The 57,671-nt window shown below is 43.0% G+C and carries 50 protein-coding genes and 5 pseudogenes; 20 read left to right on the top strand and 35 right to left on the bottom strand.

Annotated features, from left to right (window positions below):
- The first annotated feature begins 118 nt into the window (after positions 1-118).
- Positions 119-1,129 carry a response regulator transcription factor gene (locus tag BQ9893_RS09665; RefSeq protein WP_075965835.1) on the top strand — a complete coding sequence of 337 codons (1,011 nt, stop codon included), beginning with the start codon at positions 119-121 and terminating at the stop codon, positions 1,127-1,129.
- A 3-nt stretch (positions 1,130-1,132) separates the two neighbouring features.
- Here BQ9893_RS09665 and BQ9893_RS09660 read toward each other — a convergent pair whose 3' ends face one another.
- From BQ9893_RS09660 to BQ9893_RS09605, 12 genes are all read right to left on the bottom strand, one after another.
- Entirely contained in the window at positions 1,133-2,146 is a 1,014-nt protein-coding gene (locus BQ9893_RS09660) for a 6-bladed beta-propeller (protein ID WP_075965834.1), read from the bottom strand.
- Between the two features lie 114 nt (positions 2,147-2,260).
- Positions 2,261-2,500, bottom strand: a complete 240-nt coding sequence (locus tag BQ9893_RS09655; RefSeq protein WP_075965833.1) for an NVEALA domain-containing protein — start codon at positions 2,498-2,500, stop codon at positions 2,261-2,263.
- Between the two features lie 229 nt (positions 2,501-2,729).
- Complete coding sequence (locus tag BQ9893_RS09650; protein WP_075965832.1) at positions 2,730-3,596, bottom strand: DUF1573 domain-containing protein; 867 nt, start codon at positions 3,594-3,596, stop codon at positions 2,730-2,732.
- Positions 3,597-3,885: 289 nt separating this feature from the next.
- Entirely contained in the window at positions 3,886-5,703 is a 1,818-nt protein-coding gene (locus BQ9893_RS09645; RefSeq protein WP_075965831.1) for an O-antigen ligase family protein, read from the bottom strand.
- 35 nt (positions 5,704-5,738) lie between these two features.
- Positions 5,739-6,611, bottom strand: a complete 873-nt coding sequence (gene lepB / locus BQ9893_RS09640) for a signal peptidase I (RefSeq protein WP_075965830.1) — start codon at positions 6,609-6,611, stop codon at positions 5,739-5,741.
- Positions 6,599-8,101 (bottom strand): transglutaminase domain-containing protein, encoded by a 1,503-nt coding sequence (locus tag BQ9893_RS09635; RefSeq protein ID WP_075965829.1) that lies wholly within the window; start codon positions 8,099-8,101, stop codon positions 6,599-6,601. The genes lepB and BQ9893_RS09635 overlap by 13 nt, the downstream gene beginning before the upstream one ends.
- An 18-nt stretch (positions 8,102-8,119) precedes the next feature.
- Positions 8,120-9,208 (bottom strand): 6-bladed beta-propeller, encoded by a 1,089-nt coding sequence (locus BQ9893_RS09630; RefSeq protein WP_075965828.1) that lies wholly within the window; start codon positions 9,206-9,208, stop codon positions 8,120-8,122.
- Between the two features lie 7 nt (positions 9,209-9,215).
- A complete protein-coding gene (locus BQ9893_RS09625; protein ID WP_075965827.1) occupies positions 9,216-10,247 on the bottom strand; it encodes a BF3164 family lipoprotein in 1,032 nt (343 codons plus the stop codon).
- A gap of 95 nt (positions 10,248-10,342) precedes the next feature.
- Positions 10,343-10,564, bottom strand: coding sequence for an NVEALA domain-containing protein (locus BQ9893_RS09620; protein ID WP_075966098.1), 222 nt, complete (start codon positions 10,562-10,564; stop codon positions 10,343-10,345).
- A 213-nt stretch (positions 10,565-10,777) separates the two neighbouring features.
- Entirely contained in the window at positions 10,778-11,644 is an 867-nt protein-coding gene (locus tag BQ9893_RS09615; RefSeq protein WP_075965826.1) for a DUF1573 domain-containing protein, read from the bottom strand.
- Positions 11,645-11,651: 7 nt separating this feature from the next.
- Entirely contained in the window at positions 11,652-12,707 is a 1,056-nt protein-coding gene (locus BQ9893_RS09610; protein ID WP_075965825.1) for a BF3164 family lipoprotein, read from the bottom strand.
- A gap of 2 nt (positions 12,708-12,709) precedes the next feature.
- Complete coding sequence (locus BQ9893_RS09605; protein ID WP_075965824.1) at positions 12,710-12,943, bottom strand: NVEALA domain-containing protein; 234 nt, start codon at positions 12,941-12,943, stop codon at positions 12,710-12,712.
- A 183-nt stretch (positions 12,944-13,126) separates the two neighbouring features.
- Here BQ9893_RS09605 and BQ9893_RS22115 point away from each other — a divergent pair, with 183 nt between their 5' ends.
- Together BQ9893_RS22115 and BQ9893_RS22110 are read left to right on the top strand one after the other, a co-directional pair.
- The gene (locus BQ9893_RS22115; protein ID WP_244155102.1) at positions 13,127-13,771 is read left to right on the top strand and encodes a hypothetical protein; all 645 of its coding nucleotides are present in this window, start codon (positions 13,127-13,129) and stop codon (positions 13,769-13,771) included.
- A gap of 4 nt (positions 13,772-13,775) precedes the next feature.
- The gene (locus tag BQ9893_RS22110) at positions 13,776-14,201 is read left to right on the top strand and encodes a hypothetical protein (protein WP_244155101.1); all 426 of its coding nucleotides are present in this window, start codon (positions 13,776-13,778) and stop codon (positions 14,199-14,201) included.
- 99 nt (positions 14,202-14,300) lie between these two features.
- On the opposite strand, the gene istB is transcribed toward BQ9893_RS22110, so the two are convergent.
- The 11 genes and pseudogenes from istB to BQ9893_RS09545 all read right to left on the bottom strand — a co-directional run.
- A complete protein-coding gene (gene istB, locus BQ9893_RS09595; protein WP_075965823.1) occupies positions 14,301-15,020 on the bottom strand; it encodes an IS21-like element helper ATPase IstB in 720 nt (239 codons plus the stop codon).
- 17 nt (positions 15,021-15,037) lie between these two features.
- The gene (gene istA, locus BQ9893_RS09590; protein WP_075965822.1) at positions 15,038-16,519 is read right to left on the bottom strand and encodes an IS21 family transposase; all 1,482 of its coding nucleotides are present in this window, start codon (positions 16,517-16,519) and stop codon (positions 15,038-15,040) included.
- Between the two features lie 82 nt (positions 16,520-16,601).
- A pseudogene (tnpC, locus tag BQ9893_RS09585) lies at positions 16,602-18,128 on the bottom strand (IS66 family transposase); the annotation flags it as partial.
- 62 nt (positions 18,129-18,190) lie between these two features.
- Positions 18,191-18,559, bottom strand: a complete 369-nt coding sequence (gene tnpB, locus BQ9893_RS09580; protein ID WP_075965821.1) for an IS66 family insertion sequence element accessory protein TnpB — start codon at positions 18,557-18,559, stop codon at positions 18,191-18,193.
- The gene (gene tnpA / locus BQ9893_RS09575; protein WP_075965820.1) at positions 18,543-18,899 is read right to left on the bottom strand and encodes an IS66 family insertion sequence element accessory protein TnpA; all 357 of its coding nucleotides are present in this window, start codon (positions 18,897-18,899) and stop codon (positions 18,543-18,545) included. The genes tnpB and tnpA overlap by 17 nt, the downstream gene beginning before the upstream one ends.
- A 67-nt stretch (positions 18,900-18,966) precedes the next feature.
- Entirely contained in the window at positions 18,967-19,509 is a 543-nt protein-coding gene (locus BQ9893_RS09570; RefSeq protein WP_167369864.1) for a hypothetical protein, read from the bottom strand.
- A 115-nt stretch (positions 19,510-19,624) separates the two neighbouring features.
- On the bottom strand, positions 19,625-19,843 hold the full coding sequence (locus BQ9893_RS09565; RefSeq protein WP_244155100.1) for an NVEALA domain-containing protein: 219 nt from the start codon (positions 19,841-19,843) through the stop codon (positions 19,625-19,627).
- A gap of 306 nt (positions 19,844-20,149) precedes the next feature.
- On the bottom strand, positions 20,150-21,145 hold the full coding sequence (locus BQ9893_RS09560) for a 6-bladed beta-propeller (RefSeq protein ID WP_244155099.1): 996 nt from the start codon (positions 21,143-21,145) through the stop codon (positions 20,150-20,152).
- Positions 21,146-21,241: 96 nt separating this feature from the next.
- Complete coding sequence (locus tag BQ9893_RS09555) at positions 21,242-22,321, bottom strand: 6-bladed beta-propeller (RefSeq protein ID WP_244155098.1); 1,080 nt, start codon at positions 22,319-22,321, stop codon at positions 21,242-21,244.
- Positions 22,322-22,443: 122 nt separating this feature from the next.
- Complete coding sequence (locus BQ9893_RS09550) at positions 22,444-22,698, bottom strand: NVEALA domain-containing protein (protein ID WP_075966097.1); 255 nt, start codon at positions 22,696-22,698, stop codon at positions 22,444-22,446.
- A gap of 211 nt (positions 22,699-22,909) precedes the next feature.
- Positions 22,910-23,092 (bottom strand): annotated as a pseudogene (locus BQ9893_RS09545) (DUF1573 domain-containing protein); the annotation flags it as partial.
- A 766-nt stretch (positions 23,093-23,858) separates the two neighbouring features.
- On the opposite strand from BQ9893_RS09545, the pseudogene BQ9893_RS09540 reads away from it, so the two are divergent.
- The 3 genes and pseudogenes from BQ9893_RS09540 (at position 23,859) to BQ9893_RS09530 (ending at position 25,250) form a co-directional block, all read left to right on the top strand.
- Positions 23,859-24,202: pseudogene (locus tag BQ9893_RS09540) on the top strand (type II toxin-antitoxin system RelE/ParE family toxin).
- 4 nt (positions 24,203-24,206) lie between these two features.
- Positions 24,207-24,539 carry a helix-turn-helix domain-containing protein gene (locus tag BQ9893_RS09535; RefSeq protein ID WP_075965815.1) on the top strand — a complete coding sequence of 111 codons (333 nt, stop codon included), beginning with the start codon at positions 24,207-24,209 and terminating at the stop codon, positions 24,537-24,539.
- A gap of 273 nt (positions 24,540-24,812) precedes the next feature.
- Positions 24,813-25,250: a hypothetical protein gene (locus BQ9893_RS09530; protein WP_075965814.1), complete on the top strand. Its 438-nt coding sequence runs from the start codon at positions 24,813-24,815 to the stop codon at positions 25,248-25,250.
- Positions 25,251-25,392: 142 nt separating this feature from the next.
- On the opposite strand, the gene BQ9893_RS09525 is transcribed toward BQ9893_RS09530, so the two are convergent.
- The 5 genes from BQ9893_RS09525 to BQ9893_RS09505 form a co-directional block, all read right to left on the bottom strand.
- Positions 25,393-26,442, bottom strand: a complete 1,050-nt coding sequence (locus BQ9893_RS09525) for a 6-bladed beta-propeller (protein WP_167369863.1) — start codon at positions 26,440-26,442, stop codon at positions 25,393-25,395.
- A gap of 73 nt (positions 26,443-26,515) precedes the next feature.
- Positions 26,516-26,758: an NVEALA domain-containing protein gene (locus BQ9893_RS09520; RefSeq protein WP_075965812.1), complete on the bottom strand. Its 243-nt coding sequence runs from the start codon at positions 26,756-26,758 to the stop codon at positions 26,516-26,518.
- 229 nt (positions 26,759-26,987) lie between these two features.
- Positions 26,988-27,851: a DUF1573 domain-containing protein gene (locus tag BQ9893_RS09515; protein ID WP_075965811.1), complete on the bottom strand. Its 864-nt coding sequence runs from the start codon at positions 27,849-27,851 to the stop codon at positions 26,988-26,990.
- Positions 27,852-27,857: 6 nt separating this feature from the next.
- Complete coding sequence (locus tag BQ9893_RS09510) at positions 27,858-28,910, bottom strand: BF3164 family lipoprotein (protein WP_075965810.1); 1,053 nt, start codon at positions 28,908-28,910, stop codon at positions 27,858-27,860.
- A gap of 3 nt (positions 28,911-28,913) precedes the next feature.
- Entirely contained in the window at positions 28,914-29,135 is a 222-nt protein-coding gene (locus tag BQ9893_RS09505; protein ID WP_075965809.1) for an NVEALA domain-containing protein, read from the bottom strand.
- Positions 29,136-29,294: 159 nt separating this feature from the next.
- Between BQ9893_RS09505 and BQ9893_RS09495 the strand changes: the two genes are divergently transcribed.
- From BQ9893_RS09495 to BQ9893_RS09460, 8 genes are all read left to right on the top strand, one after another.
- The gene (locus BQ9893_RS09495) at positions 29,295-30,371 is read left to right on the top strand and encodes a winged helix-turn-helix domain-containing protein (protein ID WP_081415422.1); all 1,077 of its coding nucleotides are present in this window, start codon (positions 29,295-29,297) and stop codon (positions 30,369-30,371) included.
- Between the two features lie 373 nt (positions 30,372-30,744).
- Positions 30,745-31,338, top strand: coding sequence for a DUF3575 domain-containing protein (locus BQ9893_RS09490; protein WP_075965806.1), 594 nt, complete (start codon positions 30,745-30,747; stop codon positions 31,336-31,338).
- A 26-nt stretch (positions 31,339-31,364) separates the two neighbouring features.
- Positions 31,365-32,810 (top strand): DUF3868 domain-containing protein, encoded by a 1,446-nt coding sequence (locus tag BQ9893_RS09485; protein WP_075965805.1) that lies wholly within the window; start codon positions 31,365-31,367, stop codon positions 32,808-32,810.
- Positions 32,811-32,843: 33 nt separating this feature from the next.
- Entirely contained in the window at positions 32,844-34,523 is a 1,680-nt protein-coding gene (locus tag BQ9893_RS09480) for an Mfa1 family fimbria major subunit (RefSeq protein WP_075965804.1), read from the top strand.
- Positions 34,524-34,701: 178 nt separating this feature from the next.
- The gene (locus BQ9893_RS09475) at positions 34,702-35,769 is read left to right on the top strand and encodes a FimB/Mfa2 family fimbrial subunit (protein ID WP_139322591.1); all 1,068 of its coding nucleotides are present in this window, start codon (positions 34,702-34,704) and stop codon (positions 35,767-35,769) included.
- Between the two features lie 18 nt (positions 35,770-35,787).
- On the top strand, positions 35,788-37,611 hold the full coding sequence (locus BQ9893_RS09470) for a fimbria major subunit (protein ID WP_075965803.1): 1,824 nt from the start codon (positions 35,788-35,790) through the stop codon (positions 37,609-37,611).
- Positions 37,612-37,631: 20 nt separating this feature from the next.
- Positions 37,632-39,059 (top strand): hypothetical protein, encoded by a 1,428-nt coding sequence (locus BQ9893_RS09465; protein WP_075965802.1) that lies wholly within the window; start codon positions 37,632-37,634, stop codon positions 39,057-39,059.
- A 19-nt stretch (positions 39,060-39,078) separates the two neighbouring features.
- Positions 39,079-44,607 carry a hypothetical protein gene (locus tag BQ9893_RS09460; protein ID WP_075965801.1) on the top strand — a complete coding sequence of 1,843 codons (5,529 nt, stop codon included), beginning with the start codon at positions 39,079-39,081 and terminating at the stop codon, positions 44,605-44,607.
- Between the two features lie 42 nt (positions 44,608-44,649).
- Here the strand turns inward: BQ9893_RS09460 and BQ9893_RS09455 are convergent, their stop codons facing one another.
- Complete coding sequence (locus BQ9893_RS09455) at positions 44,650-45,615, bottom strand: tetratricopeptide repeat protein (protein ID WP_075965800.1); 966 nt, start codon at positions 45,613-45,615, stop codon at positions 44,650-44,652.
- A gap of 182 nt (positions 45,616-45,797) precedes the next feature.
- Here BQ9893_RS09455 and BQ9893_RS09450 point away from each other — a divergent pair, with 182 nt between their 5' ends.
- The 6 genes and pseudogenes from BQ9893_RS09450 to BQ9893_RS09430 all read left to right on the top strand — a co-directional run bounded on the left by BQ9893_RS09450 (position 45,798) and on the right by BQ9893_RS09430 (position 52,675).
- Positions 45,798-46,070, top strand: coding sequence for an OadG family protein (locus tag BQ9893_RS09450; protein ID WP_075965799.1), 273 nt, complete (start codon positions 45,798-45,800; stop codon positions 46,068-46,070).
- Between the two features lie 32 nt (positions 46,071-46,102).
- Positions 46,103-47,620: pseudogene (locus BQ9893_RS09445) on the top strand (oxaloacetate decarboxylase); the annotation flags it as partial.
- A 24-nt stretch (positions 47,621-47,644) separates the two neighbouring features.
- Positions 47,645-48,013, top strand: a pseudogene (locus BQ9893_RS22525) (acetyl-CoA carboxylase biotin carboxyl carrier protein); the annotation flags it as partial.
- A complete protein-coding gene (locus BQ9893_RS09440) occupies positions 48,013-49,248 on the top strand; it encodes a sodium ion-translocating decarboxylase subunit beta (RefSeq protein ID WP_075965797.1) in 1,236 nt (411 codons plus the stop codon). The pseudogene BQ9893_RS22525 and the gene BQ9893_RS09440, both read left to right, overlap by 1 nt.
- 176 nt (positions 49,249-49,424) lie before the next feature.
- Positions 49,425-51,341: a DUF349 domain-containing protein gene (locus tag BQ9893_RS09435; RefSeq protein ID WP_075965796.1), complete on the top strand. Its 1,917-nt coding sequence runs from the start codon at positions 49,425-49,427 to the stop codon at positions 51,339-51,341.
- Between the two features lie 125 nt (positions 51,342-51,466).
- The gene (locus tag BQ9893_RS09430; RefSeq protein WP_075965795.1) at positions 51,467-52,675 is read left to right on the top strand and encodes a hypothetical protein; all 1,209 of its coding nucleotides are present in this window, start codon (positions 51,467-51,469) and stop codon (positions 52,673-52,675) included.
- Positions 52,676-53,242: 567 nt separating this feature from the next.
- On the opposite strand, the gene folE is transcribed toward BQ9893_RS09430, so the two are convergent.
- The 6 genes from folE to BQ9893_RS09400 all read right to left on the bottom strand — a co-directional run.
- Positions 53,243-53,836: a GTP cyclohydrolase I FolE gene (gene folE / locus BQ9893_RS09425; protein WP_075965794.1), complete on the bottom strand. Its 594-nt coding sequence runs from the start codon at positions 53,834-53,836 to the stop codon at positions 53,243-53,245.
- A gap of 1 nt (position 53,837) precedes the next feature.
- The gene (locus tag BQ9893_RS09420; RefSeq protein WP_075966095.1) at positions 53,838-54,329 is read right to left on the bottom strand and encodes a cell division protein; all 492 of its coding nucleotides are present in this window, start codon (positions 54,327-54,329) and stop codon (positions 53,838-53,840) included.
- A gap of 107 nt (positions 54,330-54,436) precedes the next feature.
- Positions 54,437-55,195 carry a triose-phosphate isomerase gene (gene tpiA / locus BQ9893_RS09415; protein ID WP_075965793.1) on the bottom strand — a complete coding sequence of 253 codons (759 nt, stop codon included), beginning with the start codon at positions 55,193-55,195 and terminating at the stop codon, positions 54,437-54,439.
- A 32-nt stretch (positions 55,196-55,227) separates the two neighbouring features.
- A complete protein-coding gene (locus BQ9893_RS09410; protein WP_075965792.1) occupies positions 55,228-56,502 on the bottom strand; it encodes a BT_3928 family protein in 1,275 nt (424 codons plus the stop codon).
- 28 nt (positions 56,503-56,530) lie between these two features.
- Positions 56,531-57,076, bottom strand: coding sequence for a DUF1599 domain-containing protein (locus tag BQ9893_RS09405; protein WP_075965791.1), 546 nt, complete (start codon positions 57,074-57,076; stop codon positions 56,531-56,533).
- A gap of 148 nt (positions 57,077-57,224) precedes the next feature.
- A partial coding sequence (locus BQ9893_RS09400) for a PD-(D/E)XK nuclease family transposase (protein ID WP_208610808.1) occupies positions 57,225-57,671 on the bottom strand: 447 nt, incomplete at its 5' end.

Raw genomic sequence — 57,671 nt, 5'->3', positions numbered from 1 at the left:
TATTTGAGAGATACGAACTGTTTTTAGGTTGAACAAAGGTTGAAAATTTTAAATCCCTAATAATCAGCCATTAGCAGAGCCAACATCAACTTTTTTTCAACTTACATCAATAAAAAACATGAATAATCTCAGCAAAAAATCAGTAAACAGCTTCGACAAGCCTCTCTCTCTTCTGCTATGCGTATACATCTTCGTATCTTCATTTATCATTTTTGTCGGCCATCTGTTTATATCCGAACGCCAAAAAGCGAACCTGAAAGAAACCGGGGTCGCCTTTCTGAAAGCAATCGAAAAAGAGAAAAAACTATATATCACAACTTTTGTTTTCCAATACGATTCCCGGCTTTCCCCCAATGCCATCTCTGGAGAAGAAAAGAGAAACTGGTACGAACAAAAATGTTTGATAAGCGATGATCCGAATCGCCACCATTTGGACAGTATTTTTCAAGCCGAGTTGGATCTTCGGAAAATCCAAGGTTCCGTTGCCATACGATGTACGGTCGGAGACAAGGTGACAATCAGCCGACCGGAGGATTTTTATAAAAAGGCAACACCCTTGGATAGCGTTTCTTATCAAAAAGATTGGGATGATGGACAGAAAATCACCCTGCAGCCTTATGTGTTTTTATCCTACCAATGGTTAGCCGGTTGTTGGCCCGTTTATATGCTTATCGCAGTCTGGCTATCCGTCACGGCATTGTTCATCTACGCACTACGAGAAAACCATAAGCCGCTCCATCTTATTACAAGTATCGAATCTGAACAGATTGCAGAAAAAGTACATGAACCACAAATCAAGGTTCAATGGACACACTTGCCGGGAAATATTTCTTTTGATGAAAAGCATGGCATCTTGAAACAAGGCAATAAAGAAATTTCTTTATCCGGCGACAGTCTGATTTATTTCCGATACTTCATTCAGAAAGACAATTACATGCTGACCTACCACGATATACTCATGCTTGTATATGGTATTAAGACTGATGATATATCAAAAAACGACAGAAGCCGGATCTCACATGGGATAGAACGGTTACAAAAGCAATTGGAAGGTTTTGAAAACCTTAAGATCATACTTGTCAGGGGTAAAGGCTACCGCATGGAAATCAGTTCCGGTGACATCTCTTAATAATTACACAATATTACCTAACTCTAAATAGCCCAATTGTATATCATCGTCAAAAGACATGATAATCCGATTATTTTCCTCATCGTAACAAAATTCCAAAATATTGTATCCTATTTCCAATGTTTTAAGATAATTGCCTTTTAAGTCAAAGACTAATAAAGTTGTAGGCCTGCTTTGTTTACCGAAATTATCTCTTCCATCAGAATAAGAGGCTACAATTTTATCTTTGGCAAAGATCACAGAACCATAATAATTTTGTTTATTAGATGTTTTATTATTCCATTTAGAACCATATACATTGCATTTTAAATCTCCTTCCAAATCATATATGGTCATTAAATCATGGTGGTCATAACACTCTACAAATGTTTTATTTTTTATGGATACTGCAATATTGACACGTTTTTTTTCTATTTCAGGATGAGTGTATTTGAGCTGTGTAATTTTCCCGGTCATCATATTCCAAATTGCCCCGGATTGATTAAAACCGGAACGACCGGTTGGCGTTATTATAGAAGCATAACATAGTGAATCATTTATGTAATAATACCTATTGGGTATTTGTTCTTGATTCAAATTCACTTTAACTGTAGGCATATAATTAAGGGGATTGGAAAGCACGCTGTCAAGCTCGTAAGTAAATATTTTTTGTTTACCATAATCCGAGATATAAAATTCACGGTCATTTTCATTAATACAGAAAGAACCAAAACTTGTGATTTCCGTAGGACCTGGCCCCAAGAAAGCAGTGCTGCAAATATACTTGAAATCATATTTATCAAATATATGTACAAGGTTGTCTTTTGAGACATAATCCCCTATAATTAAATACCGATCAAGTAGAAAGGGTTGTGAGTATCGATTGATTAATACATCTTCTGTTCCTATTTCTTTAACTTTACTGTGAAGATTAACGACATTGTCACGTTTGTTTTGATAAACTTCTGTTGCTACTTTTTTTGTACAACTCGAAAAAAAAATGAACAACAACAATAATATGTATCTATTTTTTTGCATGTCACTAATATTTTAGTTTCTACATATTCCATAAAAAGAGGTTAGTGCAAATTCTCTCCCTACAAATACTTTAGAGAGGGAATAAAGCACTAACGCAACTTTGAAAGTTTTTTATTAACGTGTCCAGTCTTTTTCTTTCACATTTGGATAAAATCTATAGCACCAACATCCTTTTGAATCATATTCGGTAAGGCATCCGTTAGGACATTCGCCGTCTTCATATCTTGCTAATGCTTCCACATTAGCCAATACCAAGTCCGACAGTTCAACACTTTGTTTATTTTGCTGGTAGTTCCAGCCTGCTGCTGCGGCGATCGCAACAAAAGCGATTACGCCAAAAAATTTCTTTCCCATTTTCGTTTTGTTTTAGGGATTTATAGACTTATGTTTGCTTTTGGACCTTTCGCCCGATATCATTTCCCGGAACAGGTGATTCCCAACCCTTTTGTTCTTTACTCCAAATTTGCTACTTTTGCCATTACCTCCTTCTTTATTTGTTCTTGAATGAGGGAAAGTCCGGGAGTTTCTGTTTATGCTTGTGAGGCGATAGGCAGAGACTCCTTTCCTTTTCCCGTTAATTGCTTTATTCTACTGTCCCGATAAAACTCACCATTAGTGAGTTGTTCGGGATGTTTCCATAAATGTCTACCGTTCGGTAAAAATCTCCCGATTGTTCCGCTTCGTAGCTGACCGTGATCGTTCCGCTCTCTCCCGGTTGCAGTACATCCCAGTCGCAAGTTGCTTCAGTGCAGTTGCAAGAGGTGGTGAAACCTTTCAACCTAAAGACGCTTGTTCCGGTATTCCGGACTATGATTGTCTGCTTCTTGCTTGTTCCTTCTTTGACCATTCCTAAATCATATTCGCTCTTTTCTGCTTCGAGAGTAGTCATTGCCAATATCTCTTTGTGTTGTGTACCAGTAATTTGTTTCAGATACAAATCCCTAACCGCCAAGTTATGCACCGGATTGCCGATCACTTTCACTTTGTTGTCCTTGTCAAGCAGGAATGTCTGGAAAGTGATATTTTGCGGAAATTGGTTCAACTTGTCCAACCGGTTGTCCCGATCGATGCAGACAGGGCGGTCGAAGTTGTCGCGTTTTAAGATATATCGTAATTCTCGGTCGCCTTTTGATTGGAAGACGAAGATAAACGGAATGTTGCTGCTTGTTGTCGAATCAACATGGGCGATCAATTCTTTCCATTTCGGCAGTTGCAATTTGCAACTGGTGCAACCTGTTGAATCAATATAAATCAACACTTTATATTCTGCATCGGGTATCCGGTATTCTACCGGATCTGTGACAAAGCGGGTAAACTCCATATCCTGCGGGAAGACAATCTCTTTTCCCTGCCATTTCTGGACCAGACGGGCAAATTGTTCTTTCTTCTTATCCTGGCAAGCGGAGGATAAGAGGAACAGGGATAATATGTAGAATAATAATCGTTTCATATTTCTATTTTTATCATTTTTGATTCAGTAAATGCCTCATCTTTGCTCATCCTCTTTTGAAGCATTAAGATAATCAAATGATGTACTGAACTTGCATCATACTGTTTTGTAAGTCCTTTGAAGGTTACCTTACAAAGGTATGGTTATTTGAGAGATACGAACTGTTTTTAGGTTGAACAAAGGTTGAAACTTTTAAACACCTAATAATCAATCATCAGCGAAGCTAACATCAACCTTTTTTCAACTTACATCAATAAAAGACGTGAATTATCTCAGCAAAAAAGCAAACCTAAAAGAAACTGGAGGCGCCTTTTTCTAATATCTTTCTTATTTCCGCTCTCATCTCCCTGATTGCAGTCGTTTCGACCTTCGGTTCTTTGGTCAGTACGGTTCCGGCGGCAGCCCGCAACTTATCCGCTTGGTAGAACTCCGGCTCAGCATACAGCTTGGCTAACAGATAGTAAGGGTACAACCTCTCCGGCAGTATCCTGATAGCCCGGAGCAGTTCCCTCTCCGCCTGCCGGTAATCTCCGGCCGCCTGCCGGTTCTTGGCGATCATGTACCGGATCATCGGATCTCCGCTCAACTGCTTCGCCCGTTCCAATGCCTGTATCGCCTCCATGTATTGTCCCGTCTTGCCAAGGCATTGCGCCTCTTCGAACAAAAATTCCGGTTTATGCTTCAACTTGTCATGCAAGTCTTTATAATCTTCCGCAACCGATTCATACGCCTTGTTATGATAGATCGTCTGCATCCGTCCCCACCGTTTGTACGCTTCATATTGCCCTCCCTGCAAAATGAACAGGCAGACCGAAGCAAGCGACAGCAGGCTGATCATAGAAATATACCATGCCGGTGATGCAGGCAGGGCGGATGATCGTGCCTGCGTGCTCTCTTCCGTCACGCATATCGCCCCCAAAAACACCAGCGCCACCCAAAACGACGGCAACTGCAACGGATAGGACGACATCGCGAACACAGCTAACGCCAAGATGCCACCGGCAGCCCCGTTCTGCCTGTTCCGGATTCCCAAGTACACCATGCTTCCCAACCACGCCACGAACACAATCAATCCTCCGATCCCCTGTTCCAGACCGATCTGCAGGTATTCGTTGAACGCATATTCGGGACATCCCGCCACCAGTTGCTCCCGGTCTGTCGCGCTCCCGGTTGCAAAATACTCGCCTTGCGCCTCTGCGTATGCCGCCGGGAATCCGCCTAATCCCGTTCCGGCAAACGGTTGTCCGGCAATCGCTTTCCCTGTCACTTTCCACATCAGCAACCGCCCGTCCGCCGAATCCCGTTTCATTCCGTAAACCCCGGCAACAGCGCATCCCGCCAATATCGCCGCAATCGCAATAAAAGGGACTGCTGCTTTCTTATACCTTATATATACAGCTTTCGCCTTTTCCCATCCGATCCGTTCCGCCCAGTACACCCATCCGCAAGCCACGACCGCCGCCATCCACGCTGACCGGCTCATCCCGGCGGGCAGGACAATCAAGATAGCTCCGACGCATATCCAGGCAAAACAGTGCATCCCCTTTTGAAACTTCAACGCCGCCCACAGGCAAACCGGCAGCACGACCGCCAGATACCCGGAATAGGGACCCGGATTAAAGAAAGAGCCTGTCAGCCGGAAAAGCGAATGGTTGGAATAGGCATAGCCATGCAATTGCTGCATGCCCCAAACGGCTTCGGCCAGCCCGGTGAGCATCAGCACAAACAAGAAGAAGAACTTCAGGCAAGGAGCCTCCGTAAGGAGATAGCGCAGCAAGAACCACAACACAACCAACTGCCCGCCGAAAAGCAGTTTTTCGGGTTCGGGATCGAGCGGCCAATTGTATGTCGCGAGCGTGATCCCGGCAAACAGAAGCAACAAGACGTCCGGCAACGCAAACGGAATGCTTTTCCTCCCTCCGAACCATACCGTCCCAACCGTCCCAACCGCCATCAGCGCCATCGACAGGTGGAACCAGAAGACTTTCCCCATCACAATGCCGCTTGCCAACCCGCTATCGCCGGCAAGCGGCGTGGCGATCAGCATCGCCCCGAAAACGGATGCCAGTACAAACGGGATTCCATGCCTATACAATTCCAATTTCATGCTTATGTATTTTTATTTCCATGCCAGTCTGTTTTTTATCTAATCTTTTTCATGAACCGATCCCATCGGAACTGTCCTGTGTAGGGGTCGGCCGACTTCCAGATAAAAGCCGCCTTGCCGACAATATATTCTTCCGGCAACAAGCCCCAATACCGGGAATCCTGCGAGTTCATGCCTTTGTCGCCCGCCATGAAGTAGTAATTCTTTTGGAAACAGTATTCCTGCATCGGTTTCCCATTCAGATAGACCGTTGAATCCCTGTATTCTATTACTGTTTTTTGTTCATAGGCGATCAACTTGCGATATAAAGCATAGTTTGTGCGGTTCATTTTGATCCGATCACCGGCTTTAGGTATATAGAGCGGCCCGAAATTCCGAATATTCCAGTTCAAGATCGAGTCAAACGGGAACGCCTTATAGACACCGTCCGGGAACTCTCCCGGCAACGTCCGCCCGATCCGTCCCTGCGAGTCCGTGTTTCCGAGCGGTTCCGCCATCCCGTTTATCCGGAACTTCCCGTTTCGTATGGAAAGCGTGTCGCCCGGCAATCCGATACACCGTTTGATGTAGTATTTCAAGATGTGCATCTCGACCTTGTCCCAACCGTTGGGATGCGGGAAGTTGAAGACCAGCACATCGCCCCGCTTTGCTTTCCGGAATCCCGGCATGCGGTGTATCTCGGTCTGTTCCAGCCGCAACGTCGCGTTGAGGTCGAACAGCCGTGCGCCGAGTGTCGGTTTCCAGACCGCCACAAAGTCCCCTTCCGTCAGTTCCGGCTCCATCGAATCGCTGGAGATGCGGAAGGAGGCGAGGAGGAAGACTTGGACGAAAACCCAGATGCTGGCAACAATCAAAACGGCCAAAACCGCATTCAGAAACCAATCGATGACCTTTTTTAGAAATCCCATGTCCTTTTCAGTTTGCCGTTTTCTATAAATCCGACCCGTTGTCCCAAAGCCCGGTGAGGAGTTGCGTACCATAGAAGGGCATTATCCGGTATATGGGTATAAAGTTGCGTCGTATCCGAAGTAATGCTGTCGCATGATATTGGAATAAAATAATCTTTCCCTACATCCCAAAAATGCAGGTTACAGGGAGTTTTTCCTTTCTCTATCCAAAGCTCCTGCGTGACCGGTTTGTTTTTATCAGGTATGAATTTTCGGATGTGTCCCGACGAATCGACCAAAAACGGTGCGGTAACGTATCTCAACTCCTGTTCTTTACTACCTTCAGCAATGATGAATATGTTATTGCCGACAACATCTTTAAATTCACAGACGGATTCATTTTGTATGCCAATTGCGATCGGTTTCCATTCGTAATAATTATGAGTACATAGATAGACAAGGCTTTCTGCAGAGGATGGAGTTTTGTCTGCCTCGACCTTCAAATCCAGGACCGGATAACCGCTTTCCGCCGTGACATCTTTTAATAAAGGACTTTTTAAGTTCGTAATATAGCCATCATCAGCCCATGACCTTTCGAAATCGGCATCGAACAAGCTGCGGTACACCTTGGCCGGTTTCAGGTAATAGACAGTTGCAAGTTTCTGCCTGTATTCGTCCGGCCCGACATATGCGGGACTGAAATCATAAAACTTGCCATCCTGCAGCACGGCACACCAACTATGTGCCAAATCCATTTTCGTCCAGGTTGTTGTCTGAACGACGATTGGGATGCCGACAGCCCGCATGGCTATTGTCGCAAGATTGCATAAAGCATCACATTCTCCGATGCCGGCTTGAAAGGTTTCTTCCACAGTCGGATAAAACGGATGTCCGGTTTCTTTGTATTTCAAATCGTCCATAAACTGTTTGTTTATGATCATGCAAGCGTCGAATGCATTCCGGGCTTTCCCGGAATCTATCAATGGCAGGTAATAATCCATTAATTCCCGTCTCATATCGGATGCTGGTTCCACTTCTGCCCGGTAGGGAAGTATGTAACGGCAAAATCCCTCAAACGAAATATCTTTAGCCCAAGGTTTTTGCCAAGCTTGAAAAGCCAAGTCGATGTTCCGGATCAAATAATCACTATGTAAGGCTTTGATATCGTAAACGATCTCTTTCCTGATCGTATATCCTTTTCCCTGTAAAGAATCACAATGCCTTTTTACGGCTTGATTATCCGTGAAATTCCGTATGTCGGGCACATATCGTTCGCCTTCGGTCGATACGAAAGATTCCATCCGTGAAAAATGGAACGGCATGTTCCGGATCAAAAACCGGGCAGCTTCCAACTTTAAGCTGTCATTTTTGTAATATTCGAGCACCTTTTCCAGTTCCACCCGGTTTTCTCCGGCCATAGACAAGGCATGCTCCAAACTGACACCTTTTGTTTTTTGCATGGAACAAGAGGGCAGAATGCTTAATATCACGAATAAGAGACATGTTTTCATGGATGATAGAGTTGTTTATTAACGTTCGACAAGGACGATAACGGGGTTATTCCCATTTTCAGGCATTTCGTAATCGATCAGATATTTCCCGTCTGTCGATATGAAATGAGGTACGAAAGTGCTTCCTTCCTTGAACCCGTAAGAATTGTCCGGATAGATGACCTTTTGATAAAATGCTTGTTTGGCGTTTTTGTCATAGCTGTAAGTGTACGGATCGGTGACATCATGGTGTGCCAGGTAAATGATGCCGTCTTTCTCTCCGACTGCTGTAAGCGCGATTTTACCGTTGAAGAAGTCCCATTTTTTCATCAGTTGTTCAGCCGTGCAAGCGAACATTGCCTCTTTGGTTGCCTTGTATTTTCCTAACTCGACTACGGCATAAGGAATTAAATTCAGGTTCTCATCGACTTGGTAAATCGTGTCGTTGAATGTTTCTTTGAAGGCAGGGACAAGCCCGTCAAACGATTTCATCTCCGGTGGTGCACTATATACGACTTCTAACGAAGCCGGTTCATATTTAACCAGATTTGGGATAATCTTAATTGCTGTCGTATCTCGAAAAAAGACAAATCTGACTTCTTTTTTCCCAGTGTGATTATCAACATGCCCTAAAAGCAAGTCTGTATTGGGAATAATGAAAAAATTCAAAGTATGCCGTATCCGAGGACAAAATAATTTACCAAAATATTCTCCTTGCCAATTGTATCGTGTAAAATCATAATTTCCATCAACAACAAACAGTGTGTCGTTCCGTAAAAGAACTCCATTCATCCTTTTATATTCTCCTTTCTTATCTCCTTTTTTTCCGATTTCATACAGGTATTTCCCTTCTTTATTAAATAGAGATAACCTGTCCGAATGGATCACTAACAGTTTTTCATCGTCCAATATAACCCTTTGGATGGATTTAATCCGAATAGAGTCATTGGTTTCCAATTGTATGTATCGAAGATTTGTAGCCCATTCATTTAAAACTATTTCTTGTGCCTTATTTTTGACCAAAGGACGAAAATCTATCCGATAAAAATTCTCACGATCGGAAGATTGCGTTTGTCGGTTACTACAAGATGTAAGAAGCAGGCAAAAGAGGAGAATCCATGTTTTCATAAATTTGTTATTTCAATATGTTGCTAATATCAAACCGTACAATAGCTATTTCTGGCTCTTCAGTTACTGCATATATAGTTTTTTCATCATCTGATACAGAAAATCTACTTGCACTTCTGTCTGTGTGCAAATTTGCTAAAAAATGTCCATCATGATCAAATACTAAAATATTATGTACTTTTATATTTCTTCTATTTTCGCGTACATATTTCTGCCCGAAATAACTACAAAAAATATAATTTTTCGTCATCTTTACATCTGAAAAACCAAGCTTCAAATTCTTTCGATCTAATTGATTTTTTACATATTTAGGTTTTTCCAAATAGAAATCCCACAATAATTGGATTGCTCCATCTGCTAATTTTTTATAACAAGCTATATATCCTAATGATGCCATTACAAATACAAATTTATTATCATATACACTTGTATATCCACTATATGATGACAAATCTGTACTACGATGATGTTCGTCTGGAACATTTCCTATATTTGCTTTTATTTCTAAATCTTTATTAAGTTCTATGATAGGCTGCGTTAATCCAGCCATTGATGAAGCTATAAAACAGTTTTTATTCATGTATTTACCGGAAAGCACTAAAATGTCTTTATTTTTTACCGGAATATTATTCACTTCTGGTAAATCAGACATATTTAAAATATCATTCCAAGAATATTTTCTAAGGATCTTTAAGCCTAAATCATAAATGAATATATCATTATACTCATTTTTACCCCAATATTCAGGCTGAGTAAATTCTTTAGGACCACCTCCGAAATGCCCTGTATGATGAAGTTCCATACCATTATTAACATCATAGACCTTAATGAAATATTCGCCACGAGTAAAAAATGTTAGAATTTTGTCATTAACAATATCTATAGACCAAGGGAAACTCATTATAGATTCATTTGGATAGTCTATTGCGTTGATAGGTGTTTCTTCTATCAAAGATATAACTTGTAATTTGCTTTTATTACATGATAAACCTAAAAAAATCAATAATACATATATTGATGAAATACTAATATTTTTCATGATACGATTTTTTTAATGAAAGAGTGTACCAAATTCATATATCAAAGACTTTTGTCTTACTTTTTCACTTTGGCACACTCTTTATAACTTGACTATCAAATGTGATACATATCCATCCAAACTGTTCCGCTAGTCATGCATCTCATTGTTGTAAAGTCATCACAATAATCTGTACCACTCTCACCTCTGGCAAGAGCCTCGACATTATCCAATGCCAAGTCAGACAGTTCAACTTCATTTATATTCTGCTGGTAATTCCAGCCGGCAGCCACTGCGATTGCTATTAAGAGCGCTGCACCAAATATACGCTTTTTCATTTTCGTATTCTGTTTTATCGTTTTTGATCCAGTAAATTTCTTATCTTTGCTCATTCTTTTTTGAAGCATTAAGATAATCAAATGATGTACTGAACTTGCATCATTCTGTTTTGTTTGGTTTATATTACCATCATACACCTCCTTTCTAAGGGGTTTCGGGGAGCTTGTCGTTGTAGTTTCTGAGGCTTTTCGGGCAGGCTCCCTTTCGTCCAATTACTGAACTTGCCCTTTTATTTTTACTTTGACAGGACTTGCTGTGTTACATTTGAGCGTGACGATTTCATCGAAGAAGCCTGTGTCTTTCGGTGTCATCCTGACTTCTATACGAAGTCGCTCTCCCGGCTTCGCTGGGCGTTTGTCATAATTTGCGGTCGTACAACCGCAAGTGGTACTGATATCCAATATGACAAGGGGATTATCTCCCGTATTTTCTATTTCAAAAACAGCTGTTTTCTCTTCGGATTTCGAAAATACGCCGAAGTCTATTTCGCTGTTTATGGCTTTTGCCGTTGTTTTGATCCGATTGTTATCCTGCGAAGTTTTCCCGGTAACCTGTTTCAGATACAAATCCCTAACCGCCAAGTTATGCACCGGATTGCCGATTACTTTCACTTTGTTGTCCCTGTCAAGCAGGAATGTCTGGAAAGTGATATCTTGTGGAAATTGGTTCAACTTGTCCAACCGGCTGTCCCGATCAATGCAGACAGGTCGGTCGAAGTTGTCACGTTTTAAGATATATCGTAATTCTCGGTCGTCTTTTGATTGGAAGACGAAGATAAACGGAATGTTGCTGTTTGTTGCCGAATCAACATGGGCGATCAATTCTTTCCATTTCGGCAGTTGCAATTTGCAACTGGTGCAACCTGTTGAATCGACATAAATCAGCACTTTATATTCAGCATCGGGTATCCGGTATTCTACCGGATTTGTGACAAAGCGGGTAAACTCCATATCCTGCGGGAAGACAATCTCTTTTCCCTGCCATTTCTGGACCAGGCGGGTAAATTGTTCTTTCTTCTTATCTTGGCAAGCGGAGGATAAGAGGAACAGGAATAATATATAGAATAGTAATCGTTTCATATTTTAGTTATAGTTTGAATTCCATGATCGGTTCATCACTTTCTACACATGTGGCGATGATTGTTTTTGTTTTTTCGTTTATATCGATTCCGTATATGGGTTTGTCTAAGATGTATTTTTGTAACGGGTTTCCTTGCAAATCGAACACATAAATGTAACGACCGCCGTCTTCCGGCTTTTCACCTCGTTGGTAGGAGGCTAATTTGTCTCTGAATTTCACACCCTGAAATACCGTATAGATACGTTCATTTGTCACCTTTATGTCACTGAATCCCATTATTCCGGTAGGGATACCTTCGCCTTTGACACTTTTAAATTGAGGTTCGCCGTTCGGGCCGTATAATACGGTATGAGTATTTTCTTTGGTATTGTATATTTCAATGGATTCACCTAATTGGGTAGCCATTGCCAATATACCATTGTGTGGGTTGTAATCAATAAAGCTACGCCATGCCTGGGCTAATGCCGGATGATTTTCTTGTGTAAAATCTTTTTCAGATGGAATTTTACCTATGCTTTTGATCGGTTTGCCTCTGTAGTCGATTTGCCAATAACGGTATTCGCCTAAGTAGTCGGGAATGAAGAAACAGGAATCTGTAGCATAAAAGTCTAAAGGACGAACCAAATTTTTATCCAGCTGTATCACATTTTGTCTTGTAGCCAAGCGCTTTTCAGCAGAAACAGCCCAACGTGATATTTGCATTTTATTCGCATCAAGAGCATATATCGTGTCGGGGGAGTTAAATTGAAATGTTTCAACTGAAAGCATCTCTTCCGGTCCTTCCCCCCGTTTCCCGAAAGAAACGATATGCTTCCAATCGGGGTAGGTGAAGGCATGAAAATAATAATCAGCGTTATGCAAATCCATTACAATAGCCATACTGTCCTTAACCGCTACCCGGAATGGGTAGCGGAAGAGAGCAGTGTCCAGTTCAATTACTCGCGCACTAATTCCCTTTTCATTGGGAAAAGTCGAATATCTGGGATAATGGATACCGGGGGAATCGGTACAGGAGATTATCGCACTGATACCTATTAATAATATGTATGCAAAACGTTTCACTGTTATTCTAAACTTAAGCCTGAGATTTTATATTCTACTTTATAGCCTCGGCAATCTACAGAACCATAGCCATAGCAATAATAAGTCCCTTCATTATTTTCGCCTTGGGCCAATGCTTCTATGTTTTGAAATGCTAATTGGTTTAAGTCTGTTGTTCCTCTGTTGTCGGAAAGACAGTATGCTGCCACTAAGCAGCCTGTAGCTAAAATAAGTTTTGCAAATGTTTTTCTTTTCATTTTTGTCTTTGTTTTTGTTTTGGGCAAAGGTCGTCTTTCGTGTTAAGCCATGCAATTAATTTTGGCAACAATTTGGCAACAATTGGAAACAGTTGGCAACAAATTCTGAGGCATTGAAAATGTTCTTGATATGTTGCCTATAAAAATCCCTTTGATTATCTTTGTGTTATTAAATGAAATGAAATGAAAATCAGAAAGTTGAAGACAGAACTGCCAATTGTTGTTTTTGGGACTCTATTGATTGTTTTTTTGTCTTATCGATATGTTGTACATGTAAAAAACATAGAGATTCAAAGAGCTTTTTATCTGTTTAAACAGTCGATGGAGCAGGAAAAGAGGCTTATGCAACCCGGACAGATGTTTTTGGGTGATTCGGAAATTGAGCTCCGATCGGATTCTGTCATTATCGAAACCGAAAAAGAAAGAATAGTTTATCCTAAAAACAAGCAGGCGGATAGTCTTGCTTTGATCAATAAAAGAGAATGGGGATTTCAATTGTTCATTACCTTCAAAAATCCCAATCGAGCCTTTACTCTCGATAGTCTTTTTCAAGAACAATTGAAAAATGAGGGGATAATCGCTCAAACAGCTGTTTCTTTTTCACAGGGTGACAGTCTTGTCAGTTGTTCGGATGAACCTTTGTCTCTGGTAGGGATTACTTTGGAGCCCATTGTGTTTGGTGTAGAACATGATCAGAGACAAATAAAACTACAAGCGTATGTCCTGTTTTCCCGTTCTTATTTATTTAGCCGGATGCCTCTGATCTGGGGGGGTGATTTTGTTATGGTGTATTTCTGTTATTATAATGTATGTATGGCAACGGCGTAGAAGGATGGAACATAATAAAGCTGCTGTTCCTCCTGTTGTTGTGCCAATACCGGCCACATTCTCTTCGGATGCTTCGGAGTGGATAGAGATATCACCGGATGTTTTTTTCTGCAAGAAAACAGGTGGATTAAAAGATCGGGATCATGAAGTTTTCTTGACGAGAAACCGTTTACTCGCTTTTATCAGTTTTTTAGAAGCGCCGGATCATATTGTCAGCTACCCTGTTTTTTGTAGTGATGTGTTAGGGCGTGCTTTGAATGAAGACGAATCGACAGAAGAAAATAAGAAACTAAATCGGGCGATAAGGAAATCAATGACGCAAACAGTTCAACGTCTGCGAGAAGACTTGAAGGATTTTCCGGATTTATCTATCGAAAATGCTTCCGGTTTATATTATCGGCTGAATATTAAAAACCGTCTTAGGGTTTAGTATTATATATCGTGCATAGAAAGTCTGTTTTTGTATTCCTGCATATTTCGGTGATACCCACCCAGTTTGTTTCCTATAAAATGGCATTTGGTTGCAAATTTATAATTTCTTTCTTAAACTCTCACCTTTTAAGTCAAAACGATGCGAAGAGTGTACAATTCTGTCCAGGATCGCATCAGCAATGACTTCATTTCCGATGACATCATACCACTTGCTGACAGGCAATTGACTGGCAATGATAGTGGCCTTCCTTCCATGTCTGTCCTCTATGATCTCCATGAAGTCATTCTGCTGCTGTCCCTCCAGTACCTTCATGCCAAAATCATCGATGATAAGCAAGTCCACCTTGGATATTTTGGTAATCAGCTTGATAATGGTTCCATCCACCCGTGCCAACCTGAGCTTGCCCAAAAGTTTCTGCATATTGAAATAGTTGACCTTGTATCCCTGATTACAGGCTTTGTTTCCCAACGCCGTAGCCAGATAGCTTTTGCCTACTCCTGCGGCACCGGTGATCAGGACGGATTCCCCTTTGTCCACATAGTTTCCCGTACCTAACAGAGCCAGCATGTTAGGGTCTATTCCCCGATGACTACCGGCTTCAAGTTGTTCCAGAGTAGCACCGTAGCGGAAGTCCGCCTCTTTTATAAGGCGGGCGTTCCGATTGGTGGTACGGGTGTCTTTCTCCGCTTGTAAAAGCAACATTAATCCATCAACAAGCGTGAGTTTGTCCAGACGCTTGGTTTCAGCGAGTGAGGCCCATAAACGCGCCATTCCTGATAACTTCAGCGAGTGAAGCTCCTTGATAATTTCATCCATAATACGATTGTTTTTAGTTATTTATAATACCCCGCTCCCCGGATGTTCTCATGATTGTCCGGTTCGGGATTCTTTTTCATTGTTTTCTCTTCCTGGGCAAAAGCCTGTATATTATGCAGCACACGTTCCACAAACTTATACGTGTATTGACCGTGCTCCATGGCTATCCGGCAAGCTTTCTCCATTTCCTCCCGGGGTGTTATCCTTTGCAGGCGCAACAGACCGTCACAGCGTTTGTAAAAGAACTCCGGTGGCACGTTTTGTGAAGCGAACATCAACTCGAAGAACTCTTTCAGCACTGCGGACTTCTCACCCGCTTTTTGATTGTAGTATGCCATGGAACGCTTTGTGTATGCATTCGAGTGTGAAGCCAGGTGTTCCTCCTTCATGCTGTAGCCAAAACCCTCTATACGCGGGTGGGTAGCTATGCGCTCGCCTTTAAGGTACACCTTGACCAACGTGCGGGTATAGATTACCTTTACCTTCTGCCCGATATGTTGGTAAGGGACAGAGTAGTAATGCTTGTCCCTGCCCAGGTAGATACAGCAGTTGGCGCTGACAGTCAGTTCTGTGTCATACTGCACTTCGAAAGAGGTACCGGGTAAGGGTTTGAGCGTCTTCTTCTCATCACTGATGAAGTGTTCCTCCCGGCTGTATGGACGCTGCTGCATCCGTTTGCGGTTGTGTAGCCTGACTTGCTCCAAGACGGCCTTGTTCAGTTCCTCTAAAGAGAAGAAAACCCGCTTGCGCAAAGGAGCGTATACCCGTTGGTATATCAGCCTGACCTGATTCTCAACCAGGGATTTGTCTTTTGGCTTGCCCGGCCTTGCCGGCAGGGTTACAAAACCGTAGTGGTTGCCCAGGTGTTCCATCAAGCGGTTTATTTCAGGCTCGTAGCGGTCGCTTTTAACTACGGCGGACTTCAGGTTATCCGGTACGACTATTTTGGTGACACCCTCGAAAAAAGCAAACATACGGGTGATGGCATAAATAAAGTCCTCGCTTTTCTGTGAAGGGACACAGATGGCAAACGCATAGTCCGTATAGGGAAGGCAGCCTACAAAGGTCTGTACCTTGATGACTTCTCCGGTATCCATATCAACGTACTGCATCGTATCGCCGGCAAAATCGACATAGCACTTTTCACCGGCAACATAACTGTTCACTAACACCGTAGAAGGCTGTTGGGCGATTCTGTGTTGGTTCAGGTGGAAGCAACACTGGGTGAAGCCATAGCCGGCAGGATATTCGGCAATATATTCTTCCCAAAGCTGTATCCGGGTCACATGTTTACGTCCAAGTTCCTTTTCCAGATAGGGTAACCGCTTGGAAAAATCGTCGAAGCGCTTGTCCGTATAGGCCGGGGCGCCACCGTTAAAGATTCGTTCCAATTCCGGCTCGTCTTTCTCCAATAGTTCTTTAACACCCATCGACAAGGTTTTAAATTGGCGTATATACTTGTTGACCGTTTCTTTGTAAGCATCCGATAAAGTACACATTGTATTTTCATAAAATAGAAAACTCGATATCAACTTTAGTCAAAAGTTAATATCGAGTTTTTTTATTCTTCAACATAAATATTTAAACTCCAATTGGATTCGTGTTGGATTTCTCTAACTTCCAAACATCCGGAAGAAGTTCACGAACATTTTTCCCGGAGTCCTTTTCCAGATAGTATGGAAGTTTGGCTATGACATCATTCAGCCATTCCCTTGGGTTAATTTCCTGTGCTTTACAGGTAGCTAATAGTGAGCATATGATTGCTGTATTTTCAGCTGCCTCGTGGTTACCACAAAAGAGGAAGTTCTTTCTGGACAAAGTAAGTGGTCTAATCGCATTCTCCGCCAGATTATTATCGATTTTCAGATTTCCATCTTTCAGGTAATTCTTCATTCTTGGCCAAAGAGGATAAGTATAGGTAATAGCTTGTCCCATGCGACTTCTTGGTGGTACTTTACCATAAGTCTGTTCCATCCATTTTTCAAAGGAGTCAAGTATGGGAGTTGCCAAACGCTGGCGGAGTGCACATCGTCCCTGCGCATCGAGTTTTCGGGCATCTGCTATCTGCTCAATATGATATAGTTCCTGTATTTGTTTAAGAGCATATTCTGCAAGTGATCTATTTTCATCCAGTGCCAGCTCCATATGTCGTCTGATATGAGCCAGACAGGCAATAAGGCACACGTCCTTAGTGCCGTCAAACGCATTGTAGGCACTGTAACCGTCACTTTGAAGATATCCCTTGAAGTCCTTTAATAAATTCTTGATTGTCTGTCCGGATCTGGAACCGTCATCATAATGGAAGATGACCAGTTTTTCCATAACTGCCCTGACCATCCATAAATACTCCTTATCGGTTTTTCCCTTTCCTTTGTTGATAACCCGTACTGTGGTTTCGTCGGCCTGAACATATCCGCTGCCCGTTACGAGCTTTACTAATTCCGAATAAAGAGGACTTAATAACTCACATACCGGCTTAAACCACCCGCTTAAAGTACTTTCCGGCAGTCGGACACCCAAATGTCTGTATTCCTTTACCTGACGGTAAAAGGGAACATGATATTCATATTTCTGCAGAAGTATTTCGGCTAGCAAGGAAGGTCCTGCCAGACATTTGTATATAGGGGAAGGTGGAAGCGATGCTATTATGACACCGCTTTCACCCTCTTTGGGAAGACTTAAATTATTTTTGAGTCCGTATTTGGGGCGTACTGTCTCTTTGACATATAGCTTTCCCGGTTCAAATTCAAGCGTACGTGTGCGCTCTTCACCTATACGACGATATCGATTCAGATCCACATTGTCAGGTTCGACAATGACTTCCACAACGGGCAGCCCCTCTAACAGTTCCCGATTACGGCGGGATTCTTTTTTCTTTCCGTCCGGTTTACATGTCTTGGTGCCTACGCCAGTCTCCACAAGATCCGTTTCCTCTTGCCTGGGATTATCCAAGGTATCAAACAAGGCAAGCTGGTTGGGATCCAAGGATGCCAGCTTTTCACTCTTTCTGCCGAAAAGCTGTCTGTTTAACCAGGCTACTTGCGACAGGAGTTCCTGCACTTTTTGTTGCAGTTCTCCCGTCTGTTCCATAAGTTTCTTTTTAGTATCTTATTATAATGTAAATATACTGAAAATCGTACAGCTATACAAGTTTAGGAAGCTCTTTTTAATCAATAAAATCCTTCTTTTCGACTGGCTTTAAGACGTTTGAGCCTATCACTCGGATTATCGGTTATGCCTTCCACCATCAGTACTAAATCACGCCATTCCATGGGATAGGAACGGCTTTCACTATCATAGGAAGGAAGTCTGAAGGTTCCTTCCTCAAGGCGTTTTATGTATAACACCATACCTCCGTTTTCGGCATGCAGAAGTTTCATGGTTGTTCTGCTTCGGTTGACAAAGATAAACACATCGCCAAGTCGAACGTCATATCCCATTTTATCATGAACAAGTCCACAAAGAGAATTTATTCCTTTGCGCATATCTGTCTTCCCCGGACACAGGAAGTAGCGCATCGTATCATTCAGGCAGAACATGGCTACATAATTTACTGATCAGGCTATAAATAATCTCCGGATTACTTAGGATGTTGAGGTGTATCTTTATGCCGGATGGAAGTTCTATGGTTACATGCCTGTCACCACATGATGAAGTGGGAATGGCAGGAGTATGATTAATATTAAGAGGGATAAACGAATCACCTGTAGGTTCGGTGTGTTTGGTATATGGGTGACTCAATCCATATTTCTTCTTCCAATAATGAAAACAGGAAGCAGGATACGATTCATTATCACAGAAATCCTTTATGGTTAGTCCACTGGACTGTTGGCGCTGATATAGCGCTAAAAACTCTTCTTTACTCATTGATCGTTTCATAACTACGTTTTTGATCGCAAAGTAATAGAAGTATTTTTAGGTCTACAATGTGTACTTTATCGGATGCTTACAGATAATCGCAATATGAATTATTATAAGACAAATCATCGTTCAGCAAGGTGTATTTTTTCTCCGTTCTTCCTGTCGCGACATATTTGTGCCCAATTTCATATATCTCCAGAAATCGACTGTTCAAATCTAATTTATTGATGAAATCCGGAACACACTTTTCTTTGTATCTATTGAGGCTATCAATGGAATAAGCGATGTATTTTCTTTGCATATTATCGAATAGGCCTAAATAGTAATTGCCTTCCCTTTGGAAAATGTCCAAATTCATTATTTGTAAAAATTCATTTACACCTTGGCCTTTCTTTGCGAATGAATACATAACCGAATCATGTTGAATATCTATCACATCTATATTATACTCCCCCGAAAATGAATAATCGACGAAAAGTTGATTGCCTAATATCTTTATTAGACCGGGAGCTCCTATTTCCACATTCAAAGTATCGACAGGTGTTAAATATCTATTTGCAACCATCCTTCCTTTTTCTGAACAGGAGGATAATGACATCGTAAGTAAAATAAGAAAAATGTACCGCATAGTTTTTATTATTTAATGAGAAGGTCAAAACTATCTTGTTCCCGCGCTTGACGCGGGATCGCATGAAAACTGACCGTATAAAAGGCCTGTTCTTTTGCATTAACTATCTGATTTCTTAATTATTGCGATAATCTTTGTAATCATTGCGTGAAGTTTCACAAATCGCGTTTCTATCGTAAGTACAGCCTCTACCGCTTTCTCCGCTTGCCAATGCCTCGACATTTTTCAATGCCAAGTCAGACAGTTGAACATCCTGTTTGTTCTGCTGGTAATTCCAGCCGGCAGCCACTGCGATTGCTACTAAGAGCGCTGTACCCAATATACGCTTTTTCATTTTCGTATTTTGTTTTATCGTTTTTGATTCAGTAAATTCCCTATCTTTGTTCATCCTTTTAAAGCAACAAGATAGCCAAATGATGTACTGAACTTGCATCATTCTGTTTTATAAGTCCTTTGAAGGTTACTTTGCAAAGATATGGTTATTTGAGAGATACGAACTGTATTTAGGTTGAACAAAGGTTAAAACTTTTAAGCACCTAATAATCAACCATCAGCAAGGATAACATCAACTTTTTTCAAGTTACATCAATATATGCATAATATATAGAATAATAATCGTTTCACAATTCTGATTATTCATTCAAAAAAATTCTAATATACAAGGATTATCTTCCATCTTGCAAATGATCTTGTTACCAAATTTGTCGAATACATCTTCGGGATGTTCCGAAAGACGGTCGGGCATGATATATAATAATATACTGTCATCGCTCTCTGTGTCAGAAATGGTGGAAAGAGTTGTCCCGTATGAAAATTGGGTTGAGACCGTTTCCCCTCCTTCTACTTTTGTCAAGTAGTTTTTTCCACCCTGATGTGTTTGCAACCAGATTATATTCCCTAAAGAAATCATGTTGTTGATGTAAGAGTATTTATTGGCTTCAAGGATAAAATCGACACCGTGTGTCTGAAACATTTCCAACAACAGTTTTTCGGTGAGGAACTTTTTCCCTCCTACATAATGTCCCATTTGGAATTGCTCGGCTTGCGGGTTAAATGAAACGAATGTATTTGAAATACCTAACTGGAAAAGATAACCGGATTTGTAAGCCACGAATTGTACTGGCCGGAACATGATGTAAGGTATTTCTTTTTTCAGATATTCAGCAATGATTTTCCCCTCTTCGTCCACCAACGTCAAAATATTTTCGTTCTGCCCGGTGACAAGCAGAACATGAGAGTTCTCCATCTTTTTAAATTTATGGATTACAAATGGATAGGACATTTTTCTTTTGAAAGAGAAATCGGTAGCATCATATACTTTCAGGCTTTTGTTGTCCGATATCCATACTTCGGTTTTACCATCTGCTTCGCAGACATCGAAATCCTCTATTCGGGGATATTCTTCCGGCCCTTGTCCTTGTCTGTTCAAAGACGACACGAATTTTCCGTCCTTGTCGAAATGGTGGATTGTTTTGCCATTAGAGGATAAAATATAATAATGGTTCCGAAATTTCCGAATTTTATCAATCTGCCCGATTAAACAACTGGAAGTCGTTTCCAGCGGAGTAATTTCGTAGCGATCAGAAAACAACTTCGTCCATGTCGGCCTGGATTCTTTAGGAGATAAATCTGCCATCAATGTAATTTCGGTTGTGTTTTGATCTGAACAAGAGCTCAAAAGCGTGCAAACCAAGTATATGAAAAAGAACTGTCGGGTGATATTTTTCATCTCTTATTCCTTTATTTTAATCGTTAGTAAAATCCAATCGTTCCCAGTGGTTGATAGTCCGGGTAACATTTTCCGGATAGCCGGGTGTGTACATTTAATATTTAAGTAATGACCGGCAAGGTCATTCTCGCGAACAAGCAAATAAAGGTTGTTTTTATCTGAACCGATAAAAGGATTCACATATTTGGATCTGAAATTGTCAAAAAGACGGTCGAAAGAAAAGAGGGCATTGTCTTTACACCTGATAGCACAAAAATCGTCCCTTCTTCCCGTTAACTTGAAAAAAAGATAATCCGAAGCGAAATAAAAGCTATAACAGTTATGGATGTATTTTTTCTTATCGATTATTTCGGCCATTTCCGCATCATCATTGGGGTACTTGTCTCTGGTTAGAAAATCTCCATGAAAGTCAAGGCTATAAAATGGAAGTATCTCCTTCCTGGAAGTGTCATATCTATAGATTGTGTCTGTGTTATCCGGAAGAATCAAAATGTCGTCAGCATCTGTCGTATATAAATTATAAGGTGCGAACAACCATTCTTTTTTCCCCCATTTGGGCAGATATAATTTGTGGATAGACTTGAAATCAGTGAGAGCCATAAAGTGTCCTTCAATGTGCCCTCTTTCCGTATTGGCTCCTCCCGAATAAACCAAAAAATCTTGTTTCGCAGTCGGTACGACGGCAGCACAAGGAAAAGGCAAAGACACTTTTTTGACCGGTGTGCCATCCAGTTTGAACTTGTTGATAATTTTAAACCTGCTTACGACCCACAACTCCTCCAATTCCGGAACAATACACATGGAATTGACAATTAAGGCATCCGAAAATGTTATTTCCTTTATGAACTTTCCGGACTTAGAGTATATATATACATTTCTCCCTGCCCTGGTACTTCCCATAAAGTACAGGAAATCTCTATATTGAACCATATTTGTACAAAAATCAAATACAGTATTACTTAGTTTTGTACAAGAAATGTCTGCAATCAAACTATCAAAGGTGATTTTTTTGTAGTGATTCATGTCCAGCTTTTGTGTCTCCGCGTCAAGTGTGCGGGCAAGTACATTTTGACACACCACCATACTGTTAATACTATTTGTACAGAACAAACATATCAAAAACAGGAGTCGCATTCTTATTATCATAATCCAAACAGAATATTCTATAGGAGGTAACTTTTCGCAATGTTACCTCCCTTTGGTAATTAATAATATTTTATATCTCCACAAGTACATGAATATCCGACGCCGTATGAGTCACATATTGCAATCCAACCGGTTACGGAGCTATGTCCAGTTCTCCATTTACAGCCACCACTCCCTTCACCGCTTGCCAATGCCTCGACATTTTCCAATGCCAAGTCAGACAGTTGAACATCCTGTTTGTTCTGCTGGTAATTCCAGCCGGCAGCCACTGCGATTGCTATTAAGAGCGCTGCACCAAATATACGCTTTTTCATTTTCGTATTTTGTTTTATCGTTTTTGATCCAGTAAATTCCTTATCTTTGCTCATTCTTTTGATAAACTAAGATAATCAAATGATGTACTGAACTTGCATCATTCTGTTTTGTTTGGTTTATATTACCATCATACACCTCCTTTCTAAGGGGTTTCGGGGAGCTTGCCGTTGTAGTTTCTGAGGCTTTTCGGGCAGGCTCCCTTTCGTCCAATTACTGAACTTGTCCTTTTATTTTTACTTTGACAGGACTTGCTGTGTTACATTTGAGCGTGACGATTTCATCGAAGAAGCCTGTATCTTTCGGTGTCATCCTGACTTCTATACGGAGCCGCTCTCCCGGCTTCGCTGGACGTTTGTCATAATTTACGGTCGTACAACCGCAAGTGGTACTGACTAAAAACCTTCCATATTATTCACTTACAATTCATGCAGTTTTGTAAGTCCTTTGAAGGTTACCTTACAAAGGTATGGTTATTTGAGAGATACGAACTGTTTTTAGGTTGAACAAAGGTTGAAACTTTTAAACGACTAATAATCAACCATTAGCAAAGCTAACATCAACTTTTTTTCAACTTACATCAATAAAAGACGTGAATTATCTCAGCAAAAAAGCAAACCTAAAAGAAACTGGAGGCGCCTTTTTCTAATATCTTTCTTATTTCCTCCGAATAACACAAGATTGTGTTTAAGTGCTTGATTATCAGTGTATGACAGATGTAATGGCAAGTATGATGTTCCCAAAATGTTCCAAAAAACATATTTTAATGGGGAGTTTGAATTTGCTAAAAGAGGGTGTGTTCAACGGCATTGAAATGGCTTCAAAAAAGGGATTTAGCAGTAAAGACCTGTTAACATAGAATTAAGATTTGATTAACACATTTATTAGCGCAGGGTGACTTGTAAGAAGGTGGGTAAAGTTTGATAACAATGTAAGATGTTACGGATAGTATTCACTTTCTCCGTAACTTTCCACATACACATTTTCCTCTTCCCTATTTTTGAAATATCAAATTTAGGGAAATAAAAGAGTGAGCAAGTTACATATCTGATACTAACAAGTAGTGAGAGTGTTAAAAGTGGGGCTGATAGAGATTAAAAACCGAATTTTGTATCGCTGTTTGGAAACAAATCATTATCTTTGTACCATAATTCAAAACAAAATGGGCATCAATAAACTAAAAGTGGTGTTGACAGAAGAAGCACAAGCCTTTTTGGATACGCAGCCATTCAAAGCTCAGCAGAAGATATACTACACATCTTCAAGGTTGAGGAAGGAGTGATGAAAGTTGACATCTTCAAGAAACTGGAGAATACCGAGATATGGGAGTTCCGCACTCTCTACAACGGTATATGCTACAGGCTTTTCTCCTTTTGGGACACTGAGGAAGAAACTTTGGTTATTGCCACACATGGTATTATCAAGAAAACTCAGAAGACACCATTAAAAGAGATTGCCAAAGCGGAAGAGATAAGAAAAGAGTATTTTAACAGTAAAAAGAAATAGCATTATGGCACAGATGAAATTGATACCAGCAGACAATATGAAAGATAAACTTTGGGGTAAAAGAGGTACACCAGAGCGCGAAGCCATGGAAGCCAAGCTCAAAGAAGATGTGAACGCCTATATTGTAGGCGAAGCCATACGCAAGGCTCGATTGGCACAAAACCTCACACAAGAACAGCTTGGTGAGCGTATCGGTGTGCAGCGTGCTCAGATATCAAAGTTGGAGAAAGGTGCAAGTGTTATCACATTACCAACCATGAGCCGTGTGTTTCAAGCATTGGGTATTGCAACAGCCACTCTTGATTTGGGTATTGCAGGCAAGATTGCGTTGTGGTAAGATGACGGTTAGATTGTGCAATCTTGGTAGGATTGAACAAAGATTTAGCTATTATGCTGAATATCAACTTCATTTTGCTCAACAAAACAATAATTGTTCCCAAAATGAGGAAATGAAAGCTCAAATACTAGACAAATATAAAGAAGCCTGTCTGTATTGCCATTCAAGTCATTATGGGGAAATGTCTCTACTATCACAAAAAAACATCCTTGTTGATGCAATATTCTGTATACTTTTGCATTTATAGAATAGATAAACAAAAATAAAAGGTCAATGAAAAAGAAGTTATTGTTACTCATTTTAATGGTTCTTCCGCTTTTCATATCATCTTGCAGTGATGATGATGGAAAGGTAGATCCAATGAAGTGGAAAACCGAATTAAAAAAATCAAGCGATGGATATTTCCATGTATCTCCTGGGGGAGGGACATTTGTGCTTCAATGTACAAATTACAGTGACTTTTGGATAACTGGTATCACCGAACAAGAAGCTAAAGGGGAAGAAAAGAAGTTTACACCCGCCATTGATGACCAAAAACACTTTACCATTACGTCAGATTGGGCAACAGCTACCCAAAATGGGAATACGTTGACTGTTACAATTTTGCCGACAACAGCGAATGGCAATCGCTTCATAAAGGTGTCTGTACAAAATGGTGACGCTTTTGATGAATTCAAATTCAAGCTACGAGGATTGAAAGTCGGGCTATAATATACGGTGTTTATATTATCGGCTGAATATTAAAAGCCGCCTTAGGGTTTAGTATTATATATCGTGCATAGAATGTCTGTTTTTGTATTCCCGACTCGGAGGCGAATCTGGATGGATCGTACCGAATCGGATTAATTTTGTTTTATTTCAAATTAATCATCTGCAAAGTTATATTGCAATTGTTTGGGTCTGTTGATTCAATAGCTCTGCACCAAGTTCGTTCATTCAAGAAGAAAATCGATTGTGTCTCTGTTTGAACCGAATCTATATCGTTGATGATGTCGTTTGCAATTTCAGTAATATTTGTATTACGGTTTAATAAAACCCATTTATAAGGTTTTTCCTGCCCATAATAGTAGTAATTCATTAAAAGATATTTTGGAGAGAAGCTGAAATTCCACATCATTGCGAAATTTTCCAATTTGATGGAAGCTGGATTTTTAGCTCTTAAATCATTACTTAATCTTTGTTTTAAATCAATAGAATAAACCGAATAAAGTGTATCAGGTGTAATGTATGAGATCTGGTCGTAGTTTCTATCGTAATAGTACAGACTATTTACTTCTTTATTGCAATATGTGCTGATAAATTCAAATTGATCATTTTGAGGTTTGGGATAATTAAAATTTTTAATGACTTGGTTATTTTGGTCTTCTATCCAAATGCAGTAGGGACATTCTTTGGAATAGAAAGGTAAGATAAAAAGATTCTTTTTATCTTGAAATACCATAAAATCCCGGATAAGTGCATCAGTTCGATAAGCTTCTACAAATGCTCCTTTATAAGTATATTTTTTTATGGATCTTGATCCAACATCCCAAATACAAATCTGGTTTAGATATGGGTCAATAGTGAAAGATGTAATATCTATGAATTCATGTGGGGCTTGTCCGAAATAATTAATTTGACACACAAATTCTCCAGTCGAAGTGAAAACAAAGATACCAGCCCCTCTTTTGTCTAAAAGGCAAAATGTATCTTCATCCATATAGATGGATTTTATATTGGAAATCAAACATGAGTCCTTTGTGTCTAATTGTATGTAGTCTAATGATTTTGCGAATTCAGAATAACGAATAGTATCTGTCGTATTATCTAAATTGATACTCAAATGACTTTTGTCTACATTATTGCAAGCAGTAATATAGCAAATTATAGGAACTATAATTGTAAGTAATATATTTATTTTCATGTTGTTAAATTTAAAAAGACGAAGATAAATCTTGCGATAAAAAGCAGGATTTATCTTCATGTAATATTGGAAGTTAGCAATCAGGCCAAATGCTACTGCATTTATATTCGTGTGTATATTTCTTGCAGCAAGCAGTCGGTTCTGCAACGTACTTATATCCGTCTTGATCAATACCACCTTCTCCTCTGGCTAAAGCTTCAACATTCTCCAATGCCAAATCAGAAAGTTCAACTTCTTGTTTGTTCTGCTGATAGTTCCAACCTGCTGCTACGGCGATTGCAGCAAAAGCGATAACGCCGATAATTTTCTTTCCCATATTACATTTATTTTTAGGGAGTTGTTATACTATATTTGTTTTGAATCTTTCTCCCGGTATCATTTCCCAAGACAGGTGATTTCCAAGCCTTTTGTTCTTTACTTTAAATTTACTACTTTTGTCGTTACCTCCTTCTTTATTAGTTATTGAATGAGGGAAAGTCCGGGAGTTTCTGCTAACGTTTGTGAGTCAGTAGGCAGAGACTCCTTTCTTTTTCCCGTTAATTGCTTTATTTTACTGTTCCGATAAAACTCAATATCAGTGAGTTGTTAGGGATGTTTCCATAAATGTCTACCGTTCGATAAAAATCTCCCGGTTGTTCCGCTTCGTAGCTGACCGTGATCGTTCCGCTCTCTCCCGGTTGCAGTTCTTTCCAGTCGCAAGTTGCTTCGGTACAGTTGCAAGAGGTGGTGAAACCTTTCAACCTAAAGACGCTTGTTCCGGTATTCTGGACTGTGATTGTCTGCTTCTTGCTTGTTCCTTCTTTGACCATTCCTAAATCATATTCGCTCTTTTCCACTTCGAGAGTAGTCATTGCCAATATCTCTTTGTGTTGTATACCGGTCATTTGTTTCAGATACAAATCCCTAACCGCCAAGTTATGTACCGGATTGCCGATTACTTTCACTTTGTTGTCCCTGTCAAGCAGGAATGTCTGGAAAGTGATATTTTGTGGAAATTGGTTCAACTTGTCCAACCGGCTGTCCCGATCAATGCAGACAGGTCGGTCGAAGTTGTCACGTTTTAAGATATATCGTAATTCTCGGTCGTCTTTCGACTGGAAGACGAAGATAAACGGAATGTTGCTGTTTGTTGCCGAATCAATATGGGCGATCAATTCTTTCCATTTCGGCAGTTGCAATTTGCAACTGGTGCAACCTGTTGAATCGACATAAATCAGCACTTTATATTCTGCATCGGGTATCCGGTATTCTACCGGTTCCGTGACAAAGCGGGTAAACTCCATATCCTGCGGGAAGACAATCTCTTTTCCCAGCCATTTTTGGACCAGGCGGGCAAATTGTTCTTTCTTGTCATCTTTACAAGAGGTTAACAAAAAGAATATAGATAATATGTATAACAGTGGTTTCATCTATTGTTATATTTTAAATTCTATAATCGGCTCATCACTTTTTACACATGTGGCGATGATTGTCTTTGTTTTTTCGTTTATATCGATTCCGTATATGGGTTTGTCTAAGATGTATTTTTGCAACGGGTTTCCTTGCAAATCGAACACATAAATGTAACGACCACCGTCTTCCGGCTTTTCACCTCGTTGGTAGGAGGCTAATTTGTCTCTGAATTTCACACCCTGAAATACCGTATAGATACGTTCATTTGTCACCTTTATGTCACTGAATCCCATTATTCCGGTAGGGATGCCCTCGTTTTTGGCGCTTTTAAATTGAGGTTCGCCGTTCGGGCCATATAGGACTTTATGCGTATTATCATGAAAGTTATAAATTTCGATTGCTTCTCCCAACTGGGTAGCCATAGCCAAGATGCCATTATCCGGATTATAATCTATAAAACTTCTCCATGCCTGTGCCAGTGCCGGGCGTGAAGTCGCTTTATGGACTGCTTCACTGGGGATTGTACCATTACTTTTGGTCGCTTCGCCATTTTTGTTTACTTCCCAAAAACGATGCTCTCCCATATAGTCTGGAATCAAAAAGCCCGATTCCATCGTGCGAAAGTCCAAAGAGCGGACAAGTTTCTTGTCTAATTTAATCTCCTCTACCCGTTGCGCAGACCGGGTAGAAAGAGATATTTTCCAGCGGGTAATTTCCATCTTGTTGGGATCCAAAGCCCACAAAGAATCCAATGTATTAAATTGGATGTTTGCAACAGACAGCATCTCCTCCGGTGCTTCTCCACGTCTGCCGAATGAAACAATATGTTTCCATGTCGGATAAGTAAACGCATGTAAATAGTGATCCATATTATGCAGATCCATTACAACGGCGATACTATCCCTGACCGTTACCCGGAATGGATAACGGAACAGAATAGTATCCAGATTGATAACCTGTTCACTAAGTCTCTTACTCTCTGCAAATTCCGAGTATCGTGGAAAGTGCGAATCCTGAGAACTCGTACAGGCTGCCAAACTGCTAATACCTATTAATATATAAAGGAGATGCTTCATCGTTTATTCAAGACTCAAACCTTCAATTCTCATTTCAACCCAATCTCCGGCACATTCTACAGAGCCATCGCCATAGCAATTTACTCCATTTCCCTGTTCTCCATAAGCCAATGCTTCTACGTTTTCTAATAATAAAGTAGGCAACTCATTTCTTTGATGAGTCCAAAAACAAGTGCCGGCAATCAGGCAAACTACAACTCCGACTAATTTTAATTTTTTTCCCATATCTATTTTATATTTGTTGTGGCAAATGTAGAGATGTTTTTTGGGGAAAACTCCTATATTTTACCTATATCTTACTTATATTTCACCTGTATTCTACCTGTATAGGTGTTTTTTACTCGTTTCTCCTCATATTGAAAGGTTCTTCGTATCTTTGTGTCCATGATGAAGAGTTTGAATTTGTTAAGTATATTATATTTAATCATTGCGATATCTGTAGTTGCTATATTGGTGGGATATTGGCATTCGGATAATTTGCGCAGCAAAGTCTCTGAAATATGGAAACAAACTTTATGGGAAGACTGTACGAACAGGATGAGAGAGATCAATGTAAAAAAGAAGCATACATTTTCTTCAACGACTTCATCTAATATCAAAATAGTGACAGAGAAGCAGACTTTTTCTATAAAAAGGGACCGTATTAAATCTTTAACCGCTGAAGAAAAAGATTTTCTTGCCGATCAATATTATTTGTTATCCAAGAATCCTGTCAAAATAGAAAAGTTGGATAGCCTCTTCCGACTCAAGTTGAAAGAGAATGGTCTGAATTTTAAAACAGCAGTGTTTTTCGGGGATAATGTAGTCCCGTCTGATTATTTGAAATTGACATACAAGGTGAATATTCAGGATGTCATTGTCTTAGAGGGATATGTTAAGGGTAGTTGTTGGGAGAGGATATTGTGGGGAAAAGGTTATTATGTTTTACTGACCCTGATTCTTTTGGGAGCTTTGGTTTTATTAGTCCTGGAAAAGAGAAAGTTAAATCGTTTCAGGCATGTTGTTCTTGAAAATCGACCACCCTTAGAAATCCCTCAGACTTTACCCGTTGAACCTGTCTGTCAGAATATGGAACCGGCCATAGAACAGATAGAGACACATACACAAATCACTTTAACTGTTTTCCTGAATGAAAGAAAACACACCTTAGTTTATATGGATAAAGAAATATCATTTGCGCCGAAAGTTTTCGGACTGCTTTATCTATTGTCGCAAGGAAAAGATTATTTCCAACCGTATGATTTTTTGCTTCAAAGTCTTTGGACTGAAGAAGGGAGTGCTGATAAAAAGCATTTGGAGCAAATCGTGATCCGCTTACGAAAAGGCTTGAAGGATATTCCATGGTTAAGCATTGATACTATATGGGGAAGTGGCTACCAAATCAATGTGAAAAATGGTGCAACTCTCATATTGAAGCCACAAGAGTTTCCACTTAATCAAAATGTAACTGCCACCCCATGAAAACAGGATTAGTACCCCATATTTTGGGAATTACACTTAGGGGTAATATTTTTTAACACAACAAAGTGTTGCGCTTTGCTTCAAAAAAGCAGCAAACTGTCAGACCGTCAAATTCGCTTTTCGGGGATTCGTTTATATGCCTCCTTCTATCGGTGCACAGTTACGAATAAAATCAGGAAACGAAAAGTTAAAAGTTCTTGTATAAACAAATAAAAAAAGTATTACCTTTGCCACAAAATACAATGGGCAAGTTGTATAAACAGACTTTTTGCGTCTGATTCAGAGAAAAGTAAACTGATAGTTAGGGTTATAATATCTAAGTCTTGATGACAGACTTTCCCTATAGGTTAGAGAACAACAAAAGGGATATAATATGAGAAAATTGCTGTGCATGCTGATCGGCTTGGTCGGCTGTTATTTGGCAGGTTATGCCCAGAAAACGATTTCTAATGATCGTGGGGCTACGATCGCATTAAAAACGAATGCACTCTATTGGGGAACTACGACTCCTAATTTGGGTATGGAAGTCAGGTTAGCCCCCAAATGGACTATGGAGGCTGAAGTAGGGTTGAACCCTTTCGCTCCGAAAGAGAATGATGGAAGTTACGGAAAGTCCATCAAGCATTTCCGGCTTCATCCAGAAGTGCGCTATTGGTTTTGTGAAAGTTTCTACAAACATTTCATCGGGCTTCATGTTCCTTATCTTATATATAACGTATCAGACATCAAATTGTTGGGCACGGAAGATGAGCGTCACCAAGGTTGGGGAACCGGTGTCGGGCTCAGCTACGGATATAGCTGGGTGTTGGGCAAACATTGGAATCTCGAAGCTTCTGTCGGTGCCGGCTACCTTTATTTAAAGTCGGATATTTACCCTTGTACAAATTGTGGAACGAAAAAAGAGACTGTAAAGAAGCATTACTTTGGTCCTACTCAGGCTGCTGTAAGCGCCGTATATGTATTCTAATGCAAACGTATTAATCGCAGTGTATAATGAAACCATTCTTAATTTTACTAATCATATGTGGATGTAGCATATCTATGTCTGCACAAAATTCTGTTCAAGAATATACATTGGTGGTAAAGGAGAAGCAGGCTGACAAAGACAACGGCAAACTCCTTCTGTCGATGAAAATAGATGTGAGCAATATAGATATACCCGGAGACAAGTCTGTTATATGTACGCCCATCATAGAACATGGCGACAGCGTGCGTGCATTGGATCCGCTTATCATCAATGGCAGGAGTCGTCACATATTGTATCAGCGCCTTAACCGTCCGTCGACAGAACAAGAGTACAAACGTGCGAACGGCGAAGAGCAAATCCTTGATTATCATTCTCAGACTCCTTATAGCGAATGGATGGAACAGGCTGATGTTTCGTTGGTGACGGACGATTGCGGTTGTGGCTGGCAGGCTTTGCAAAGCGACAAGTCCCCGCTTTTCACGTTAGACTTTTCCGAACCTGTCGTCCTGGTCCCGCAAGTGGCCTATCTTGTTCCTCAGGCTGAACGCGTCAAAGCGCGTAAACTGGAAGGAAGCGCGTTCTTGGATTTTCCTGTGAACAAAACGGCTATTAACCCTGAATACAGACGCAATCCCGAAGAGCTGCGAAAAATACGCGAGACGATAGATGCTGTCCGCAATGATCCATATACGACCATTACTCGTGTAAAGATCAAAGGATACGCTTCTCCGGAGGGTTCGTATAAAGCCAATGCCTATCTGGCAGAAAACCGGGCTAAAGCATTGTCTGATTATGTGAAAGGGCTGTATCGGTTTGAGCAGACACAATTCACGGTGGATTTTGAACCGGAAGATTGGGTCGGGCTCAAAAAAGCCGTAGAAGACAGTAATCTGCCGGACAAACAGCAGTTGCTTGAGATAATATGCGCCAAAGAACCGACAGATCTCGACCAACGGGAGCAGAAACTTAAATCATTGAACGGCGGCTCTTCATATCGAATCTTATTAGCCGATGTTTATCCTTCTTTGCGTCATTCAGACTATGAGGTAGATTATACGATCCGCAATTTCACATTGGAAGAGGCTAAAGAGCTGGCATTTTCTGATCCGTCCAAACTGAGTCTTAACGAGTTGTTTCAAGTTGCAGAGACCTATCCGGTGGGTTCGGATGAGTTTAACGAGATATTTGAGACGGCTGTGCGCATGTATCCGGACGATCCGGTTTCTAACTTGAATGCGGCTATCACAGCCATCCAGTCCAATCAATATTCAAAAGCAAAAAGATATTTGAAAAAGGCTCAAGAGTGTCCGCAAAAACAATTGGCCGTAGCTGCTATAGCCATGCATGCCGGTAATCCGGACAAAGCGAAACAAATTCTACAGTCTTTGTCCGGTTCTTCAGAAGTTTCGAAAGAAGTGCAGGACAACCTGAACCAATTGGAGAAGTATATTAAACAAAACAGAAAAAAGTAAAGGGACAAAATTTCACTTTAATTATTTATAAACATGAAAAAGAAGCTGTTTTTAGCAGGATTGTTAGTTGCAGCGTTAATGACTGCAAGCTGTTCGGATGATATTTCCGACGATAAAGGAGGATCGAATGATAGTAAAAACGAAGTTGGATATGTAAAGGTATCCATAAACCTGCCTTCGGCCTCCGGTAATATGACGAAAGCCAACGAGAATGGGAATGATAATTTTGATGATGGCGTGGAAGCTGAGTATAATGTAAATGATGTTATCTTGGCGATATTTGAAGGTACTTCCGAAAGTGATGCCTCATGTATCAACATCGAAAATTTAACAGAGTTAATTCCAGCCAAGGTCGGCGATAACATAACGGTTAAATATTCCACTAGAACGATTGAGATAAAAAAACCGGCTGAAAACAAGAAGCTGTATGCTTTGGTTATTGCCAACGGCAAGTCTACTTATGAAAATAATTTGGCTGGGAAGAAATTATCAGACTTGAATACTATAGCCGAACCTGTCGATTTATCCAAGATAGCCGATACAAGCGACAAGGGTAATTTCTTGATGACAAACTCTCCTATCAGCAATGAACCGGGAGCAGCGCAAAAGTCTGACAGTCGCGAAGTTACAACTTTGGTTCCATTGACAGTTTATGACACGGAAGCTCAAGCAGAGGTAAATTCCCCCGATCAAATTTATTTGGAACGCGCTGTTGCTAAAGTTACCACTTCGGTTAAGGGCGGAGGTAACGTATTGACAATACGGAGCAATAATCAAAGCGCTACTTACAATGAAGCAACAGTCACTTTCGAAGGATGGCGACTTCAATTGACAAACAAAAAGTTCTATCCGGTTCGCAATGTAGCAGACTGGAAGACTTGGGATACTTATTATGTAGGGAATGAACTTAACCGTTTTTATGGTTATGTTGAAAAGCCATACCGTGTTTATTGGGCTATAGATCCCAATTATGGCACGACTAACGATGGTGATTTAAATAAATATCAAAAGGTTTCAGACGTTACCGAATGGAATGAATTGGGCAACAATGAATATTGTGCCGAGAATACAACAACAGCCGGTCAGATGAGTCAGAGCAAATTGACAAATGTTCTATTGAAAGCCAAATTCAGATTAAAAGATGCTACAGAAAATGACAATTTATTCATGGGAGCTAATACTTCTACCATATATAAAGAAAATGATTTTATAAACTTGGCCAAATCCAAATTGACAGGCGAAAATGCTTTATCTTCTTCCGAGAACATAAAGGTTAAAGCCGATGCTACCGCAAAGACGATAACGACGGCAGAAGGAGTGAAAACCGTTTTCTGTAAAAATGACGGCTCAGCAGATAGCGAATTAAGCGATGCTCAAGCTGCGGCTATTTTGACAGCAACAGATGGAACCATCAAGTTCTATAAAGGTGGTGTGATGTACTATTATTCGACAGTCATCAAACATTTCGGCAACAAGCCGACTGAGTTTAATGGAGATACAGCTAATCCCTCGTATGAGGAGGACAAACACTTAGGCCGCTACGGTGTTGTCCGCAACAACTGGTACGAATTGCGAATCAACAGTGTTTCAGGTCCCGGCGAACCGGAAATACCGACAATTCCGGACGAACCGGTTGATAAGAAGCATAGCTACATTAATGCTGAGATAAATGTGTTGTCATGGGCTAAACGTACAGAAGATATTGACATATAAAAAATCTATTCATATTCTCTGATGTGAAAACTACAACCATTTCCTGCCATGGTAAAGTAGAGACAGGAACCGAGTACCCTTTTATGCAAAAGGGTACTCTTTGATTCAGACAATTCAGATCCTTTATGCCGCAGGCATAAAGGTGAACAATATATATAAGTATAAAATACAGCTACATATGAAATTCAATAAGTCCCTTCTGCTTTTGCTGGCAATGTCCTTCATTGGAGGTTTTGCATCGTGCGACTATATACACGACGACTTGCAACCTTGTCCTACCGGGATGGATTTGGTTTTCCGATACGATTACAATCTACAACGTGCCGACATGTTTTCGGACCATGTAGGAAGCGTCAGTGTTTATTTGTTTGACGAAAATGGCAAATTCCTTTTCAAGCAGGTAGAGAGCAACCGTGTTTCAGAACAGCCGCTTCGAGACAATAATTACAAGATGCACCTTAACCTGCAACCGGGCAAGTACCAGTATGTCGTCGAGGCATTGCAGGTGCCGTACGAACAGGCAATACAGAATGGCGGCGCAAACTTTGTCAAGACAGAACCACAGGATGGGGACGAAATGAAGGTCATTACCCATGTGCTGGACCATGACGGCAATGGCCTTGTTCCCAATAATGCTTTGCCGTTGGACACATTGTGGCATGGGATGCGGGCTACGCCAATAGAAGTGGTGCAAGACAAGGTAACGCAGGATACGGTTTCGTTGGTTCGCGATACCAAACAAATAAGCGTGTCTCTCCGTGAGATAGACGATCCGGCCCGCATAGACGTAGCCGATTATGACTTTAGGATAACAGATAAGAACAGCCGCTTGTTGTGGGACAATTCCGTGGACGAGTCTGTCTCCGTTTTCTATACGCCTTATGCCACCCGCAATACCGAAGACAAGTCGGTTGACGGCCAAATAGGGAGCATCGGGCGCATGGCTCATGCGGACTTTATGACCTCACGCCTGCTCTATCATGACAAGGCGGCAGACGATGCCGTATTGAGCATTACCAACAAGAAGACAGGCCGAGAGGTTGTCCGTGTGAATTTGCCCGATATACTTAGCCGTTTGCGTTCGGCTGCCGAGATTTACCGTTATACCCCGCAAGAGTTTTTAGACCGGGGCTATGACTATCAGTTGACTTTCTTCTTGAAAGGCGATACGTGGGAATATGCCAATGTAGAGATAAGCGTACTTTCCTGGGCGAAGCGCATACAGTATGAAACAGTTGGTTTTTAAGAATAGGAGAAAACAGTCGTGAAACTGATCGTTAAAATAGGGACTGCTGTAGCGGGATTGTATTGTTTGGCCTCATGCAACCTGATTCATAGCAATGACATGGATTGCCAGCATTATACACCTGACGGCATTCCTTTTGCATACGTAGGAATCAGCCTTTCTACGGGAAAAGCCAATCAGGTGACGAAGGCGGATGATGATCATCAGCGTCCAACAGGCGGCGAGGACGGAGATGGCAAAGAGGACGGGCAAAAAGAAGAAAACAAGGTGAGCAATGTAACTGTCTTTTTCTTTGAATCGGATAATGGAATAAATGGTGATGATTCAACTCCTATAGTGGCTTCCCAATACTGGCCGAGCAGAGCTTTTCTCTATACAGGCAACACGCAGTACACGACAGATCCGGTTGAAGTGTACAATTTGGAAATCGGCCATACATACGATATGTTGGTCATGGCTAATGCCGGATATATCATAACTGAAGATATAAAAACATTAGGGGATTTGCGCAAGCTGTGTACAGAATCCATCTGGTCGTATGAGTTGGGGTGGATCAACGATCAAGAGGTATACCATTATACCAAATTCATGATGTCCTCCGCAGAGTCTGGAGACAAACTTTTTATTCCGGCTAATAACAGTGCGACAAATCCTGCAACAACCAGTTATATCAACCTCGAACGCCTATCCGCCCGTGTGGACTATCAGGCAAAAGGGACGGATGGAGAAGAAGCCGGCGTTTACAAGGTTACGGATAAAAAGACTGGTACGGAAATAGGCAAAGCAAGAATATCAGGGGCTATGCTTATCAACACCTTGAATGGGAATTCTGGAAGTTACTGGTTCAAGCGAGTGACAAAACCGGGAGAAAGCTTTGCGACAGGTTCTGTTGAATATTTGGGGGAAGAACAGGTCAAAGCGGATTATGTGGCAACGAACTATGTCCTTGACCCGCAATCCAGGGAAGGGAAATATGCGGAAGACTTTGACAGCGACACCTATTATCCCAATATCGGCTACGACAATTTGAATTGGGCCAATCATATTGTCACCGAAAGCCTGGTGAGTGGATTGGATGACGATTATAAATGTATCGGCTATCCCAAAGAGAACGTCAACGAGGTCGGCAAACGCTCACACACGACCGGTGTGGTATTCCAAGCATGCTATACGCCGACCGGTTATACGGAGGGTGATACTTTCTTCGAATGGAATGGTTCCATGTATCCCACTCTGGAGAAAATGATGGAAGCCTTTGATGCTGTTTCCTGGAACAATTACATCAACAACGATGCAGTATGGAAAAGCGGACTTACGTGGAATGAGCTGCGCACAAACATCATTCCGAACATAAAGATGGACGATCCTACCGGTTACAGGGCTTGGCTGGTAAGCGAATCGAACGAGAAGGATGGGGTCATGAACGGCACAAAGAGCAGCCTGCGTTGGGATTCTTATGTAAAGAACGTCCTGAAGTATAATGTCGGGGCGGATGGCAAATCCCAGGTGGATTATGGAACAGGCGTCGAAGAAGGGACAACCCGCAGATTGCTTCATGAAATAAGTGGCGTGGCGACATACAAGGATGGTATTTGTTACTATACCTACTGGATAAAGCATGCCAACGACCAGAACGATTCTAACGATTTAGTGAAAGGCAAGAGCGAAGGTGGCGGCGTGATGGAGTATGCCATAGTCCGTAACAATATATACAAGCTGAGAGTAAGGAGCATTTCTACTCCGGGCGGAGATATTCCGGGCGACCGGTTCGTCACGGTCAATGTGCTTGTGGAAAATTGGACGCCTGAAAAACGTGAAGAGATTATCATTAAACCACAATAACATCATAGGAGAATGATTTTATGAAACAGACTGTTTGTTCGATTGCAATCAATATAGGATTATGTTTGTGCGCCCTGTTTGTGTTGGCCGGGTGTACAAAAATAATCTCTGACGATGATACTCCCAAACCTGATCCGGATCCGGCGCCTAAGACGAGATTGGAGAATATATCCGTGGTAATAGGCGCAGCAAACATATTGGAAAGCAAGGCGCTGCATGGAGATGAATATGCTCAGTCCGGTGAGTTTATTCATTCGCTCCATCTTTTGATTGTAAACGAAAACAACATAATAGAGAAACATATAGCATTTGATCCGAACAGAGAAAATGATTATAACGCATCCGAAGGGAACTTGGCTCAATACACCGCTACGATAGATTTCCTGACTTCAGGCAAGAAGACGTTTTATGCTTTTGCCAATATGGAGCAAGCGAAAATAAAAGGCCAATCCATTTCATTTGATACTTTATTAAAGGGCAATGAATTTAAGGAAGGCGAGTCGTGGAACGGCAATGTGGTTGAGGCTTACAGGATAGAGAATCCGATGGTTTGTGTGGATATTAAAAATAGAAAGTTCATACCGATGAGCACCAAACAGGAGGTGGCTTTGTCCGTTGATGGCCAGCATGTGACAGTGTCATTGATTCGGCTGGTGGCAAAAGTGAAGATGCAATTGGCAAACAATCATGGCGAGAGAGCCAGTATTTCCAAGTTGGTGATGAAGAGCTTTTCAGACGATACGCCTCTTATAAAGGGTGGAACGGTCGAGGCCGGAAACAAGACTTACGAGAAGGAATTCAATCCCGCAGTGATAGTCGAGAATAACAATATATCCGACATCTTGGAGTTTTATGTCAACGAAACGCAAGGGACAACACCATTTGAGGTTGAATTGACGATTAACGATACTATATATACCGGGGTCTTAGGTGTGTCATCTTTGGAAAGAAACCACGTATTGCCTGTATCATTACACTTGCTGAAGAGTACATTGGTATTGGATGTCACGGCAAGCGTGGCTCCTATAGGCGGTTATCCGGTATTGGTCAATTTGGGAAACAACCGGTTGACGAACAACTATTTGTTAAGATTGCCGGAAGGATGTTACTTTACGATTGAAGGAAAGATAATCAATGACGGTGAAGTCGGACATATAGAAGATCCGGTTACAAAGTGGAAATGGAACGTGTCCGACGCTTATAGTTCCATCATACAAGTGGAAAGCGCATTGGATGCCCAAATTTTTGCAGCCCATCTGACAGCTTTGCCTAAACAGACTGTTCAATTGAATTTTGAGGTTTATGAGCCGCAACAGGTCAACAATGCATCTCTGACAATCGAGACTGTTCCGTTGCAGGATTGGGATACGACTTACCCGACAAGCGCATTGGAATGGGATGAGAAACCCGTATGGTTCACATCGGTCAGTTTAACTAAAAGCAAGTAAGAAAGGAGATTCAAGATTTATGAAGCAAATCTATATTACGATATTTGCATTGCTGTTGTTTCCATGGCAAAAGGCCTTGGGGCAAACAGACCCATATGCGTCCGACTATAAAGACTATAGCGTTCAGGTCAAGCCAGCCAAGTGGCACGATTTGAAAAATGAATTCCAATTGGGAAGTGCCGATAAGTTTGACAGCCGGGAGTATTGGGAATTGAGCAGAGGGCGCGTACAGGCTACGCATACCATAGTAGATACTCTTTACATGCATAAAGGGGAAACAGTCAATTTATATCTGCCTGACAGGCTCCGTCCGAATAAAAACACTTCGAACAATCAATATAGTATTCGAACATACCAACGTTGGTACGACTTCCGAAGGTTATCGACTTTCGAGGTGAAGAATGCAACGGAAAGTTGGAATTATACGGATTTGCTGATCTGCCCGGATCGAAAAGGATTTCGCATGGCTAACGGCTATGTCGGTTCTCCGCTTTTGGGAATAAGCGACTATGCGGTTTTAGGCTATATGCAATTCCATTTTCCGACCGACGAAGAGTTCGAGCAGATGTTTCCGGGAAATACAGACAGTGAGCTTGACAATAAATATTACCTCATAGCCTGTGATGTTTCCGGGTATAAAGATTTTACGTCCAAATATGAGAAGGAGACATCAAAGAACTCCAATTTCAGCAATGGTTTTTGGGAACCGACTTTGTCTCACCGTATTATTTTTTACATAAGCCAAGTTGACGATAATGAAAACACCGTGTATGTAAAAAAATGGAAAAAGGGCATTGCTGACGGCACGATGACAAGCAGCGATGAATCAACCAACTCATACATGGAAGAGTCTGAGATCAATTTCCCGTCAATCAGAAGAGCCAGCAAGACGAATGAATTATGCGTTTTGACAAAAGAGGCAAGAGGTTATGCTATCCCCGGTGTAAATGATAACCAGAAGACTCCTTTGAAAGTGGGGCTGGTTGATAATACTGCCGGGATATCATTGGTTACGACATCTCTTCAAGATGAGAACACCGTTATATATTTCAACTATCCCGCAAATGATGAGGTGCCCGACAAGTCTAAAGCGACTATTATTGTTTACAAAGAAGTGGGAGGGACAAGATACAATGTGGGCCGATATAAAATAACATTCAGCAAAGACGGGCTGTTGCTTACTCAAAGCGAGGTGGCAGCAAATCAAGAAACCGGAAAAGAGTTCTACTCCCGTACACCGGCGTATATGAGCGAGAATTATGAATTGCTGACGGAACTGAATTTCGACTTTGACGCCCGTATTGCAAGCGGCCTTTACAACAATTCGAAATATTACCCGTTCCCCCAGAAATGGGATGTTTGTTCGTATGCCTTTTATGACGGGAGTTATCCTCACGGAGACTTCAGAGGAGGAAAAGGGGACTATCCGGAGTGGGGATATTATGCTTTGACAAGCTACTATGTCGAGTGTAGCGGTGGAGGTTGGGGAAAGAGTTATCCTCTTCCTGACGATGATGCGAAGATCCGTTACAACAGCCGAGGGAACAAAAGCTCTTTCCACATGTTTATCGATGCGTCCGACCGTCCCGGCGTGGTGGCACGTTTGCCTTTCGAGGAGAAACTGTGCAAAGGTTCCGAACTGTTCGTTTCCGCTTGGGTAAAGAACGCTCACTGGGACAGCGGCAGCGATGATGCTGCGATGATGTTTACCATTATGGGTGTACGGAATTCAGAAAACGGGGAGCAGTCGTTCACTCCAATATTCCGGCATCAGACCGGACAGATTCCTGCGACATATGCAGAGAACCTTGCCAAGGGGAACGAATGGATGCAGGTCTATTTCTCCTTCATCAACGACACGGAAGTGGAATATGATTCGTATGCCATCCAGATAGATAACCGCAGCGCTTCTACCAATGGCGGCGACATGTATGTGGATGATATACGGGTTTATATGAAAAAGCCACAAGCGAAGGTTACGCAGTTGAGTGCGAACTGTGTGGATGATGCCGTACGGGTGAACTTCTCGCTGGATTGGAACCGCATTATCTCTCGTCTGGGTATTGATGAGAATGTGGCCGGGAAACATGCGATTGATTTCTGTTTCGTGGATACAATCATGTTCCGCAATAAGATGAAAGAACTGGAATCTACAATCTCCGATTTCAGGGAGCGGGTGATACAGTCTCTTGAATATGCTGCTGTTGAGCCTGAAACAAATGCTTTCAGCAAATTCCAGCGGTTTAACTTCAAGACTCCGTTCAGTGAGAACAAACAATATGATTCAACAGACGACAACTTCAGCCTGGCTAAAAACAACAAGGAGGAGGATGGCTACTATTTCTTTAAAGGGAAAGATGATGGTGGCAATAATGTGCTGACAGTAGACTTTATGTCCATGCTGAAGCCGAATCGCCCTTACTGGCTGTTGATCACGGATCCTACATACGATGATGGCATCGCTGAAGCCAAAGATTTCTATAATGATTATGGAACTCCTTGTGCCATTAAAACCGAGTTTATGGTGCAGAGCAGAGATTTGGTCCGTGTGAACGGCGAAGTGATAAAACCTACCACGACATATTGTGCCGGAAAGGTATTGGACTTTACTGTTGATTTGAGGATCCCGAATGGAGAGGATTATATAGAAATAAAAGACGGAGTGTATTTCGACTGGTTCTTCGGGACTCCTGGAAACACTGACGTGGAGGAGGAATTCATGCAAGAACAATCGGAGTTTGGCTATGTTTCAGTGCATGATGCACTGAAGGCATTCAGAGAAGTTTATCCGGATGCGGAAACAATTTCAGATGCTACGCCCGTTAACGAAAAATTCACGTCAGAGATGAAGGATCTACTTCTGAAGTATTTGAATATAGATTCGACAATTGAACACTACGGAGGATTGGCCTTGCATCGCAGCAAGCTGGATTTGACGCTGAGGTCTTATGGGTTGCAAATGATTATCGTGCCTATCAAGACGCTTCTTTCTCCGGGAACGGGAATAACAGACGAGCAATGGAGTCTGGTTTGTTGGAGCTATATCCCGATAATGATGAACATATCAGGCAAGTCTCCGCATATGCATGCCGGATTCAACGATTTGCTGTATCCTAATGAGCATAATCCCAATATCCGTATCGGCTATAAGCAGCTGTACGACATTAGTGAAACGAAATTATTGGAGATAAGCTTGCGCGAGGCCACTTTCGTATATGACCAAAACGGCACGATGCAACCGGTTCAGGCTATTGAGCCAATAGCTGATTACGAGCACTTCAAATATATATACCTGGTAGGAACAAACGATCCTGAATATGAAAGCCTGTTTGAAGAGAAAGCATCACATGAGTTTGATTATCCTATCGGCTACCTGGACGAGCTGCATGCGGAATTATATAAAGAGGGTTCAAGTTTCAATGACTACATGAAGATCCATTTCGATTACGACGGGACACTCGTCAGCGAAGAGAGAAATGACTTCAAGTTCAGGCCGAAAGAGGGATATTGGTATACTTTCTCTGTCTATTTCGAGGAGGTGGACAAAGATGGAGTCACTACCCGTGCCGCATGTGAAGGGCAGTTCAATGTCACAATGATCGTCGTGCCGGAATATCTGGTATGGAACGACACAAAGAAAGGGACAACAGGCGAGGACGGCACAGTTTATACCATAGGCGGCTGGAACAACGACGACAACTGGAAGCGTGCCACCCGCGAACAATTGAATATGGAAAAGTCCGGAGACATCGTATACCCGAACAGTGAAAGCCATGCATACGAAGAGGACGGAAGGGCTTATACGCCGATGTACTTCTCGAAAGTGATCATACCTGCCGGAAGCCAGGTAGAATTGTACCGTGCAGGTCATACACAACGTTTGTGGTGGGATAATTTCAAACCTGATTATATCGCACCGCGCACGACTAATATCGAGTATGACATGATGATATTCGAGGAGACTGACAAAAACGGATATAACACCGAACGTTTCCGTGCCAATCTTTGCAATCAAATCCACATAGAACCGGAAGCAGAAGTCCTGCATGCGGAATATCTGGCCTATACGAGCGCATGGATTGATTATGAATTGCTACCATCCAAGTGGTATCTGCTGTCTTCTCCTCTGCACGGAGTGTTTGCCGGAGATTACTATACCAAGAAGGGCGGACGGGAGACTGCCGAATATTTCAAGCCGATCGTGTATTCCGCAACAGACAACAGCCGCTTCCAGCCTTCGGTCTATCAGCGTGCGTGGAGCCAGACGGCCGATATGATGTTGCCCGGAAGCGGAACTTCATCTACAACCAGTGCAATGGCGATCACAGGCAATTGGAGTAGCACATACAATGATGTCACGTACTATTGCAAGCCGAGTTTTGGTTATTCCATGAAGGTGCAGGATGTCAAAGATGCTTCCGGAAAAGCCTTGATAAGGTTGCCTAAGTCCGATACGGGTTATTCCTACTATGACAAAAACGGTTCTGCCGGAAGCGCATCGGAGGAACTGAACAGAGGCGACCAGGCCGGGCGATTGATATCGGACCAATTGTACGGCTTGCACGGAGAGTTCAGCCCGGAAAAAGAGAGTGTCCCGATCACGTTTACATTGGAGAACAACAACCAGACTGTTTTCTACTTGGTAGGCAATCCTTTTACGGCCCATGTGGATATGCGTAAATTTTTTGAAAAGAACACACAGTTGCTGAGAAAATATTGGGTAATCGACAGTGACGAACAAGGAGTTGCCGTAGGGACAGACGATGGTTGGATATCCAGTGCGGAAAGCACATCTACTCTCACCATTCCGCCTTTGCGGGCTTTCTTCGTCCAATTGGCCGATGAGACCAACAAGGTGCTAACGTTCACAGCAGACATGCAATTGTTAGGGACAAACGAAGAAGAGGCTGACAGCCATTCTTTGCGAATAAAGGCTTCGGCCGGCGGCAAGAGCAGCAAGGCTGTCGTACATTATGCGGCAGGAGCCGATCCGGAATTTCAGGAAGATGAAGATGCCGAACTCTTTTTGGATTCCAACTTGAGTGATGTGCCGATGGTTTACACGGTGGCCGGTTCTATGGCTGTAAGCATAAACCAAACGAATGACCTGTATAATATCCCGGTCGGGACTTATGGCGGAAGCTCCAATGATGTTACTCTGACATTCAGCGGGACGGAACAGTTTGGCAAAGTCTCTTTGTACGATGCCGTAGCCAATAAGGAAATACCCCTGCCAGAAGGCGCGAGTGTGCAGGTGAAAGGCAATACGTGCGGCCGCTATTACTTGCGTACAGGAGTACCGACAGGCAACGAACCGATTGCGAACGCACAACTCCTTATCTACACAATGGGACGTAACCGCATCGTTGTAAGTTCCACCTCAGATCCCGTCGAGTTGATAAGAGTCTACCAAGTAGACGGGACTTTGATGAAAGAAGAAAAAGCAAACGACTTTTATCGTGAGGTTCAGATGAATCCCGGCATTTATATCGTGAAAGCCCAAACGGCAGGAGGCAAAGAGCAAACAGCGAAAATCCGGCTTCGCTGAGAGTATCCTGCGACAAATAGAGGGAGGCAGTCTTCGTCCTTTTCAGAAGATTCCTCCCTTATACATATCGTTGAAGTTCGTATGCTGTCCTTCCAATTTCCGGGCCTCGTCGCCTTCGGGGTTCAGTTCGATGGATTTTTTCAGATCTTCGAAAGCACCTTCCTTATCGCCTTTCAGGTTTTTGGCACGGCCCCGTTCGGCGTATGCTTTGCCGAAGTCGGGCTTCAGGTCGATCGCTTCGTCGAAGAAAGTGATGGCTTCGTCCAAACGTCCTTGCGTGATCAGGAGGCCGCCGAGGAGCAACGTCGCTTCGTCACTGAACGGATTAAGTTCCAACACATTCTGGTAATCGGCCGTCGCAGCGTCGATATTGCCCATCGCCTCGTGGATACGACCGCGCAGCAGGTAGGATGTTTCTTCTTCAGGAGCCAGCGTGATGGCTTTTTCCACATCAGGAAGCGCTTCGGCCGCCTGCTGCATCGACAACAAGATCCGGGCACGCATCAGATAGGCATCCGTAAAATCTTCTTTCAGGGCGATCGCTTTCGTCAGGTCGGCAATAGCGCCTAACGGATCGGCAGTCGTCCGCTTCGCCTTCCCCATCAGGAACCAGGCCAAATGGTTCGTTTCTTCCAGTTCGAGAACATGCCGGCAATCGGCGATCACATCCGCATCCTTGTCCAGCATGAAAAGCACGTTCACCCTTGTCAGAAGCGTATTGATATGGTCCGGCTCAAGTTCTACCATACGGTTCAACACTTCGAGCGCTTCTTCCGGCTTATTCGCCGCCGTATAGGCTGCGACCAGGTAAGTCATTGTCTCGAAATCCTCCTGCAACTTCAACGCTCCGGTAAAACATTTGATGGCATACGCCACTTGCCCTATTTTCTGGGCACGGACACCGTCGTATTTCAGAATATCAAAATTTTTCTGATCGTTCTTGCTTTTTTCTTCTTCGGGCGTTAATGTCTTAGAAGAAGAAAATAGTGATTTAAAGAAATTTCCCATGATTTAATAACAAATTGTTTCCAGGGAGGCAAAGATACGAAAAGTCCGAACCCTTTTCATATTTTTTATGAAGAATCTATAAGTGAGTTTCAGACGTTTTTCTAATTTTGTACCAGAATTTTTAACTTGGGAGGGATTGTGCCAGCCATACCAACCGCACGCTTTCCCGTCAATAAATGAGTATGGAAAACATAGAAACTGGACTTTTATTAATGATCGTAGGAATGACCACTGTTTTCGCTATCCTGCTGATCGTTATCTATCTTGGGAAGGGCTTGATCGTATTGGTAAACAAATATGCCCCCGAAGAGATTATCGTAAAAAAACAAGTGACGCCACAAAGGCAAGCGGCATCGGCCGCCGGAATTACGAACCAGACAACTGCCGCAATCGTATCGGCTGTAAGCATTGTGACCGGAGGGAAAGGGAAAGTCGTCAAGATCGAGAAAATGTAAGTAAGAATATTTATATATATCATAATTATATCATGAAAAGAGAAATCAAATTTAGTTTGGTCTTCCGCGACATGTGGCAATCTGCCGGGAAATATGTCCCCACCGTAGACCAGCTAACACGGGTGGCACCGGCCATTATCGAGATGGGATGTTTCGCCCGCGTAGAGACCAATGGCGGAGGATTCGAACAAGTAAACTTATTATTCGGTGAAAACCCAAACAGAGCCGTACGCGAATGGACGAAACCGTTCCATGAAGCCGGCATACAAACCCATATGTTGGACCGTGCGCTGAACGGCCTGCGTATGAGTCCCGTACCTGACGATGTCCGCCAGTTGTTCTATCAGGTGAAGAAAGCACAGGGAACAGATATCGCCCGTACATTCTGCGGATTGAACGATGTCCGCAACATCGCTCCTTCCATCAAATACGCGAAAGCGGCAGGAATGATTTCGCAATGTTCGTTGTGCATCACCCACTCGCCGATCCACACGGTGGACTATTACACCAAGATGGCGATGGAACTGATCGAGCTGGGAGCAGACGAAATCTGCATCAAGGACATGGCCGGTATCGGTCGTCCGCATTCCTTGGGACAGATCGTTGCCAACATCAAAGCTAAACATCCCGAAATTCCGATCCAGTATCACAGCCATGCCGGCCCCGGCTTCAATGTGGCTTCGATCTTGGAAGTATGCAACGCCGGTTGCGACTACATCGACGTAGGCATGGAACCGCTTTCATGGGGTACAGGCCATGCGGATCTGCTGACCGTGCAGGCGATGTTGAAAGATGCCGGCTACAAAGTGCCGGAAATCAACATGGAGGCTTACATGAAAGTCCGCAGCCTGATCCAGGAATTCATGGACGATTTCCTCGGCTTGTATATCAGCCCGAAGAACCGCCTGATGAACTCGTTGCTGATCGGTCCGGGACTGCCGGGCGGTATGATGGGAAGCCTGATGTCCGACCTCGAAAAGAACCTGGAGACAATCAACAAGAGCAACATCAAGAACAACAAGCCGCTCATGAGCCAGGACCAGCTGCTGATCAAGCTGTTCAACGAAGTGGCTTATGTATGGCCGCGTGTCGGTTATCCTCCATTAGTCACTCCGTTCAGCCAGTATGTCAAGAACCTGGCGCTCATGAACGTGATGCAGATGGAAAAAGGGAAAGCACGCTGGAGCATGATCGCCGACGATATCTGGGATATGATCTTAGGAAAGGCAGGACGCCTGCCGGGTCCGTTGGCTCCTGAAATCATCGAGAAGGCAAAGGCCGAAGGACGCCAATTCTTCGAAGGGAACCCGCAGGACAACTATCCTGACGCGCTCGACAAATATCGCAAGCTGATGAACGAAAAGCAATGGGAAACAGGCGAAGACGACGAAGAGCTGTTCGAATACGCCATGCACCCGGCACAGTACGAAGCCTATCGTTCAGGAAAAGCGAAAGTGGAATTCAAGGCCGACGTGGCCAAGAGAAAAGCCGAAAAACAAACGGCTGCCCAACCTGCCGCCTCCGCGCCGTCTACCACGGCCGGTGTGACAATGGCTATGCCGACAACTCCGCAGGTCATGACTGTCGATGTGAACGGCCAAGCCTACAAGGTGACCGTCGCATTCGGAGACACAGCAAACGCTGCTCCGGCAGGGACACCTGCCGCTCCTGCTGCGGCATCAGCCCCCGCTACGGCTCCGGCCGCCGGTGCCGGTAAAGAAGTGCTTTCGCCGCTGGAAGGTAAATTCTTCCTCGTGAAAGGCGCTTCGGACACACCCGTAAAAGTGGGAGATGTAGTAAAGGAAGGTGATGTGCTTTGCTATGTGGAAGCCATGAAGACCTATAATGCCGTACGTGCGGAATTCGGCGGAACAATCACTGCGATCTGTTTGGCTTCCGGCGACGCGGTTTCTGAAGATGACGTATTAATGACGATACAGTAATGAACGAGATATTTCAAAATCTGTATGAAATGACTGCGTTCAGCAACATTATTGCTGAACCGCAGTTTCTGATCATGTATGCGATAGCGTTCATACTGCTTTATTTGGGTATAAAAAAGCAGTATGAACCGCTGTTGCTCGTTCCGATCGCGTTCGGCGTGTTGCTTGCCAACTTCCCCGGAGGCGACATGGGCGTGATACAAGCCGATGAAAACGGCATGATCAACGTGCACGGAGTGATGAAGAACATCTGGGAGATGCCGCTCCATGACATTGCGCATGAGTTGGGACTGATGAACTTCATCTACTACATGCTGATCAAGACAGGATTCCTTCCTCCTATCATCTTTATGGGTGTGGGAGCGTTGACGGATTTCGGGCCGATGCTGCGCAACCTGCGCTTGTCCATATTCGGAGCGGCTGCACAGCTGGGTATTTTCACCGTGCTGCTGGTAGCCATCCTGATGGGATTCACGCCGAAAGAAGCTGCATCTTTAGGTATTATCGGCGGTGCGGACGGACCGACAGCCATCTTTACGACCATCAAGCTGGCCCCTCACCTGTTAGGGCCGATTGCCATTGCCGCTTATTCCTATATGGCACTGGTTCCGGTTATCATCCCGCTTGTAGTCAAGCTTCTTTGTTCAAAGAAAGAGCTTAGCATCAATATGAAGGAGCAGGAAAAGAAATATCCGTCCACTACGGAGATCAAGAACCTGCGTGTCTTGAAGATCATCTTCCCGATTGTAGTAACTACGGTTGTGGCGCTGTTCGTGCCGAGTGCGGTTCCTTTGATCGGCATGCTGATGTTCGGTAACCTGGTCAAAGAGATCGGGACCAATACGTCCCGCCTGTTCGATGCCGCTTCGAACAGCATCATGAATGCAGCGACGATCTTCTTAGGATTGTCGGTCGGTGCGACCATGACGGCCGAAGCATTCCTGAACTTCACGACGATCGGTATCGTGATCGGAGGTTTCCTTGCATTCGCCCTCTCCATCGCGGGCGGTATCTTCTTCGTTAAGTTCTTCAACCTCTTTACGAAAAAGAAGATCAATCCGCTGATCGGGGCGACCGGCCTGAGCGCCGTACCGATGGCATCGCGCGTTGCGAATGAAATAGCATTGAAATACGATCCAAAAAACCATGTGCTGCAATATTGCATGGCCAGTAACATATCCGGCGTTATCGGTTCAGCCGTAGCAGCCGGCGTACTGATCTCGTTCTTAGGATAATTTCAAATACGGATTATATTTTTAGACACGGATTACACGGAATTTGTTCCAATCCGTGTCTAATTTAACATCCGTCAGTAAATTATTTGCTTTCAAATGCTGTAATCCCAAAATATTTACTTTAATTTGTGACTTGATATAGGATACATTTATCCTTTTCTTAAATGCGATTGAATATGATGGACACTCACGAAGCTAATTTGCCTACTGAAGAAAACGGCAAATTGGAAGAAACTAAAGCTCCGGAAACAACACCGGAAAACACGGCAGAGGAAGTAGTTGTAACAAACGAAACACCGGATGCCGGAGTTGCAGCAGAAGAAACATCTGAAGCAGAAGTCAAAACAGACGAAACTGCGGCAGGTGAAGAGGCTGTTGCGGCAGCGGGAAAATTGTCGAAAGAAGAAATTCTGGAGAAACTGACCGAGCTGGTCGGAGCGGCTGCAGACGCGACACGCAACGAGGTGGAAGCACTCAAACAGGCTTATTACAAAATCCACCGGAGCGAAGTGGACGAATTGAAGAAAGCATTCCTTACAGCCGGTGGTGAAGAAAAGGATTTTGTAGCACCGGAAGATGAGACCGAAAGCAAGATCAAAGAACTGCTCAATGTCTACAAAGAAAAACGTGCCGCCATCCTTGCCGAAGAAGAACGGGTCAAAGCAGCCAATTATGCATTGAAACTCCAACTGATCGACCAGTTGAAAGCGCTGACCGAAAGCCAAGAAGATTTCAACAAGCTATATAACGACTTCAAGGACATCCAGCAGAGATGGAAAGAAGTGAAAGCCGTTCCGCAGGAACACGTCAACGAATTGTGGAAGAACTATCAGGTATACAGCGAGAAGTTCTATGACATCATCAAGATAAACAACCAGTTCCGCGATTACGACTTCAAGAAGAACCTGGAGATGAAAACGGCTCTTTGCGAAACCGTCGAGAAACTGCAAACGGAACCGGATGTCGTATCCGCTTTCCACCAGCTTCAGAAACTGCATCAGCAATGGCGCGAAATAGGTCCGGTAGCAAAAGAACTGCGCGAAGACTTGTGGTCCCGCTTCAAAGCCGCTTCCACGATCATCAACAAACGCCATCAGGAACATTTCGAAGGACTGAAAGCGAAGGAACAGGAAAATCTGGAAGCCAAAACTGCCATTTGCGAGCAGATAGAGGGCATCGATTTCACGACTTTGAAATCATTCAAAGACTGGGAAGAAAAGAACAAAGAAGTAATTGCCCTGCAAACCAAATGGAAAACAATCGGTTTCGCCCCGAAGAAATCGAACGTAAAGATATTCGAACGTTTCCGTGCCGCCTGCGACGTCTATTTCAACCGCAAGAGCGAATTCTACAAGAGCATAAAGGACGAGATGGAAAAGAATCTCGAACTGAAGAAAGCCTTATGCGAAAAAGCAGAAGCATTGAAAGACAGTACAGACTGGAAAAGCACGACCGAAAAGATGATTTCCTTGCAAAAAGAATGGAAAACAATCGGGTCGGTAACCCGCAAACATTCCGATGCAGTCTGGAAACGTTTCATCGCAGCCTGCGACTATTTCTTCGAACAGAAGAACAAGAATGTCTCTTCTCAAAAGAGCGTTGAACAAACAAACCTGGCCACTAAAAAAGCCTTGATTGAAAAGATCAACGCAATCGACGAAGCAGACCATGACGAAGCGCTCGCCGTCCTGAAAGGCTATATGGCAGAATGGAACGCGGTCGGCCATGTTCCTTTCAAAGAGAAAGACAAGATTTACAAAGAATACCACGAAGCGGTAGACAAATTGTTCGACCGTCTCAAAGTAGACCAAAACGACCGTAAGATGCAGACTTTCCGTAGCAACCTCAGCGACATGAGCAGTGGCGAACGAGGAAAAGGGAAGCTCTACGGCGAACGGGAAAAACTGATGCGTATGTACGAACGGATGAAGAACGAACTTCAAACTTACGAAAACAACATCGGTTTCCTGAGCATCTCCTCCAAAGGCGGTGGCGGTTTGCTTAAAGAGATGGAACGCAAGATCGGCAAACTGAAAGACGAAATGGCACTCATCATCAAGAAGATCGATGCCATCGACGAAAACCTCGAATAAAACGGCAAAATTCCGTAAACCGAAATAAATCAGGCACGGATTACACGGATTTACACGGAAAGAAAACAATTACCCCGTGTAGTCCGTCTAATCCGTGCCTGGTTTATATACCATATACATATAGCATGAAGTCTAAACTACATTTCTTTAACCCAGGACACGAAACCGCCATACTGCATGGTTCTGAAAACTACACTCCCCCGGCAAACGTACAAAAAATGATCCGGGAGTTATCCTATCTTCCCGTCTGGTACGCAGACCCCGATGATTTTGTTTTTACGGAAGAAATCACATCGCCGCGTTTCTTCGCCTTACAACCGAAGGAGTTCAGACCGTTTGCCAAACTAATCTCCCACAAGGAGATCGAAAAGCAGAAGGAAAACCTGCCCGAGATGCAGGCTGCCCCTTGGGGACTTTCCCCGCACAGCCGTTCCCTTTTTGAAAGACTCCGGAAGAACGGCAACCTGAACCTTACGATTCCGGAATGGGAAGAAGAATATACCCGGTTGACAAGTCGCCGGACAGCGGCCGAATGCCTGGACAAAATACGGGAACTCCTACCCGATATGGATATACCGGTATCGCCCAAATTCTGCCAAAAAGTGAGAGAAGTGGAAAAATACCTGATCCTCCAGAATGCACCTTTCGTGCTGAAGACTCCCTATTCGTCCTCCGGCAGAGGACTGCTTTGGCTGCCTGAACGCAAACTGACGGCAAAAGACCGTACCTGGATCGAGGGCGCATTGAACAAGCAGGGGTGTGTCAGCATAGAATGCGCACTGGACAAATACCAGGATTTCGCGATGGAGTTTTATTCGGACGGAAACGGGAACGTACGCTACGAAGGACTTTCCGTCTTCGGGGCCGGAAAGAGAGGGGCTTATTCAGGAAACGTTCTGGGCGAACAGACCTATCTGGAAAGTTTCTTCATTAAAAACTTCGGTGACAAATTCCAGCAACTGAAAGAAGCTGCCGGAGAGGCAATACGGCAGATATACGGGAACATATACACCGGTTATCTGGGCGTAGACATGTTGGTCTATCGCAGAAAAACAAATGGCGAATTCGCCATACATCCCTGTATAGAAGTGAACATGCGCTATACGATGGGAATGGTAGCCTTGCGCATCAGCCAAAAATACCTGGCTCCCAACGCCCGTGGCGACATGCGCATCACTTACACAAGCAAACCGGGAGAGGCCTACGAGCAACATTGCTTTATGAAGAAGGCCTATCCGCTCGATATGAAAGACGGAAAAATAAGAGAAGGATATATTTCTCTCTGCCCGGTCACGAAAGAAACCAAATACAGGGCCTACATGCTGGTTTTCTGATTCTAACTTCTGTAAAGTTGACAAATCTTCACCTGCAAAGTCAGCATCCGGCAGAAATGAATCATAAAGCGGGCTTTATCAACAGCTCCTTTAGCTACCGGATTACTTTCTCAAAAATATAGGAAAAAACACAAAGGGAACCGACACCCGGCACTTTTTGACGTATATAACTAATAAACATTCCATTAACGAGTGTCAGTCAGGTGTCGGTTAGATGTCGGCTATGATATCCGACCGACACCTTTTGTTCCGGTTGTTCGCCCGAACTCTCCCCTTCTCATGGAGCAACTTGTTCGGAACATACCATGAACTATTTCGAATGTCATAGTAAACTAATTCAAAGCATAGCACATTCTATTTATATGTAGTACTACATATCACGAATAGGTAGTACCACATAACTACCTATTAGTAGTACTACATATAGGCAATTCATAGTAACTACCTATAGATACTTTACTATATGCTTTCATTTAGTTCTTCGGGGGTTTTGGCTTAGTTTGTGGCATGAAACGGATTAGTTTGCCGCCACACTCATGCCAACCCGTTCCGAGAGCTTCGACGTCGTTACCGGTTATGTTTGATCAGGTTCATAAATTCTTCGCGCGTTTTGGCCTGCTGGAAGAACCCGGTAAAGTCGGAGGTTGTGGTCAGGGAGTTTTGTTTTTCGACACCACGCATCTGCATGCACATATGTTGTGCCTCGATCACGACCATTACGCCTAACGGATCGAGCGTTTCCTGAATGCAGTCTTTGATCTGCATGGTCAATCGTTCCTGTATCTGAAGACGGCGGGCGAAGATATCCACGACACGGGGAATCTTGCTCAACCCTGTAATATATTTTTTGGGGATATAGGCAACATGGGCTTTCCCGAAGAAGGGCAACATGTGATGCTCACAAAGAGAAAAGAAATCGATATCCTTAACAATCACCATCTGTTTGTAATCTTCCTCCTTGAACATGGCACCGCGAAGCACGGCAGCGGGATCTTCCTGATATCCTTTCGTCAGGAACTGCATGGCTTTGGCAACACGTTCGGGCGTTTTCAACAGACCTTCGCGGTCTACATCTTCACCAAGCAGATTGATAATGCTTTTATAATGGCCGGCCAGTTCTTCGCGGGCCAGCAAAGTCTTCTCGTTTACTTCTTCACTCATTTCAATTCAATGGAATTTTGACTTCTTCCTTAACGATGTACATTTCTTTCTTATAGGCCGGGAACGCATCCATCAGGAGACGTTGCATGTGATAAGCTTCTTCGTGTGAACGGAAATCACCGATACGCAGACGCCAGAACGGAGCGTTGTACGTCACATAAGTCGGGACTCCAGGAAAAAGTTCCTTAATTTCTTTTTCTTTCCGGAAAGCTTCATCTTTGGACTTGCGCTGGTCATTGCCGGAAAACACCTGTGTACGATAGCCTTGTATTTTCAGGAAGGCTGTGCTATCAGTCTTTTCCACTCCTTCGCCATGCAAACGTTTACCGAGCATGCTACGAAGGGCATCCGGCTCGCGCACCACTACAGTTCCCTTTCCGGGAACTCTTTCCTGCAAGGCATCAATGATGTCTTCCGCCTGTCCGATACCACCCGTCTGAGCAGACAATGCAGATGCACCAAGCAACATACATAAAGACAAGATGTATTTCATATCAATTGACAATTGGCAATTGACAATTGACAATTACAATTGACAATATATTCCCCGGTGAATTTTTCCCCCGGAATAATTGCCAATTGTCAATTGTCAATTATCAATTAATTAAACGCTTCGATGATAGGCATGAATTTTTCAACAGCCAAAGAAGCGCCACCGATCAGACCACCGTCAACGTTCGGTTTAGCAAACAGTTCCTTAGCGTTGCCTGCGTTACAGCTTCCACCGTAAAGGATCGTGCAGTTGTCTGCAATTTCCTGACCATATTTAGCAGCCAGAGTAGCGCGGATATGAGCGTGGATTTCTTCAGCCTGGTCGGATGTGGCAGTCTTGCCCGTACCGATAGCCCAAACCGGTTCGTAAGCCAGAATGATCTTGCCGAAGTCTTCAGCAGACAGGTCGAACAAAGAGCCCTTGATCTGTGCATCCACAACATCGAAATGCTTGCCGGCTTCTCTTTCTTCCAGAACTTCGCCGATACAGAAGATAGGAGTCAGACCGTTGGCCAACGCCAATTCTACTTTTGTTTTCAGGATTTCCGGAGTTTCGTGATAGTAAGCACGTCTTTCAGAGTGGCCCAGGATCACATATTTCGCACCTGTGGAAGCAACCATAGCAGCAGAAACTTCGCCCGTGTAAGCACCTTTTTCCTTGTCTGCGCAGTTTTCGGCAGCAACACCGATCTTATTCGTATCGATAGCAGCAGCAACACTTGCCAAGTGAGTGAACGGAGTACCGATGATCACATCACAGTTAGGAGTTTTACCTTTAAGAGCTTCGTCCAAGCCTTTTGCCAAAGCAAGACCTTCAGGAAGGGTCGTGTTCATCTTCCAGTTTCCTGCAACAATATTCTTTCTCATGACTTAATTAATTAAATATGTAATACAAATAGTTATTTCTTTTCTTTCCGTTTGCGCCTGAAACGCAACAGGTCATATATCCAAACGAGCAACAAAGGTACGGTAAAAGTCAATAGGTTGGTAGCAAGCACCCCATCTTCTTTATTTTTTATATGGCTCTCGTCCAAACTGCGTTGCATAACCACCTTGATATCTTCTTCGGCCGGAATATCGTTGTAATGCCATTTGCCCAGTATCGTACCGCCTTTCAGCAGCACCAGGCCGGGGTTGGAACGGATAATCGTCTTAAGCAGCACTTCGTCTGCCATCCGGAAAGGATATTCGGCTCCGGTATTGTCGCTCCAGGCATCGATCGCTTCCGGCGAAGACCCCGTCACGCAATAGAACGGGATATCATGTTCGAGCGCATAATCATACACGCCGTTGATCTCATCCATCTGCCCGTCGTCCGCATCTTCCAGCTTCGGAGCGACAAGCAATAAAACAGGATCGGGATTTCCGATGATTTCTTCCGTCACATCATCACCCTTTCCATTGTAAATATTGAACGCGGCCACAGGAGGCTGATAGCCCTTCTTGACCAGCTCCGTCTTCGAATCCACGAACGTCCAGCTGCTGTCGTTTGCCGGATAGTCTTCAAGCGAGAACTCTTTCTTCACGCCGTCTTTTTCATACACGAACGTGTACTTGTATTCATCCTGCGGAGCCCCTTCAGGCATCTCCATCAGTTGCGGGATGTTCGCGCCTATTTTATACGGGCGGAAATCGATTACCGGCAAATGATTGTAATTATAATAAGCGAAACCGACACCGAACAGGTAAGCATACAAAGCGACAAACCAATATGCCCGGAAAGTGAAGCACTGGAACAGACGTTGGTTATAAACAAACGTAACGATAGCGGCAAGAGAGAGTATGATATTTTTAAAGAACGTCTCCCAATTGGAGATCACCAACGCATCTCCGAAGCAGCCGCAATCCGACACGGGATCGAAGAGGGCCAGATATAAGGTAAGCGGCGTCATAAACGCCATAAACGCCAAAATAAGGAAAGAGACATACCGCCGGTACACGCCCAACAGCATGCAGACGCCGAGCGCGAACTCGATTGCCGAAAGGTTGAAAGACAACAATACTGTAAAAGGTTGAAGCTTCTCCAATCCGAAAGAAGCCAGATATTCACCTATCTTGATCGCCCCTCCCATCGGATCGACTGCCTTGACAAAACCGGAAAAGACAAACACAACCCCGATCAACAAACGGCACAGTTCAACCCCTATCTTTAAAATAATATTCTTTCTATCCATTCAATTGTCAATTGTCAATTATCAATTGTCAATTCTCCCCATATTCCAGCTTGATCAAGCCAAACAGCGCATAGTTGATCATGTCCATATAGTTGGCATCGATGCCTTCGGACACGATCGTCTTGCCACCGTGGCTCTCTATCTGCTTCGTCCGATAGAGTTTCATCAGGATCAGATCCGTATAGGAACTGATACGCATGCCACGCCATGCTTCATCATAATCATGGTTCTTGGCATACATCAGCTCTTTTGTCTCCGTGATGTATTTATCATACAAGGCCAACGCCTCTTCATTGCTTATATCAGTTGTATCGGCAAATCCTTTTGCCAACTGTATCAAGCCGATAACCCCATAGTTCACAATTGCGACAAACTCAGGACGGATACCCTCATTCACCATGCTCACTCCTTTTATCTCAAGGCTGCGAATCCGGTTTGCCTTAATAAATATCTGGTCGGTCAGCGACTGCGGACGCATGATCCGCCACGAGGGACCGTAATCTTTCAACTTCTTTTCAAACAGTTCCCGGCATTGGGATATTACTTTTTCGAATTGTTCCTTCGTATCAGCCATACTTTCTTAGCATTTACATCCGTACAAAGATACGGAAATAAGACGAATGTTCAACTATCTTTTTTTCTTGAAAAACAATATCACATGCTGTAAGCCACGGATCGCCATGTGTTTAAACTATGCCGATTCAATCAATAAGCTTTAAAGGTTATAACGCACTCACTTCTTTTATCGATAAACCGGTACATTGTGCAATCGTTTCGATATTAATTCCTTGCTTTCTCAAATTGGCAGCGATAAGACGCTGTTCCTCGATTTTTCCTTTTTTTATCCCTTTCTCAATTCCCTTCTCCATCCCATCTTCGAAACTGGTATCGAGGGCGGCGGAAAGGTCGCGTTCAACGGAAAGGCTCAGTTCGTATTCCAAGCGTTGATCGGGGGTCATGCGCTCTACCTCCACGATGCTTTTCAGCTTCCGGAATATCTGATTGTTCAGCTCTTGGGGTAATCGTTCCATGATCTCGATGTTGTTTAAAACATATAACCACTTCTTATAAAGTGTATCACACTCATGCAAAGGTAACACAAATTTCGGCATTTCGATATAGATTTCGTTAAGTGTTTCGCTGAAGGGAAGCTTCAACTCCCGGTCCAT

The organism is Parabacteroides massiliensis (assembly GCF_900155425.1).
GTDB lineage: Bacteria > Bacteroidota > Bacteroidia > Bacteroidales > Tannerellaceae > Parabacteroides > Parabacteroides massiliensis.
The sequence above is the reverse complement of the archived record's forward strand: the minus strand, read 5'-3'. Positions and strand labels throughout refer to the sequence as shown.

Coding starts and splice junctions, on each gene's coding strand:
- BQ9893_RS09665 (WP_075965835.1), top strand. CDS start 119: ATGAATAATCTCAGCAAAAAATCAGTAAACAGCTTCGACAAGCCTCTC.
- BQ9893_RS09660 (WP_075965834.1), bottom strand. CDS start 2,146: ATGCAAAAAAATAGATACATATTATTGTTGTTGTTCATTTTTTTTTCG.
- BQ9893_RS09655 (WP_075965833.1), bottom strand. CDS start 2,500: ATGGGAAAGAAATTTTTTGGCGTAATCGCTTTTGTTGCGATCGCCGCA.
- BQ9893_RS09650 (WP_075965832.1), bottom strand. CDS start 3,596: ATGAAACGATTATTATTCTACATATTATCCCTGTTCCTCTTATCCTCC.
- BQ9893_RS09645 (WP_075965831.1), bottom strand. CDS start 5,703: ATGAAATTGGAATTGTATAGGCATGGAATCCCGTTTGTACTGGCATCC.
- lepB (WP_075965830.1), bottom strand. CDS start 6,611: ATGGGATTTCTAAAAAAGGTCATCGATTGGTTTCTGAATGCGGTTTTG.
- BQ9893_RS09635 (WP_075965829.1), bottom strand. CDS start 8,101: ATGAAAACATGTCTCTTATTCGTGATATTAAGCATTCTGCCCTCTTGT.
- BQ9893_RS09630 (WP_075965828.1), bottom strand. CDS start 9,208: ATGAAAACATGGATTCTCCTCTTTTGCCTGCTTCTTACATCTTGTAGT.
- BQ9893_RS09625 (WP_075965827.1), bottom strand. CDS start 10,247: ATGAAAAATATTAGTATTTCATCAATATATGTATTATTGATTTTTTTA.
- BQ9893_RS09620 (WP_075966098.1), bottom strand. CDS start 10,564: ATGAAAAAGCGTATATTTGGTGCAGCGCTCTTAATAGCAATCGCAGTG.
- BQ9893_RS09615 (WP_075965826.1), bottom strand. CDS start 11,644: ATGAAACGATTACTATTCTATATATTATTCCTGTTCCTCTTATCCTCC.
- BQ9893_RS09605 (WP_075965824.1), bottom strand. CDS start 12,943: ATGAAAAGAAAAACATTTGCAAAACTTATTTTAGCTACAGGCTGCTTA.
- BQ9893_RS22115 (WP_244155102.1), top strand. CDS start 13,127: ATGAAAATCAGAAAGTTGAAGACAGAACTGCCAATTGTTGTTTTTGGG.
- BQ9893_RS22110 (WP_244155101.1), top strand. CDS start 13,776: ATGGAACATAATAAAGCTGCTGTTCCTCCTGTTGTTGTGCCAATACCG.
- istB (WP_075965823.1), bottom strand. CDS start 15,020: ATGGATGAAATTATCAAGGAGCTTCACTCGCTGAAGTTATCAGGAATG.
- istA (WP_075965822.1), bottom strand. CDS start 16,519: ATGTGTACTTTATCGGATGCTTACAAAGAAACGGTCAACAAGTATATA.
- tnpB (WP_075965821.1), bottom strand. CDS start 18,559: ATGTTCTGCCTGAATGATACGATGCGCTACTTCCTGTGTCCGGGGAAG.
- tnpA (WP_075965820.1), bottom strand. CDS start 18,899: ATGAAACGATCAATGAGTAAAGAAGAGTTTTTAGCGCTATATCAGCGC.
- BQ9893_RS09570 (WP_167369864.1), bottom strand. CDS start 19,509: ATGCGGTACATTTTTCTTATTTTACTTACGATGTCATTATCCTCCTGT.
- BQ9893_RS09565 (WP_244155100.1), bottom strand. CDS start 19,843: ATGAAAAAGCGTATATTGGGTACAGCGCTCTTAGTAGCAATCGCAGTG.
- BQ9893_RS09560 (WP_244155099.1), bottom strand. CDS start 21,145: ATGGCAGATTTATCTCCTAAAGAATCCAGGCCGACATGGACGAAGTTG.
- BQ9893_RS09555 (WP_244155098.1), bottom strand. CDS start 22,321: ATGGTGGTGTGTCAAAATGTACTTGCCCGCACACTTGACGCGGAGACA.
- BQ9893_RS09550 (WP_075966097.1), bottom strand. CDS start 22,698: ATGAAAAAGCGTATATTTGGTGCAGCGCTCTTAATAGCAATCGCAGTG.
- BQ9893_RS09535 (WP_075965815.1), top strand. CDS start 24,207: ATGGCACAGATGAAATTGATACCAGCAGACAATATGAAAGATAAACTT.
- BQ9893_RS09530 (WP_075965814.1), top strand. CDS start 24,813: ATGAAAAAGAAGTTATTGTTACTCATTTTAATGGTTCTTCCGCTTTTC.
- BQ9893_RS09525 (WP_167369863.1), bottom strand. CDS start 26,442: ATGAAAATAAATATATTACTTACAATTATAGTTCCTATAATTTGCTAT.
- BQ9893_RS09520 (WP_075965812.1), bottom strand. CDS start 26,758: ATGGGAAAGAAAATTATCGGCGTTATCGCTTTTGCTGCAATCGCCGTA.
- BQ9893_RS09515 (WP_075965811.1), bottom strand. CDS start 27,851: ATGAAACCACTGTTATACATATTATCTATATTCTTTTTGTTAACCTCT.
- BQ9893_RS09510 (WP_075965810.1), bottom strand. CDS start 28,910: ATGAAGCATCTCCTTTATATATTAATAGGTATTAGCAGTTTGGCAGCC.
- BQ9893_RS09505 (WP_075965809.1), bottom strand. CDS start 29,135: ATGGGAAAAAAATTAAAATTAGTCGGAGTTGTAGTTTGCCTGATTGCC.
- BQ9893_RS09495 (WP_081415422.1), top strand. CDS start 29,295: ATGATGAAGAGTTTGAATTTGTTAAGTATATTATATTTAATCATTGCG.
- BQ9893_RS09490 (WP_075965806.1), top strand. CDS start 30,745: ATGAGAAAATTGCTGTGCATGCTGATCGGCTTGGTCGGCTGTTATTTG.
- BQ9893_RS09485 (WP_075965805.1), top strand. CDS start 31,365: ATGAAACCATTCTTAATTTTACTAATCATATGTGGATGTAGCATATCT.
- BQ9893_RS09480 (WP_075965804.1), top strand. CDS start 32,844: ATGAAAAAGAAGCTGTTTTTAGCAGGATTGTTAGTTGCAGCGTTAATG.
- BQ9893_RS09475 (WP_139322591.1), top strand. CDS start 34,702: ATGAAATTCAATAAGTCCCTTCTGCTTTTGCTGGCAATGTCCTTCATT.
- BQ9893_RS09465 (WP_075965802.1), top strand. CDS start 37,632: ATGAAACAGACTGTTTGTTCGATTGCAATCAATATAGGATTATGTTTG.
- BQ9893_RS09460 (WP_075965801.1), top strand. CDS start 39,079: ATGAAGCAAATCTATATTACGATATTTGCATTGCTGTTGTTTCCATGG.
- BQ9893_RS09455 (WP_075965800.1), bottom strand. CDS start 45,615: ATGGGAAATTTCTTTAAATCACTATTTTCTTCTTCTAAGACATTAACG.
- BQ9893_RS09450 (WP_075965799.1), top strand. CDS start 45,798: ATGGAAAACATAGAAACTGGACTTTTATTAATGATCGTAGGAATGACC.
- BQ9893_RS09440 (WP_075965797.1), top strand. CDS start 48,013: ATGAACGAGATATTTCAAAATCTGTATGAAATGACTGCGTTCAGCAAC.
- BQ9893_RS09435 (WP_075965796.1), top strand. CDS start 49,425: ATGATGGACACTCACGAAGCTAATTTGCCTACTGAAGAAAACGGCAAA.
- BQ9893_RS09430 (WP_075965795.1), top strand. CDS start 51,467: ATGAAGTCTAAACTACATTTCTTTAACCCAGGACACGAAACCGCCATA.
- folE (WP_075965794.1), bottom strand. CDS start 53,836: ATGAGTGAAGAAGTAAACGAGAAGACTTTGCTGGCCCGCGAAGAACTG.
- BQ9893_RS09420 (WP_075966095.1), bottom strand. CDS start 54,329: ATGAAATACATCTTGTCTTTATGTATGTTGCTTGGTGCATCTGCATTG.
- tpiA (WP_075965793.1), bottom strand. CDS start 55,195: ATGAGAAAGAATATTGTTGCAGGAAACTGGAAGATGAACACGACCCTT.
- BQ9893_RS09410 (WP_075965792.1), bottom strand. CDS start 56,502: ATGGATAGAAAGAATATTATTTTAAAGATAGGGGTTGAACTGTGCCGT.
- BQ9893_RS09405 (WP_075965791.1), bottom strand. CDS start 57,076: ATGGCTGATACGAAGGAACAATTCGAAAAAGTAATATCCCAATGCCGG.